General features: G+C 66.3%; 52 protein-coding genes (1 of these 52 only partly in view). 21 read left to right on the forward strand and 31 right to left on the reverse strand.

Annotation, left to right across the window (positions count from 1 at the left end; genetic code table 11):
- Positions 1-318: 318 nt before the first annotated feature.
- The 3 genes from AC3A4Z_RS06225 to AC3A4Z_RS06235 form a co-directional block, all read right to left on the reverse strand.
- Positions 319-1,686 carry an ABC transporter substrate-binding protein gene (locus tag AC3A4Z_RS06225; RefSeq protein WP_498710789.1) on the reverse strand — a complete coding sequence of 456 codons (1,368 nt, stop codon included), beginning with the start codon at positions 1,684-1,686 and terminating at the stop codon, positions 319-321.
- A 269-nt stretch (positions 1,687-1,955) separates the two neighbouring features.
- Positions 1,956-2,900, reverse strand: a complete 945-nt coding sequence (locus tag AC3A4Z_RS06230) for a carbohydrate ABC transporter permease (protein WP_498710790.1) — start codon at positions 2,898-2,900, stop codon at positions 1,956-1,958.
- Complete coding sequence (locus AC3A4Z_RS06235) at positions 2,890-3,834, reverse strand: ABC transporter permease subunit (RefSeq protein ID WP_493972466.1); 945 nt, start codon at positions 3,832-3,834, stop codon at positions 2,890-2,892. The genes AC3A4Z_RS06230 and AC3A4Z_RS06235 overlap by 11 nt, the downstream gene beginning before the upstream one ends.
- Positions 3,835-4,213: 379 nt before the next feature.
- Between AC3A4Z_RS06235 and AC3A4Z_RS06240 the strand changes: the two genes are divergently transcribed.
- The 4 genes from AC3A4Z_RS06240 (at position 4,214) to AC3A4Z_RS06255 (ending at position 9,952) form a co-directional block, all read left to right on the forward strand.
- Positions 4,214-5,482, forward strand: coding sequence for an ABC transporter substrate-binding protein (locus AC3A4Z_RS06240; RefSeq protein WP_498710791.1), 1,269 nt, complete (start codon positions 4,214-4,216; stop codon positions 5,480-5,482).
- A gap of 89 nt (positions 5,483-5,571) precedes the next feature.
- On the forward strand, positions 5,572-6,768 hold the full coding sequence (locus AC3A4Z_RS06245) for an acetylxylan esterase (protein WP_498711126.1): 1,197 nt from the start codon (positions 5,572-5,574) through the stop codon (positions 6,766-6,768).
- Positions 6,765-8,822: a DUF6807 family protein gene (locus AC3A4Z_RS06250; RefSeq protein WP_498710792.1), complete on the forward strand. Its 2,058-nt coding sequence runs from the start codon at positions 6,765-6,767 to the stop codon at positions 8,820-8,822. Before AC3A4Z_RS06245 ends, AC3A4Z_RS06250 begins: the two co-directional genes overlap by 4 nt.
- A complete protein-coding gene (locus AC3A4Z_RS06255) occupies positions 8,819-9,952 on the forward strand; it encodes a M24 family metallopeptidase (protein WP_498710793.1) in 1,134 nt (377 codons plus the stop codon). The genes AC3A4Z_RS06250 and AC3A4Z_RS06255 overlap by 4 nt, the downstream gene beginning before the upstream one ends.
- A 162-nt stretch (positions 9,953-10,114) precedes the next feature.
- Here the strand turns inward: AC3A4Z_RS06255 and AC3A4Z_RS06260 are convergent, their stop codons facing one another.
- From AC3A4Z_RS06260 to AC3A4Z_RS06280, 5 genes are read right to left on the reverse strand one after another with little or no spacing between them, the layout of a single operon-like run.
- The gene (locus AC3A4Z_RS06260) at positions 10,115-11,566 is read right to left on the reverse strand and encodes an aldehyde dehydrogenase (NADP(+)) (protein ID WP_498710794.1); all 1,452 of its coding nucleotides are present in this window, start codon (positions 11,564-11,566) and stop codon (positions 10,115-10,117) included.
- Between the two features lie 51 nt (positions 11,567-11,617).
- Positions 11,618-12,721 carry a mandelate racemase/muconate lactonizing enzyme family protein gene (locus AC3A4Z_RS06265; protein WP_498710795.1) on the reverse strand — a complete coding sequence of 368 codons (1,104 nt, stop codon included), beginning with the start codon at positions 12,719-12,721 and terminating at the stop codon, positions 11,618-11,620.
- A complete protein-coding gene (locus tag AC3A4Z_RS06270) occupies positions 12,721-13,626 on the reverse strand; it encodes a 5-dehydro-4-deoxyglucarate dehydratase (RefSeq protein ID WP_498710796.1) in 906 nt (301 codons plus the stop codon). Before AC3A4Z_RS06270 ends, AC3A4Z_RS06265 begins: the two co-directional genes overlap by 1 nt.
- Positions 13,623-14,588 carry an NAD-dependent epimerase/dehydratase family protein gene (locus tag AC3A4Z_RS06275; RefSeq protein WP_498710797.1) on the reverse strand — a complete coding sequence of 322 codons (966 nt, stop codon included), beginning with the start codon at positions 14,586-14,588 and terminating at the stop codon, positions 13,623-13,625. Before AC3A4Z_RS06275 ends, AC3A4Z_RS06270 begins: the two co-directional genes overlap by 4 nt.
- 27 nt (positions 14,589-14,615) lie before the next feature.
- The gene (locus tag AC3A4Z_RS06280; protein ID WP_498710798.1) at positions 14,616-16,064 is read right to left on the reverse strand and encodes a Gfo/Idh/MocA family oxidoreductase; all 1,449 of its coding nucleotides are present in this window, start codon (positions 16,062-16,064) and stop codon (positions 14,616-14,618) included.
- A 22-nt stretch (positions 16,065-16,086) separates the two neighbouring features.
- On the opposite strand from AC3A4Z_RS06280, the gene AC3A4Z_RS06285 reads away from it, so the two are divergent.
- Together AC3A4Z_RS06285 and AC3A4Z_RS06290 are read left to right on the forward strand one after the other, a co-directional pair.
- Positions 16,087-16,335, forward strand: a complete 249-nt coding sequence (locus AC3A4Z_RS06285; protein WP_498710799.1) for a hypothetical protein — start codon at positions 16,087-16,089, stop codon at positions 16,333-16,335.
- Positions 16,336-16,445: 110 nt separating this feature from the next.
- The gene (locus AC3A4Z_RS06290; protein WP_493972784.1) at positions 16,446-17,480 is read left to right on the forward strand and encodes a substrate-binding domain-containing protein; all 1,035 of its coding nucleotides are present in this window, start codon (positions 16,446-16,448) and stop codon (positions 17,478-17,480) included.
- 88 nt (positions 17,481-17,568) lie between these two features.
- Here the strand turns inward: AC3A4Z_RS06290 and AC3A4Z_RS06295 are convergent, their stop codons facing one another.
- A complete protein-coding gene (locus tag AC3A4Z_RS06295) occupies positions 17,569-18,279 on the reverse strand; it encodes a FadR/GntR family transcriptional regulator (RefSeq protein ID WP_498710800.1) in 711 nt (236 codons plus the stop codon).
- A gap of 107 nt (positions 18,280-18,386) precedes the next feature.
- On the opposite strand from AC3A4Z_RS06295, the gene AC3A4Z_RS06300 reads away from it, so the two are divergent.
- Positions 18,387-19,718: an alpha-hydroxy acid oxidase gene (locus AC3A4Z_RS06300; RefSeq protein WP_498710801.1), complete on the forward strand. Its 1,332-nt coding sequence runs from the start codon at positions 18,387-18,389 to the stop codon at positions 19,716-19,718.
- Positions 19,719-19,730: 12 nt separating this feature from the next.
- Here AC3A4Z_RS06300 and AC3A4Z_RS06305 read toward each other — a convergent pair whose 3' ends face one another.
- Together AC3A4Z_RS06305 and AC3A4Z_RS06310 are read right to left on the reverse strand one after the other, a co-directional pair.
- On the reverse strand, positions 19,731-20,336 hold the full coding sequence (locus tag AC3A4Z_RS06305; protein ID WP_498710802.1) for an ArsR/SmtB family transcription factor: 606 nt from the start codon (positions 20,334-20,336) through the stop codon (positions 19,731-19,733).
- An 88-nt stretch (positions 20,337-20,424) separates the two neighbouring features.
- Positions 20,425-21,636, reverse strand: coding sequence for an acetoin utilization protein AcuC (locus AC3A4Z_RS06310; protein WP_498710803.1), 1,212 nt, complete (start codon positions 21,634-21,636; stop codon positions 20,425-20,427).
- A gap of 105 nt (positions 21,637-21,741) precedes the next feature.
- On the opposite strand from AC3A4Z_RS06310, the gene AC3A4Z_RS06315 reads away from it, so the two are divergent.
- Together AC3A4Z_RS06315 and AC3A4Z_RS06320 are read left to right on the forward strand one after the other, a co-directional pair.
- The gene (locus AC3A4Z_RS06315) at positions 21,742-23,175 is read left to right on the forward strand and encodes a potassium transporter TrkG (protein ID WP_493972779.1); all 1,434 of its coding nucleotides are present in this window, start codon (positions 21,742-21,744) and stop codon (positions 23,173-23,175) included.
- Positions 23,176-23,215: 40 nt separating this feature from the next.
- Positions 23,216-23,854, forward strand: a complete 639-nt coding sequence (locus AC3A4Z_RS06320; protein WP_170850877.1) for a potassium channel family protein — start codon at positions 23,216-23,218, stop codon at positions 23,852-23,854.
- 74 nt (positions 23,855-23,928) lie between these two features.
- Here the strand turns inward: AC3A4Z_RS06320 and proC are convergent, their stop codons facing one another.
- From proC to AC3A4Z_RS06345, 5 genes are all read right to left on the reverse strand, one after another.
- On the reverse strand, positions 23,929-24,762 hold the full coding sequence (proC, locus tag AC3A4Z_RS06325) for a pyrroline-5-carboxylate reductase (RefSeq protein WP_498710804.1): 834 nt from the start codon (positions 24,760-24,762) through the stop codon (positions 23,929-23,931).
- A 326-nt stretch (positions 24,763-25,088) separates the two neighbouring features.
- Positions 25,089-26,075: a Ppx/GppA phosphatase family protein gene (locus AC3A4Z_RS06330; RefSeq protein ID WP_493972777.1), complete on the reverse strand. Its 987-nt coding sequence runs from the start codon at positions 26,073-26,075 to the stop codon at positions 25,089-25,091.
- A gap of 7 nt (positions 26,076-26,082) precedes the next feature.
- A complete protein-coding gene (locus AC3A4Z_RS06335) occupies positions 26,083-26,502 on the reverse strand; it encodes an SseB family protein (protein ID WP_498710805.1) in 420 nt (139 codons plus the stop codon).
- 196 nt (positions 26,503-26,698) lie between these two features.
- Complete coding sequence (topA, locus tag AC3A4Z_RS06340; protein WP_493972775.1) at positions 26,699-29,425, reverse strand: type I DNA topoisomerase; 2,727 nt, start codon at positions 29,423-29,425, stop codon at positions 26,699-26,701.
- A gap of 136 nt (positions 29,426-29,561) precedes the next feature.
- Positions 29,562-31,196 carry a DUF7059 domain-containing protein gene (locus AC3A4Z_RS06345; RefSeq protein WP_498710806.1) on the reverse strand — a complete coding sequence of 545 codons (1,635 nt, stop codon included), beginning with the start codon at positions 31,194-31,196 and terminating at the stop codon, positions 29,562-29,564.
- A gap of 89 nt (positions 31,197-31,285) precedes the next feature.
- On the opposite strand from AC3A4Z_RS06345, the gene AC3A4Z_RS06350 reads away from it, so the two are divergent.
- Positions 31,286-31,762, forward strand: coding sequence for a DUF6023 family protein (locus tag AC3A4Z_RS06350; RefSeq protein WP_498710807.1), 477 nt, complete (start codon positions 31,286-31,288; stop codon positions 31,760-31,762).
- A gap of 38 nt (positions 31,763-31,800) precedes the next feature.
- A complete protein-coding gene (locus tag AC3A4Z_RS06355; RefSeq protein WP_493972772.1) occupies positions 31,801-32,370 on the forward strand; it encodes a DUF6023 family protein in 570 nt (189 codons plus the stop codon).
- A gap of 26 nt (positions 32,371-32,396) precedes the next feature.
- Here the strand turns inward: AC3A4Z_RS06355 and trhO are convergent, their stop codons facing one another.
- Positions 32,397-33,290: an oxygen-dependent tRNA uridine(34) hydroxylase TrhO gene (trhO, locus tag AC3A4Z_RS06360; RefSeq protein ID WP_498710808.1), complete on the reverse strand. Its 894-nt coding sequence runs from the start codon at positions 33,288-33,290 to the stop codon at positions 32,397-32,399.
- Between the two features lie 151 nt (positions 33,291-33,441).
- On the opposite strand from trhO, the gene AC3A4Z_RS06365 reads away from it, so the two are divergent.
- Complete coding sequence (locus AC3A4Z_RS06365) at positions 33,442-34,134, forward strand: GNAT family N-acetyltransferase (protein WP_498710809.1); 693 nt, start codon at positions 33,442-33,444, stop codon at positions 34,132-34,134.
- A gap of 90 nt (positions 34,135-34,224) precedes the next feature.
- A complete protein-coding gene (locus AC3A4Z_RS06370; RefSeq protein ID WP_498710810.1) occupies positions 34,225-36,600 on the forward strand; it encodes a DEAD/DEAH box helicase in 2,376 nt (791 codons plus the stop codon).
- A gap of 27 nt (positions 36,601-36,627) precedes the next feature.
- On the opposite strand, the gene AC3A4Z_RS06375 is transcribed toward AC3A4Z_RS06370, so the two are convergent.
- The 7 genes from AC3A4Z_RS06375 to ssd form a co-directional block, all read right to left on the reverse strand.
- Positions 36,628-36,984 carry an Rv3654c family TadE-like protein gene (locus AC3A4Z_RS06375; RefSeq protein WP_498710811.1) on the reverse strand — a complete coding sequence of 119 codons (357 nt, stop codon included), beginning with the start codon at positions 36,982-36,984 and terminating at the stop codon, positions 36,628-36,630.
- Positions 36,981-37,364: a TadE family type IV pilus minor pilin gene (locus tag AC3A4Z_RS06380; RefSeq protein ID WP_498710812.1), complete on the reverse strand. Its 384-nt coding sequence runs from the start codon at positions 37,362-37,364 to the stop codon at positions 36,981-36,983. The genes AC3A4Z_RS06375 and AC3A4Z_RS06380 overlap by 4 nt, the downstream gene beginning before the upstream one ends.
- 68 nt (positions 37,365-37,432) lie before the next feature.
- Positions 37,433-37,780 carry a DUF4244 domain-containing protein gene (locus AC3A4Z_RS06385; RefSeq protein WP_498710813.1) on the reverse strand — a complete coding sequence of 116 codons (348 nt, stop codon included), beginning with the start codon at positions 37,778-37,780 and terminating at the stop codon, positions 37,433-37,435.
- Positions 37,781-37,979: 199 nt separating this feature from the next.
- Complete coding sequence (locus tag AC3A4Z_RS06390; protein WP_498710814.1) at positions 37,980-38,600, reverse strand: type II secretion system F family protein; 621 nt, start codon at positions 38,598-38,600, stop codon at positions 37,980-37,982.
- The gene (locus AC3A4Z_RS06395) at positions 38,597-39,403 is read right to left on the reverse strand and encodes a hypothetical protein (RefSeq protein WP_498710815.1); all 807 of its coding nucleotides are present in this window, start codon (positions 39,401-39,403) and stop codon (positions 38,597-38,599) included. Before AC3A4Z_RS06395 ends, AC3A4Z_RS06390 begins: the two co-directional genes overlap by 4 nt.
- Positions 39,400-40,674 (reverse strand): TadA family conjugal transfer-associated ATPase, encoded by a 1,275-nt coding sequence (locus AC3A4Z_RS06400; protein WP_498710816.1) that lies wholly within the window; start codon positions 40,672-40,674, stop codon positions 39,400-39,402. Before AC3A4Z_RS06400 ends, AC3A4Z_RS06395 begins: the two co-directional genes overlap by 4 nt.
- Positions 40,671-41,870: a septum site-determining protein Ssd gene (ssd, locus tag AC3A4Z_RS06405; RefSeq protein ID WP_498710817.1), complete on the reverse strand. Its 1,200-nt coding sequence runs from the start codon at positions 41,868-41,870 to the stop codon at positions 40,671-40,673. The genes AC3A4Z_RS06400 and ssd overlap by 4 nt, the downstream gene beginning before the upstream one ends.
- Before the next feature lie 136 nt (positions 41,871-42,006).
- Between ssd and AC3A4Z_RS06410 the strand changes: the two genes are divergently transcribed.
- Positions 42,007-43,725 carry a bifunctional 3'-5' exonuclease/DNA polymerase gene (locus AC3A4Z_RS06410; protein ID WP_498710818.1) on the forward strand — a complete coding sequence of 573 codons (1,719 nt, stop codon included), beginning with the start codon at positions 42,007-42,009 and terminating at the stop codon, positions 43,723-43,725.
- Positions 43,726-43,900: 175 nt separating this feature from the next.
- On the forward strand, positions 43,901-44,092 hold the full coding sequence (locus AC3A4Z_RS06415) for a YegP family protein (protein ID WP_050053824.1): 192 nt from the start codon (positions 43,901-43,903) through the stop codon (positions 44,090-44,092).
- 31 nt (positions 44,093-44,123) lie between these two features.
- On the opposite strand, the gene AC3A4Z_RS06420 is transcribed toward AC3A4Z_RS06415, so the two are convergent.
- The 3 genes from AC3A4Z_RS06420 to AC3A4Z_RS06430 form a co-directional block, all read right to left on the reverse strand.
- Entirely contained in the window at positions 44,124-44,801 is a 678-nt protein-coding gene (locus tag AC3A4Z_RS06420; RefSeq protein WP_498710819.1) for an NUDIX hydrolase, read from the reverse strand.
- Positions 44,798-45,592, reverse strand: a complete 795-nt coding sequence (nth, locus tag AC3A4Z_RS06425) for an endonuclease III (protein ID WP_498710820.1) — start codon at positions 45,590-45,592, stop codon at positions 44,798-44,800. Before nth ends, AC3A4Z_RS06420 begins: the two co-directional genes overlap by 4 nt.
- 93 nt (positions 45,593-45,685) lie before the next feature.
- Complete coding sequence (locus AC3A4Z_RS06430) at positions 45,686-47,071, reverse strand: energy-coupling factor transporter transmembrane component T family protein (protein ID WP_498710821.1); 1,386 nt, start codon at positions 47,069-47,071, stop codon at positions 45,686-45,688.
- A gap of 397 nt (positions 47,072-47,468) precedes the next feature.
- Here AC3A4Z_RS06430 and acs point away from each other — a divergent pair, with 397 nt between their 5' ends.
- The 3 genes from acs to aroQ all read left to right on the forward strand — a co-directional run bounded on the left by acs (position 47,469) and on the right by aroQ (position 50,906).
- On the forward strand, positions 47,469-49,487 hold the full coding sequence (gene acs, locus AC3A4Z_RS06435) for an acetate--CoA ligase (protein ID WP_498710822.1): 2,019 nt from the start codon (positions 47,469-47,471) through the stop codon (positions 49,485-49,487).
- A gap of 96 nt (positions 49,488-49,583) precedes the next feature.
- Positions 49,584-50,408 (forward strand): DeoR/GlpR family DNA-binding transcription regulator, encoded by an 825-nt coding sequence (locus AC3A4Z_RS06440; protein ID WP_498710823.1) that lies wholly within the window; start codon positions 49,584-49,586, stop codon positions 50,406-50,408.
- A gap of 39 nt (positions 50,409-50,447) precedes the next feature.
- Positions 50,448-50,906 (forward strand): type II 3-dehydroquinate dehydratase, encoded by a 459-nt coding sequence (gene aroQ, locus AC3A4Z_RS06445; RefSeq protein ID WP_498710824.1) that lies wholly within the window; start codon positions 50,448-50,450, stop codon positions 50,904-50,906.
- Positions 50,907-50,934: 28 nt separating this feature from the next.
- Here the strand turns inward: aroQ and AC3A4Z_RS06450 are convergent, their stop codons facing one another.
- Entirely contained in the window at positions 50,935-52,119 is a 1,185-nt protein-coding gene (locus tag AC3A4Z_RS06450; protein WP_498710825.1) for a MarP family serine protease, read from the reverse strand.
- Between the two features lie 184 nt (positions 52,120-52,303).
- Between AC3A4Z_RS06450 and AC3A4Z_RS06455 the strand changes: the two genes are divergently transcribed.
- Positions 52,304-52,981 carry a Crp/Fnr family transcriptional regulator gene (locus tag AC3A4Z_RS06455; protein WP_009359192.1) on the forward strand — a complete coding sequence of 226 codons (678 nt, stop codon included), beginning with the start codon at positions 52,304-52,306 and terminating at the stop codon, positions 52,979-52,981.
- A 295-nt stretch (positions 52,982-53,276) separates the two neighbouring features.
- Positions 53,277-53,459, forward strand: coding sequence for a hypothetical protein (locus tag AC3A4Z_RS06460; protein WP_498710826.1), 183 nt, complete (start codon positions 53,277-53,279; stop codon positions 53,457-53,459).
- A 10-nt stretch (positions 53,460-53,469) separates the two neighbouring features.
- Here the strand turns inward: AC3A4Z_RS06460 and AC3A4Z_RS06465 are convergent, their stop codons facing one another.
- Genes AC3A4Z_RS06465 through sp36 form a run of 3 tightly spaced genes read right to left on the reverse strand, consistent with a single transcriptional unit; the run spans position 53,470 to position 55,087 of the window.
- Positions 53,470-54,381, reverse strand: a complete 912-nt coding sequence (locus AC3A4Z_RS06465; RefSeq protein ID WP_498710827.1) for an NUDIX hydrolase — start codon at positions 54,379-54,381, stop codon at positions 53,470-53,472.
- Between the two features lie 15 nt (positions 54,382-54,396).
- Complete coding sequence (locus AC3A4Z_RS06470; RefSeq protein WP_493972752.1) at positions 54,397-54,930, reverse strand: Atu1372/SO_1960 family protein; 534 nt, start codon at positions 54,928-54,930, stop codon at positions 54,397-54,399.
- A 1-nt stretch (position 54,931) separates the two neighbouring features.
- Positions 54,932-55,087 (reverse strand): Sp36 family protein, encoded by a 156-nt coding sequence (sp36, locus tag AC3A4Z_RS06475; RefSeq protein ID WP_003797879.1) that lies wholly within the window; start codon positions 55,085-55,087, stop codon positions 54,932-54,934.
- 37 nt (positions 55,088-55,124) lie between these two features.
- Between sp36 and AC3A4Z_RS06480 the strand changes: the two genes are divergently transcribed.
- Positions 55,125-56,025, forward strand: the 5' portion of a protein-coding gene (locus tag AC3A4Z_RS06480) for a transglycosylase domain-containing protein (protein WP_498710828.1). It continues 1,415 nt past the right edge of the window; the window shows 901 of its 2,316 coding nt (coding positions 1-901); it begins with the start codon at positions 55,125-55,127; the stop codon falls past the right edge of the window.

Here is a 56,025-nt window from a genome sequence, read left to right on the forward strand (position 1 = left end):
TCATCCACAAAGAACAATGGACCATCACCACCACCAACAACACCCCCTGGTTCACACCCCCAAAACACCTCGACCCCAACCAAAAACCCCAACAAAACACCTACTTCAAACCACCCCCACCACCAACACCCCGCGAATAAACCACGGACCCAGTACCTGCCCAGATTCGCGTTAACGAGCAGAAGGCCCTTTAAACAGCTTCGTCCCGGGAGGAACCGAAAGGTTCCCGCCGGGACGGAGCTGCCACCCGCCGTCGGACGTTCTGGGCGGAGGAGGCGTCCACCCAAGTCATCCAGAGCCGTGTTGGCGGTGTGAAGACTAACTGCTGATCGCAGACTTCATCTCGTCGTGCGCCTTCTTGCCTGCTTCTTCAGTGGACAGCCGCTCGAAGAGCACCTCGGAGGTGTAGCGCTTGATGATTTCCTGGATGGCGCCTGCGCCCTTCGGCGGCGGGGCCGGGGCCTCACCGAGCTCGTCCTTGATCTGGTCGATGAACTTGACCACCTTGACGTCGGACGGTGTCAGTTTGGATTCGATGGCAGCCCGGACCTCCGAGTTGGGGTAAACGCCGCGGTCGGCCAGGAGGGCCTCGCCGGCCTTGACGTTGTTGGCCAGGAAGTTGATGAACTTGGCGGTTTCCTCAGGGTGCTTGGTGCGTGAGGAGGCCGACCAGAACTGGGATGCCTTGTACCAAAGCCCGGCGTCATCGGCCGACCCGGTCTTGGTGGGGAACCGCAGGATCTTCAGGTCGCCACCTGATGCCTTTTCCAGGGCAGGAGCCTGGTTGGACCACCAGAAAGCCATGCCGTTCTTGCCGGTGGCAAGGCCGCTCTGGTCCAGCGGTGCGGCCTCGGCCTCTACCACCTCGGACGCGGACGGAACTGCTTTCTTCTCGCTGAGCTCCTTCAGGAACGCCCACCATTCGGCGATGTCACTCGGCTCAAAGCCCAGTTTGCCGTCCGAGGTGTAAAGGGACTTGCCGTTCTGGCGGAGCCATACACCCAGGGACGCCTCATCGGTTCCGTAGGCCGCCGCACCGTAGGTGCCCTTCGGCGACTTTTCCGTGATCTCCGCGGCGATGCGCTCGAAGTCCTGCCACGTCCACTTGGAATCGTCGGGCAGCGGGACGCCGGCAGCTTCGAAAACCTTGGGGTTGGCCAGGATGGTGGCGGCGTTGATGCCGGCCGCGATACCCGTCAGGCCGTCCTCGCCCTTACCGGCATTGAGTGCCGCTTCGTCGAGCTTCGACGTGTCGATCTCGTACTTAGAGAGGTCAAGGAGGGCGCCCCGGCTGGAGTATTCAGTGATGTACTTTTCATCCATTTGGATGATGTCCGGTGCATCGTTGGCAGCGACCTGGGTGGCCAGCTTGTCCCAGTAGCCGCTCCAGTCGCCGAATTCCGGCTTGATCTTGATGTTGGGGTTCTCGGCTTCGAACTGCTTGATGGCTTCCTGGGTCAGCTGGGCCCGCTTGTCGCCGCCCCACCAGGAGAACCGCAGTTCAACGGGACCGTCGGCGCTTTGCTGGCCGGATCCCCCGCCGCAGGCACTGAGGCTCAATGCCATAACGACGGCGGCCGCGGCTGCTGCTACGCCAGTCTTGCGGAAGGGGCGGCGTGCGCCCGTGAATGGTGTGGCTGCCGGCTGCTTGCTTGCAGCAGAGGCAGAGCGGGAAAAAAGCGGCACTGGTACTCCGATCTTCTTTGATCATGTTGCTGGGATGCGATGGAGGGAATGAAGTCAAAATTCACTATAGAGTAGAAACAAGAAAGCGTTTTCTGGCTCTAATGCTACAAGTCGATCACTTGTAATACAAGACGCTTTTGAAAGTCTTTCGAGAAGCAGAAACGGCCCGCCGGTTGGACGGGCCGTTTCATTGGCGGGGCTGTCGGTCCAGCAGGCCGCCAGGCCAGAGGAGCCTCAGCCGAAAGCCTCAGGGGGACGAGCCTTACCCCTTATTTGATGCCGGTGGTGGCGATGCCCTTGATGAGGAACCGCTGGCCGAAGAGGAAGACCAGGAACACGGGCAGGAGGGAGACGATGGACATGGCGAAAAGTGATCCCCAGCTCGTGGCGGACTGGGAGTCCACAAAGGCCCGCAGGGCTACCGGAACGGTGAACATGTCAGGGTCCGTCAGGTAGATCAGGGCACCGAAGAAGTCGTTCCAGGTCCAGATGAACGTGAAGATGGTGGTGGTGGCCAGGGCCGGGACCATCAGCGGCAGGATGACCCGCAGGAAGATGCGCGGGTGGCCTGCGCCGTCAATGCGGGCAGCTTCGTCCAGGTCCTTGGGGATGCCGCGGATGAACTGGACCATCAGGAAGACGAAGAACGCATCCGTGGCGAGGAGCTTGGGTACCAGCAGCGGCCAGAAGGTGTTTACCCAGCCGATCTGGGAGAACAGGATGTATTGCGGAACGATGACCACGTGGAACGGCAGCATGATGGTCAGGAGCATGATGCCGAAGAACAGCTTCTTGCCGGTGAACTGGAGCCGGGCGAAGGCGTAGGCGGCCATTGAGCAGGAGATCAGGTTGCCCAGGATGGAGCCGATGACCACGATGGCCGAGTTGAGCATGTAATGGCCGAAGGGGTGGGTCAGGGCGGACCAGCCGGAGGTGTAGTTGCCCATCTCCAGGCTGTTCAGCCACAGGCCGGGCTCGCGGAAGATCAGCTCGTTGGGCCGCAGCGAGGACACCACCATCCACAGCAGCGGGTAGATCATCAGGCCGCCGGCCAGGATCAGGATCGCGTGCTTGATGAGGGCTTTGGTGCGCTGCGAGCGGCTGAAAGCCAGGGTGCCGCGGGACTCCCGGACTTTGGGCTTGCGGTGGGTCGTAGGCTTGCCGGCGCCGGCTGACTTCTTGTCCGGGGCGGGCAGCTCAAGCTTAGTCGTCATAGAAAACCCAATACTTAGAAGCGATGAAGTTGATGGCGGTAAAGACGCCGATGATCAGCAGCAGGACCCATGCCATGGCCGAGGCGTAGCCCATGTCGAACTGGCCGAAACCCTTTTGGTACAGGTACAGCGTGAAGAACATCGTGGAGTCCGAGGGCCCGCCGTTGCCGCCCGAGACGATGAACGCCTGGGTGAACGACTGGAACGAACCGATGATCTGCAGGACCAGATTGAAGAAGATGATCGGGCTCAGCATCGGCATGGTGATCTTCCAGAACTGCTGCAGCGTGGTGGCGCCATCAACCTTGGCGGCCTCGTAGTACATGTTCGGGATCTGGCGCAGGCCGGCCAGGAAGATGATCATCGGCGCGCCGAAGGTCCAGACGTGCAGCAGGATGATCGACCCCAGCGCGGTGCTGGGGTCCGAGATCCAGCCCGGGCCCTGAATGCCGAACATCGCCAGGACCTGGTTGACCAGACCGGTGGTGCCGAAGATCTGCTTCCACAGAATGGCCACCGCCACCGAACCGCCCAACAGGGAGGGCAGGTAGAACACCGACCGGTAGAACGGCAGTCCGCGCAGCCCCTTGTCCAGGACGAGGGCGATCAGCAGTGCCACGGCGAGCTGGAGTGGAACACCGATGAACACGTAGGTGAAAGTCACCCGCAGCGAATTGTGCAGCCGGGCATCGGAGAGCATCCGGGTGAAGTTCTCCAGCCCCGTCCATTCCGGCGGCTGCAGCAGGTTGTAGTCCGTGAAGGACAGGTAGAGGGACATCAGCATGGGACCAATGGTGATCGCCACCAGGCCAACCAGCCACGGCAGCAGGAAGATGTAGGCGGCCTTGTTGTCCCGGCCGTTCGCCTTCTTCTCCTCCGCGGTGGCTTTACCCCTCCGCCGCGAGAACGAGCTCAATTCACTGATGGCGCTCACTGCGGCAACCCCGTTCCGGTCAAGCGCGCCGCTGCAGCCGGCATTCCTGCCGGGCGCGGTGCCCTGGGTATGTGTTTAGCGGCCATGTGGTCTCCTTTGGTCATCGTGGCCTCCACGTTTTGGTTATCGCCGGAGCGATCATGGACGCCCACCTGTTCGCGCTTCCCTGCGAGGGTGGCATCGGATAGGCGATTGTCCTGCGCGCCACCTGCGGGTGGTGCGGATGAAAAGCGGCTCCGTACCAAAGTAAACGGTTTCTTGACTCTTGTATAGCCCTTTGTTAGTTTTTGAGAAAGCGTTTTCTGTAGCGGGCGTCACATCGCCCGCATTTACTAACACAAGGGGCAGGACAATGCGGTTTGGTCTCAAGAAGTCGTCCATGGCAGCAGCCGGAGCATCAGCAGTTTTGGCGCTGGTCCTCACCGGCTGCGGCAGCAGTGCGGAAGCCGGAAAGGTAGGCACTGTCGAAGATCCGGTCACCATCCGCTTCGCATGGTGGGGCAACGACTCCCGGGCCAAGACCACCCTCGAGGTCATCAAGGATTTTGAGGCCGCCAACCCCACCATCAAGGTACAGGGCGAAAACACCGAATTCAGTTCCTACTGGGACAAGATGGCCACCCAGATTGCCGGCGGCACCACACCCGATGTCTTCGCCATGAGCGGCGCCTACCCCAGCGAATATGCCACCCGCGGTGTCCTGCTGGACCTGGACAAGGTCAAGGACCAGATCGATACCTCCAAGTTTGCCGACGGGACAGTGGACCTCGGCAAAATCGAGGACAAGCAGTACACCATCACGGCCGGTGTCAATGCCATGTCCATGGTGATCGACCCGAAAGTCTTTGAAGCCGCCGGGGTGGAACTGCCGGACGATGAAACCTGGACCTGGGACGACTATGCGGACATCGCCGCCGAGCTCACCGGGAAGTCGCCTGCCGGAACGTTCGGCACAACGCCCATGGCCAATGACTCTTTCCTGGCCGTTTGGGCCCGCCAGAACGGTGAGGACCTCTACACCGACGACGGCAAGAAGCTGGGCATCAGCGAGGACACCGCCACGAAATGGTTCGAGCTGAACAAAAGGCTGATGGAAACCGGGGGTGCGCCCTCCGCGTCCCAGACGGTTGAGGATGGCTCCGCCCAGCCCGAGATGACACTCATGGGCCAGGGCAAGCAGGGGATGAAAATCTCCTGGAGCAACCAGATGAACTCCTACTCCGGTTCACCGCTGGTCATGATGAAGCTGCCCGGCGAGAGCAAGCAGGCGGGATCGTGGCTGCGCTCCTCCATGGAATACGCCATCTCCTCCAAGTCCGCACACCCCAAGGAAGCAGCCCTGTTCATCAATTACCTGGTGAACAACGTTGACGCCGCCACCAAGATCAAGAGCGACCGGGGCATGCCCGCCAACACGGAGCTCAAGGCCGCCATCACTCCTCTCCTGAAGGAATCCCAGCAAAAGGAAGCGGTGTACCTGGACCGCCTGGCTGAGATGGACATCGAGCCGCCGCTGCCGTTCCCCGCCGGGTCGTCCGCCACCATGGAAGTCCTCAACCGATTCAACACGGATGTACTGTTCGGGAAAATCTCCCCGCGGGATGCCGCCAAGGGCTTCATCCAAGAGGTCAACTCGAACCTTGGCTAGTCCCGGGCCCGTCCCCCACAGCCAACAGCAATGACTACATCAACCCAGGAGGCAGGCCAGTGAACCGCAATGCCGGACTGAGCCGTGACATCGGGCCAAGTAATGATGTTCAGCCCCGCCCGACCTCCCGGCCGCGACGGCCCAGCGCGATCGCCGGCTACGAGGATTGGCCCGAGTACGTCCAGGAGCACCCCCGGTACCAGGCCGCGAGCGCGGCAGCCCAGCAACTGGCAGACGCCCTCGGTGTGCCCGGTGTGCCGCCGTCACCCGAGGTGACGGTCCAGTGGGACGAGACGCACGACGGCGTGACCACCTCCCAGCTCAGTTGGCAGCTGGGCTTCGGCCCCCGCACCACGGGCTGGCTGATCCGCCCGGCCGGGGCCGCCGGTCCCCTTCCCGGCGTCCTTGCCCTGCACTGCCACGGCGGCAACAAGTTCGGCGGTGCCGACCGGCTGGTGGAACTCCCCGAGTCCCATCCTTCGGCCCAAACGGCGCGCGCCAGCCACTATAACGGCCAGGCCCTCGCCACGAACATCGCACGGCGCGGCTTCGCTGTCCTGGCCCACGACACCTTTGCCTGGGGCAGCCGCCGCTTCAACTTTGACGTCCCGCCATGGCGGACTGCTTCGGCTCTTGAGGCGAGGCAGGCGCAATGGCGGGAGGACGGCGTCGTGCCATCCGAGGCCGACGTATACAACGCCGCCGCCGGATCCCACGAGGACACTGTGGCCAAGACCGCCGGCCTGCTGGGCACCAGCCTGGCCGGCATGGTGGCCCACGACGACCTCGCGGCCCTGGACATCCTCGCCGGGCTGCCGGGCGTGGACCAGAACAGGCTCGGCTGCATCGGATTCTCCGGCGGCGGCGGCCGCTCCCTGGCCCTCGCCGCACTGAGTCCCAGGATCCGGAGCTACGTGGTGACCTGCATGATGACCACGTTCCAGTCGCTCCTGCCCGCCCACCTGGACGCGCATTCGTGGCTGCTGCAGACTCCGGGCCTGTGGCGCGTAGGCGACTGGCCGGAGCTGACCGCAAGGTCAGCGGCCAGCCGGCTGCTGGTGCAGTACGCCCTGGCCGACGAACTCTTTCCCGAAGACGGCATGCGCGAGGCGCACGCCATCCTCCAGTCACTGCACCCGCATGGAACCTATACCGGAAGCTTCTGGCCCGGCGGACATGTGTTCACCTCCCGAATGCAGGAGGAAGCCCTCAACTTCCTTGCCGCTACGCTTCACAGCCAATCAACCTTTCAATCCGCCTCCAGCTTTCAAGGACCATCTTCATGACGCAACCCTCCGCCACAGCGGAAAGCAGGACACATGCCGCCGGGGACAATTTGACCGCCGCTGACCCCGCGGCTGTTCCGCGCATAGCCCTGGTAGGTGTCCACGGCTTTGGTGAACGGCACCTGGCCAACCTGGCACGGCTCGAGGAAGCCGGCGCCGTCGAGCTCGTCGCCGTGGCGGACCCCAACCCGCCGGCGCCAGGACTGCTGGCAGGGTCGGTGGCCGTGTTCGATGACTTGGCGCAGCTGCTGGCAGCGGACCCGGGCGTCGACGTGGTCATTCTTGCCACCCCCATCCAGACCCATGCTCCCCTGGCCCTCGCCGCTTTGTCTGCGGGCAAGGACGTCTATGTGGAAAAACCGCCCGTGGCGTCCCTCGCCCAGTTTGAAGAGGTGCTGGCAGCGGCCGAAACCGCTGGGCGGCGCGTTCAGGTCGGTTTCCAAAGCCTCGGCTCCCACGCGCTGCCCGCCATCCGGAACCTGGTGGAATCAGGTGCCATCGGTGACGTCCTCGGGCTGAGCGCCAGGGGTGAGTGGCTGCGAAGCAAGGCATACTTCACGCGTTCGCGCTGGGCCGGGAAGCGCAGCCTGGACGGCATCGATGTGGTGGACGGCGTGGCAACCAACGCCCTGGCACACGCGGTAGCCACGGCGCTCCACATGGCCGGGGCCCGCACGGCCGCGGATGTGCAGTCCGTGGAGACAGACCTTTACCGCGCCCACGCTACCGAAAGCGATGACACGTCCATCCTCCGCGTGCGCACCGCCGGCGGCACCACGCTGCTCTGCGGCCTGACGCTGTGCGCGCCTGAGCAGCAGAAACCGTCCGTGACAGTGCACGGCACATCGGGCGAGATCACGCTGTTCTACACCGAGGACGAGGTGGTTATCAGCGCCACCGACGGCGAACGCCGCGAAACATTCGACCGCACAGACCTCCTGGAAAACCTGCTGGACGCCCGCTCCACCGGCACCCCGCTGCTGTGTTCGCTCGCGGACACCGGCGCCTTCACCACCATCCTGGAAGCCATCCGCACCGCACCTGCACCCCAGCGGATCAGCCCGGACCACATCACCTGGGAAGGCGACGGTGACGACGCGCATCCGGTGGTGCACGGAATCGGGCCTGTGCTCGAACGCGCCGCCAAAGCCCAGGCCACGTTCGCTGAACTCGGAGTGCCGTGGGCCCGGAAGCTGCCGCCGGTCCGCGCCTTGACGCTCGACGGCCGCGAAGTCGCGGAATACCAGGACGGCAGCAGGATCCGTGCGGTGTCCTCGCCGCGGCCGTACCTCCACCCGGTCCGTACCCTTGCCGGAACCGTCGTCACGGATCACCAGCCGCTGGACCACGTGTGGCACCTCGGTGTCGGGGTGGCCCTGCAGGACGTGGACGGCATCAATTTCTGGGGCGGCCGTACGTATACCCGCGAGGCAGGACAGTACGTCTGGCGCCCGGACCACGGCCGCATCACAGCTGCTTCTGTGGAGCAGAGCGCTGCCGGCCAGGACGGCCGGCTCCACGAAATATTGAGCTGGGACGGGCCCGACGGCGCCCCGGTCCTGGTTGAGGAACGCACGTGGACCTGGTCCGGCGTCGACTCCTCCGCCTGGCAGCTGTCCCTCGACTTTGCCCTCTCCCCCGCCGGCGGAAAGCCGGTGAGCCTTGGCAGTCCCGGCTCCAACGGGCGCCACGAAGGCGGTTACGGCGGCTTCTTCTGGCGGCTGCCCGAGTGCGATGGTGCCACGGTGTGGACGCCCGCAGCTGAAGGCGAATCCGGCGTGCACGGCTCAGTGGCCCCTTGGCTCGCCTGGGCGGGAAAATTCGGGGCCGGCAGCGCCACGCTCGTTTTTGTGGCCGCGGAGGGTAGCCCCGATCCCTGGTTCGTCCGGGTGGACGGCTACCCGGGGGTGGGCCAGTCACTCGCGTGGGACACACCGGTCACCGCGCGGCCGGGCAGCCCCGTCCAACGCAGCATCACCGTTTTTGTGGCCGACGGAATCCTGGGCACAGCAGACATCGAAGCACTGATCAACCGGCAGGGGAACCGTTCATGAGCCAGACAACAACTGAAACCACACCGCTTGCGGGCAGGCTGGCCCCAGCATCTTCGGAAGACCGCGCCATCAAACGGCGCCGGGTCCTGGACATCCTCGATGCAAAGGGCCGGGATTCGTTGCTGCTGACCACCAACACGGCCCTGACCTGGTACCTGGACGGCAGCCGGGTGCACATCAGCCTCGCCGGGGACCCCATCGCCGCCCTCCTGGTAGACCGCCACGGCGACCATCTCGTCACCTTCAACAACGAAGCCGCCCGCATCGCTGCCGAGGAATTACCCGCCGGCGTCGCCCTGCACACCGTGCCCTGGTACGGCAACCTGCACGAGGCGGCTGTCGCCGTCGGGAGTGCTGGAAGTGACGCTGCTGGAGCTGGCACCGCACCGCTGGCCGAAGCGGACGTCGCTGTAGAGCTGCGCGCCGCCCGCCAGCAGCTGCTCCCGGCCGAGAGCGCCCGCTACGCCCGCCTCAGCGCCGAGGTCGCCGCGATGATGACGGACGTGCTCTCGTCGGCCCGCCCGGAAACCACCGAGTTCGAGCTGGTTTCCGCTCTGGCGGCCCGCATTGTCGCCGCCGGCGCGGAGCCGCTGGTCCTGCTCTGCAACGGCAGCAGCCGCAGCGAATTCCGCCACCCGCTGGCTACGCACTCGCCGCTTGGCCGCCGCGCCATGGCAGTGGTGTGCGCCCGCAGGGACGGCATGGTCGCCAACCTTACCCGCTGGGTAAGGTTCGACGGCGGCACGGCGGAAGAGCGCGACGCCGAGGCACGCATCGCAGCAGTCGAGGCGGACATCTTCGACGCCACCGTTCCCGGCGCCCGGCTGGACCGGATCTTCGCCGAGATCAAGGTGGCCTACGCCCGGCATGGCTTCGGCTCGGATCAGTGGGAGCTGCACCACCAAGGCGGGCCTGCAGGCTACGCAGGCCGCGATCCCCGCGTCACCGCATCCGCCACGGACACTGTGGTCCTGGACCAGGCTTTCACCTGGAACCCGTCAGGGCCGGGCGTCAAGATCGAGGACACCGTCCAGCTCACGGCGTCGGGCCTGCAGGTCCTGACCGTCGATCCGCGGTGGCCATCGACGACGGTCAACGGCCTCCAGCGGCCGGCCACGCTCCAGCTCTAATCAAACGCTCTCTCACTTAATGCGCTCAAATGCGAAACGCTCTCTCAGTCAACTGAGAGAGCGTTTCGTATATAGCCACATCAAGTGAGAGAGCGTTTCGTTTAAACCAACATCAAGTGAGAGAGCGTTGGGTTTACAGCCACATCAAGTGAGAGAAGGTTGCTAGGGGACGATGAGTTCACCGTCCACGCGGCGCGGGATGCCGAGCGGATTGCTTTCGTGCAGGGCCGGGTGCAGGACTGACTCCGGTGCGTCCTGGTAGGCGACCGGGCGCTGGAACCGGCGGACCGCCGTCGCACCCACGGAGGTGAAGAGCGAGGTGGTGGCCGGGTAGGGGCCGCCGTGCTGCTGCGCCCAGTTGACGGCGACGCCGGTGGGCCAGCCGTCGAAGAGGACGCGGCCTGCGAGTTCGGACAACTGCTCCACCAGCGCGGAGATGTCCTCCCCCGGCTGCGCATGCACTGTAGCGGTAAGGCTGCCCGGAACCTTGGCGAGAACCGCGGACAGTTCCTCCCGGTCCGTGTATTCGATCAGCATGGTGGTGGGGCCGAAGCACTCCTCGAGCAACTGCCCGGGGTTTTCCAGAACCTTGGCGGCCGTAGTGGAGAAGACCACCGGGGCTGCACCGTTGGCCACCGCATCCTGGTCCACGCTGCCGCTGACCACGTCCACGCCCTGCACCGACGCGAAGCTGCGCAGCCCGTGGGGGAAGGCCTCGGCGATCCTGCTCGTGAGCATGCCCAGCGCCGGCTTGTCCTTGCTGGCCTCAGCCACTTGCGCGGCGAAATCCGTTCCGGCCGGAATGAAGACCAGCCCGGGCTTGGTGCAGAACTGCCCGGCGCCCAGAGTGAAGGATCCGGCCAACCCCTCGGCAAGCCGGGCCGAACGTTCTGCCAGGGCAGCCTCGGTGACCACCACCGGGTTCAGGCTGCCCAGTTCCCCGTAGAACGGGATGGGCTCGGGACGGGACGTGGCGAGGTCGAAAAGGGCGCGGCCGCCGGGGATGGAGCCGGTGAAGCCCACCGCTTTGATGGCCGGATCCTGGACCAGGGCTGTTCCCACCTCACGGCCGGTCACCAAGGCGAAGATTCCTTCCGGCGCACCCGCGGCACGGAGGGCCTCAGCCACAATTTCGGCCGTCCGCTCCGAGAGGCGCAGGTGGCCGGAGTGGGCCTTGACGATCACGGAGCAGCCCACGGCCAGCGCCGAGGCGGTGTCGCCGCCGGCCACGGAGAAGGCGAACGGGAAGTTCGACGCCGAGAACACGGCCACCGGTCCAATGGGACGCAGGATGCGGCGCAGGTCGGGCGTGGGCGGGGTGGCGTTCGGGTTCGCATGGTCGACCACAGCTTCGAGGTACGAGCCCTCGGTGATCACCCGGGCGAACAGGCGCAGCTGGCCGGTGGTGCGTGCCACTTCGCCGGTGAGGCGGGTGGTGCCCAGGCTGGTCTCGGAATCGGCAATCTCCACCAGTTCGGCGGCGTTGGCGTCCAGAGCATCGGCGACGGCGGTGAGCCAGGCGGCCCGCTGGGCATCGGAGGCAGCCGCCGAGATTTTGGCAGCCTTCGTGGCCGCGGCCGTGAGCTCGGACAAGGAAAGGGTTGCAGTTGTCACGTCAGGTACCTGTTCTGTGGGTGTGCGTTCTTCGTTGCGTTCTGTCCTGGCCTACGGTGCGTCCCGGAAGCGGAAGCCCAGCCCCGGCTGGTCTGAGAGCGTCACCCGGCTGTCGCTGAACTGGACCGGCGAGGGGCGGGCCAGGATCCCCAGCTGTTCAAACGATGCCTCCTCCACGTCTTCCACCAGGGTGGGTTCCGCGAGGGTCAGCGCCAGCTGGCCGGATAGCTCCGGGAGCAGGTGCGGCATCACCTTGATGCTGTTGGTCCGGGCGAGTTCAACGATGCGCCGGAACGGGGTGATGCCTCCTACCCGGATGATGTTGGGCTGGATGATGTCCACGGCTTCCGCCTCAATGAAATCGCGGAACCGGTAGATGGTGTGGAGGTTTTCACCGAGGGCGATCGGCACGGGCGAATGCTTCCGGAGCCGGCGATAGGCCCACAGGTCGTCCGCCCGGATGGGTTCTTCGAGCCACTCGAGCCCGTATTCGGACAGGACTTCGAGGGCGCGGAGCGTGGTGGGCAGGTCCCAGCGCTGGTTGGCGTCGATCATGAGCTTCCGGTCCGGCCCCAGGACGGAGCGGACGGCGGCCACGCGTTCGGCGTCCTCGCGGATGTCCGGCTTGCCCACCTTGATCTTTACGGCCCGGTGGCCGGCCGCAACCCAGCGTTCGGTCTGGGCCACCAGTTCGTCGAGGCTGTAGTGCAGGTTCACCCCGGAGCCGTAGACCTCAGCGGACTCCTGCCGCTGGCCAAGGAATCCGGTAACGGAGGTGCCGGCGCGGGTAGCCTGGAGGTCCCAGAGGGCGAGGTCCACGCCCGCCATCGCAATAGTGGTCAGTCCCCCGCCGCCGGCCTCGTGCAGGCGCTTCCACAAGGCGTCCCAGACCATCTCGGGATGGGCGGGCAGCCCGGTGATAAACGGCGCAATGTCGTAGTCCAGCAGGGCCGTAACTGCCTGGGGACCAATGGTGGGCGTCCAGGAAAAACCATGCCCCGCGCCGCCGTCGTCCGTCTGGATCTCCGTGGCAATCACGTGGTTCTCCGGCGCCTCAACACCCCAGCTGCGGCGCAGCGGAACCGTGATCAGGCGGCTGGAGAGGCCGGTGATGCGCGGTACTGTGCGGACCGCTTCGGCGGCCGGGGCGCTCATCAGCGGCCAGCCAGCTCGTAGCCCTTGGCAAGGATGGCCTTGAGCTGCACGAGCTGCTCCTCGGTGGGGTCAACCAGCGGCGGGCGCACGGAGCCCACGGGCAGGCCGCCCAGGCGCAGGCCCGCCTTGATAAGCGAAACACCGAAACCGGGGGTCTGGTCACGGAGCCGGACCAGTGGTGCGTAAAAACCTTCCAGCAGCGCGTTGCGGCGCTCCTCATCACCGGCCGTGTAGGCGTCGTAGTAGGCCTTCGCGATTTCCGGGGCCATGGCGAACGCTGCGGAGGAGTACAGCGGGATGCCGAGGCCGCGGTAGGCTCCCTGGGTCAGTTCGGCGGTCAGCAGGCCGTTGAAGAAGGCGAAGTCCTCGCGCCCGGTGGCACGGACCGCGGACACAATTTCCTGCGCCAGGCCTACATCGCCGAGGCCGTCCTTGAAGCCGATGACCTTGGGGCTGGCGGCCAACCGGGCCATGGAAGCGGCCGTGAACTTGGCGTTGCCGCGGTGGTAGACGATCACCGGCAGGCTGCTGGCGTCAGCCACGGCCTCGACGTAGGCCACCAGCCCGTCTGTGGGGCCGGTGACCAGGTAAGGCGGCAGCACCAGGAGGGCGTCAGCGCCGGCTTCCTCGGCAGCGCGGGCGGCAGCGAGGGCGTGGCCAAGCGGCCCGCCCGCACCGGCCACCACCGGCACCTTTCCGGCCACAACCTCGACGGCGGCCGTCACCACGGTGCGGACCTCCTCGATGCTGAGGGCATGGAATTCACCGGTGCCGCAGGCGGGGAAAACGCCCCCCGGACCGAAAGGAAGGCGCGAGCTGATGTGCTCCTTGAGCAGCTCTACGTCAACGGCGCCTTCGGCCGTGAACGGGGTGACGGGGAAAAACAGTACGCCGTCGAATTTCATGGTGTCTCCTTGGCTCCGCTGCCGGCGGTAACCAGCGCGGAGTTCTCGTCGTTGAGGGTGGGGTTGGACTTGAGTTCTGTTCGCCAGCTTCGCGTGGGCTGCCAGCCCAGGAGCTCCTGGGCTTTGGCGATGGAGAAGGCCGGGCTGGTGCCGGTCAGGCCTGCGCTGAGGGCTTCGCTTCCGGGGAGGAATTTGGGCATCAGTTCAGCCAGGGGCGCAGTCGCCAGGGCGTCAGCGGCACCCACGAAGAAGGTTTCCCCGTTGGGAATGAACGGCATCTTCTCCAGCAGCAGGTCCAGGAAGTCCGCCACATCCCGGGCATCCACGTAGTTGAACAGCGCAGGTGCGGACAGCGCGGGATCGGCCAGCCGTTCAGCGAGGGTGTGTCCCTGCTGGGTCGGCGCGCCTTCCCACTCCTCCGGGGAAAGCACGTAGCAGGGGCGGAAGGCCGCATAGCGGATCTTCCCGCCCTGGGCTGCGGCGAACGCCTGCACCGTCTGCTCCGCGATGAGCTTGGACAGCGCGTACGCGTTCCACGGCTTCGGCGGCGTCCGCTCATCCAGCGGGAACGACGGCGGCAGCCAGCCGGCGGGCGACCCGTAGCCGAGCACCGTGGGGCTGCTGGCCGTTACGATCTTCTGCACGCCCACTTCCGTTGCGGCGCTGACCACGGCGAAGGCGAGGCGCGTGTTCGTGGCGAAAATGACGTCCTCGGGCGCGCTGAAAGGCACGGCAATCGCTGCAAGGTGGATGACGGCGTCGGGCGTGGTCTCGCGGAGGAGGCGCAGCGCCTCGCCCGGAGCCAGCAGGTCCGCGGTTTCCTGCAGCACCCCGGCGGGCAGCTGGTCCGCCGGAACGGCGTCCCGGTCCACCGAAATCACCTGGTGGCCCTTTCCGGCGAGTCCGGCCACAACGCTGCGCCCCAGCCGGCCGGAGCCGCCGGTGACAAAAATCCTGCTCATATTAATCCTTCGAATCCGGCGCCGCGGTCACTTGCCGCGGCCGAGGTCGACGCCGAGATCCAGGTCCTCGATGCGTACGGGCAGGGAGGTCTCAAGCGAGCGGTTGCCGGCGATGCCCACGGAAACCGAGCGCAGCCCGTCCAGGTAGCCGGAGGGCCGCCCCAGCGGGTCCTCGCCCGGGCCGTTGAAGAGGTCCGAGAGCAGGAGCGCGTCACCGCCGCCGTGGCCGCCTTCGCCGTTGACGATGGGTACCTCGTAGGCTGCCTCCCAGTGGCGCTGCACTACAAGGCGTTCACCATTGCGGCGGATGGCGTCCTCTTCCTCGATGGGGGTGGCGCTGGGGTCCACCACGGTCTTTTTGTCCGTGCTGCTCGTGACTGCGGCGCGTTCCACCACTTCAAGTTCGGCCCGGCCTTCGGTGCCATTGACCGCCACACGGTAGCCCTCCCAGGGGCTGTGGGCGTTCAGGGAGTAGCTCAGGCGCGGGCCGCCCTGGTACTCCACCACCAGTGCGAGGTTGTCCTCAATGGTGATGCCCCCGGTGAAGACATCCTGGTCGCGGCGGTAGCCGTCATAGTGCTCGTTGTCCAGGAAGAGGGCCTTGAGCCGCTCGTCCTCGCGCAGGTCCAGTGTGAAGGGATCCTTCTCTGCCGTTGCCGGGGCATCGGCGTCGGGGGTTCCGCGTTCCGGGCGGGGGCCCAGGCCGCGCTCCGCCGCGTTCTTGTCGCCGTAGAACTTCAGGCCGCCGGAGGCAAAGACGCGCTCGGGGACGTCGTCGATCCACCAGTTCACCAGGTCGAAGTGGTGCGAAGCCTTGTGGATGAGCAGGCCGCCGGAGTTCTTCTTCTCGCGGTGCCAGCGGCGGAAATAGTCTGCGCCGTGCACGGTGTCGAGGACCCAGCTGAAGTCGATGGACGTGACTTTGCCGATGACGCCGCTCTGGATGATTTCCTTGAGCGCGCTGTTCCGCGGCGAATAGCGGTAGTTGAAGGTGACCACCACGTTGCGGCCGGTCTCGTGCACGGCCTGCGTGATGCGGCGGCAGCCCTCGGCATCGATGGTGAGGGGCTTTTCGACGACGACGTCCGCCCCGGCGCGCAGTCCCTCCACGATGTAATCGGCATGGGTGTAGTCCGGTGTGGTGACGATGACGCGGTCGATGTTGTTGGCCTGGATGAAGGCGGTGAGGTCTCCGGGATCAAAGGAATCGACTGGTCCCGGTGCACCCAGTTCCTGGATGAGCTGCTGGTAGAACTCCACCCGGCCGGGGTTCACGTCCGAGAATGCGACGAGTTCAGCGGTGTCGGCGTGCTCGCCGAAGATGGCGCGGATGTACATCTCAGAGCGGCCGCCGGTGCCGATGAGGGCGATTCGGGCCTTGCCGCCGTGTCCGGCTGCAGCCCCAAGAGCTGTGGCGGTGTCCGCGGCAGCTGGTGCCGTCCCTGCAGCAGTACTCGACTCGGCTGTGTTGACCATGGGGTCCCTTTCGAAAGCGGTTGTGCCGGCCGCGCCCGCGGCCTTTGACGTGCGACAAGTGGCGCTCTGCTGCATCGACGCAAGAAAGCGTTTTCTCAATCCGTTATTAGATTTGTACCAACCACAAGCGGCATCCGTCAACCATTATCAGCACTGTGAGAAAGCGTTTTCTATGGATCCGCTCACTTTGGTTGGCCCCGAAGACCAAAAACTTGCGGGAAAACTTGGGAAAACGTTAGAAATCGCTTTCCCGGAACGTTATATGCTGTGAACCAACACGCTGTCGGGCAGAGGCGGCACGAACCTGTTTTCGGCACTACAGCGGCCGGGGCAGCAGCACGCGCAGGGCCCGCGGCCCGCGGCGCCAAGGAAGGGACCACAATGGTCAGGAGATCGGCAACCGGCAGGATTGGCATCGCGGATGTTGCCGTGAAGGCGGGGGTTTCCCATGCCACCGTGTCCCGGGTAATGAACGGGAACTTCACGGTGGACCCGGATATCGCCGCACGCGTCCGCGCAGCGGCCGCAGAGCTGAAGTACCAGCCCAATCCCGTCGGCCGGAGCCTGGCCCTGGGCAAGACCGACACCATCGGTATTGTGGTGCCGGATCTCGCGAACCCCACCTTCCAGGCAATCCTCCGCGGCCTGAGCCGGGCTGCCGCCCAGGACGGCTACCGCGTCCTGATCGCCGATTCCTTCGAGGTCTCCAGCGAAGAAACCATCCTTGCCGGCGAGGCCCGCAGGCGCTGCGACGGCCTGGTGTTGTGCGCCCCCCGCATGACCGACGCCGAGCTGGAGGAAATTGCACCGTCCCTCCACCCCCTGGTGCTGATCAACCGGACAACGGCGGCAGCTGATGTCCCCAGCCTGGTCGTGGACTACGGGCAAGGCGTCCAGGACCTCGCCGAGCACCTCGTGGACCTGGGCCACACCCGCCTGGCATTCCTTGCCGGACCGCCCCGCAGTGCCTCCAACGGCATGCGGCTCAAGGGCCTGGAAGCGTTCAAGGCGGCCCATCCCCAGGTGGACGTGCGGATGCTGGAAGGCGGGTCCGACTTCGATACGGGACATCACGCCGTGGACGCCGTGCTGGAAAGCGGCGCCACCGGCATCCTCGCCTTCAATGACCTGGTAGCCATGGGCCTGATGAGCGGGCTGCATGAGCGCGGGCTCGACGTTCCCGGCGACATCTCCGTCACCGGCTTCGATGACATCCCTTTCGCCAGGTACACCACGCCTGCCCTCACCACCGCAGCCGTCCCCATCACCGAACTGGGCGAGCAGGCCTGGCACCAGCTCCGCGCGCTGATCCGCAAGGAGGAGAGCGACGCTCCGGGAAGCCGCTACCAGCCGCGCCTCCAGGTCAGGGCCAGCAGCGGCCCGGCCAAGGCACCCCGTTCGACGGTGCACGGCTGACCCCCTGATCCATACCCCTGGAGTTTTTGGGCAGATATGCGGACTTGGACGGCCTCCAAGCCTGCATATCTGCCCAAAAACCCGCTGGTCAGGGGCGGGCCGGTACCGTACCTCCGGAGGCCAGCCCGGCCTCCTTGTAGTAGCCCTCGATATGTGCGGCAACAAGCTTGGCCGCACGTTCGCCGTCGTGATTCTGCACGGCGGCCAGGATGCCATGGTGCTCCGCCCGCAGCCGCGCCGCGGTGGCGTCCCAGTCGGGCAGGTTGCCGGTGAGCCGGGAGGCGTAGCCGGTGATGGATTCCCGCAGGGAGCCCATCATGGCGCTGACCACCGCATTCCCGGCAGCATCCGCGAGGGCGAGGTGGAACCGGACGTCCAGGGCCAGGAATTCGTCCACGTCCACAACGTCGGCGTCCATCTTTTCCAGCAACCGGGCGGCGCCGGCCAGCTCCGGCGAACCAGGCTTGGCATGGGACACCGCCCACGATTCCAGCAGCACTCGGGTTTCCACGATGTCCGCCACGGGAAGGTGCTGCGTGGCAACGTGCAGCCGAAGGGCTGATCCGAGTGCCGCCGTCGGGTCTGAAATGACAACGGTCCCGGCTTCGGGACCGGACCCGACTCCGGCGCGCACCACACCCATCGCCTCAAGGATCCTGATGGCCTCGCGGACGGAGGTGCGCGAGACCTGCAGCTGCTCGGCCAGGGAGCGTTCGGCGGGAAGCCGCCCGCCCACAGCCAGCCGCCCCTCGGAAAGCTCGGTCTCGATCCAGCTGAGGACGAGTTGATGGGTCTTCATGAGGCAATAGTAGTTGATGTGGTTGGACCACATACCCTAGAGTGTGGTTAGACCACAGGATGCACAAGCACCGGCAGGACCCTGTCACCGGCCCAACGGAGGACGCCATGACCCACACCATCCAACCCAATAACCCGGAAACCACGCCTGCACCGGAGGCCACGGATGTTCCGTCCACGTCAGCCCCTGCCACTGCCGCGGCCCCCGTTCCTGCCGCCTTGAAGCGCCGCATCCCCAAGTACTCGGACCTCGCGCCTCTGATGCAGTTCAAGAAGCCCGAGTTCAGCAAGGAAGCCAGGCTCAAGCGGGCCAGCACCATCTGGGAGCTGCGGGACATCGCCAAGCGGCGCACTCCGCAGGCCCCTTTCGACTACACCGATGGTGCCGCCGAGGAGGAAATCACCCTCCGCCGCGCCCGCCAGGCTTTCCTGGACATCGAATTCCGGCCCGGCATCCTGCGGAACGTCTCCGCCATCGACCTCAGCACCGAGATCCTGGGCAAGCCTTCCCGGCTCCCCGTGGGCATTGCCCCGACCGGTTTCACCCGGATGATGCAGTCCGAAGGCGAGTACGCCGGCTCCCAGGCGGCCGAGGCGGCCGGCATCCCCTACACCCTCTCCACCATGGGCACTGCCTCCATCGAGGACGTCGCCGCCGCGGCACCCAACGGCCGCAACTGGTTCCAGCTGTACCTGTGGACGGACCGTGACCGCTCGCTGGAACTGATCGAGCGCGCCGCCAAGGCCGGCAACGACACCCTGATGGTCACCGTGGACACCGCAGTGGCGGGCGCCCGCCTCCGCGACGTCCGCAACGGCATGACCATCCCGCCGGCACTGACCCTCAAGACCGTGCTGGATGCGTCCTACCGCCCCGCCTGGTGGTTCAACTTCCTCACCCACGAGCCGCTGACCTTCGCCTCGCTCTCCCGCTACACGGGCACGGTGGCGGACCTGATCAACTCCATGTTCGATCCCACCCTCACGTTCGAGGACCTGGACTGGCTGCGTGAAACCTGGAAGGGCAACCTGGTGGTGAAGGGCATCCAGACCGTGGAGGACGCCCGCAAGGTGGCGGACCACGGCGCCGACGGTGTGGTCCTGTCCAACCACGGCGGCCGGCAGCTGGACCGCGCACCCATCCCGTTCCACCTGCTTCCCGAGGTCAAGCAGGCGTTCAGCGCGGACAACACCAACGCCGCGATCATGCTCGACACCGGCATCATGAGCGGCGCCGACATCGTTGCTGCCCTGGCCCTTGGTGCCGACTTCACGCTGATCGGCCGCGCCTACCTGTACGGTCTCATGGCCGGCGGCCGCGCCGGTGTGGACCGCACCCTGCAGATCCTGGAAAAGGACATGGCTCGCACCATGGCGCTGCTGGGCGTCAGCAAAATCTCCGAGCTCACCCCGGACCACGTGCGCCTGCTGAACAAGTAGGCGCCCCGGACGCTACTTCTTGCGGCCGAACTTTGGCAGGTTGGGGAGGTTCGCCAGCAGGTCGGCTGCCTTGGTGGCCGCCCGGCCTACGGTGCGGCCGATCTGCTGCGGCACGCTGTCATCGCTGAGCGGTGCAGCAGTTCCGCCGGGAATGACGACGGCGGGACTCAGGTCGGCGCCGTCGGGCGCAAGGACGCCGGCGGAGACAGCATCAGCTGCCACGGCATCGGCGGCGGCGTGGTCCGCCGGAGCCGCCACCCGCGGGTATGTTTCCCCTGCTGACGGTACGGAAACCTCGTCCCTTGCGCCGGCTACGGCGGCAGGTGCAGCAGGTGACTTCGCCGCGGGAGCTGCCGAGCCGACGTCGAACGTTTCAAGCCAGCTGGCAATCCCTTCCAGGGGCTTGCGGTTCAGCGCGTAGTAGCGCTTCTGGCCCTGCGCACGCATACTCACCAACTGCGCCTCACGCAGGACTTTCAGGTGCTTGGAAATGGTGGGCTGGCTCGCCGCCAGTTCCTCCACGAGCTCCCCCACGGCCTTGTCTCCGGAACGAAGGGAGGTCAGGATGTCCCGCCGGGTCGATTCCGCTATGACGGCAAATACGTCGTCTGTCACCATGCCTCCAACCCTAGCGACATATACGCCGAAAGGCATCAACTATTTCGCCGGGCCAAGCCAATGGGAAGAAGGCCGCGGAGGGGCGATTCTAGTCGAACCAGGGGTCCAGTCCGTGCAGCGGAAACACGGCTTTCCGGGTGGCCATCACGGTGCGGTCCACGGCGTCGTTGGGGTCGAACCCGACTTCCCAGGAGCGCCACCACAGCTCCACGTCGTCGCCCATCAGGCCAGGCGCCGCAGCACCGAACTTCTCCTCCACGTACGTGCGCCAATCCTCCGGGACCGGAGTCCGCAGCGGTACCGGCCGGCCCGCGGCGATGGCAATCAGGTGGCTCCACGACCGCGGGACCACCTGGAGCACGTTGTACCCGCCGCCGCCGGTGGCAATCCAGCGGTTGTTGCAGTACCGGGCGGCGAGGTTGCCGACGGCGGTGGCCGCCTCCCGCTGCCCGTCCACACTGAGGTTGAGGTGCGTGAGCGGATCGGTCCGGTGGGAGTCGCAGCCGTGCTGGCTGACGATCACCTCCGGCTGGAACGCCGCCACCAGCTGAGGAACCACCGCGTGGAAGGCGCGCAGCCAGCCGGCGTCGCCCGTTCCCGAGGGCAGGGCGATGTTGACTGCGGTTCCCTCTGCTGCTGGTCCGCCAATCTCGTTGGCGAATCCGGTGCCCGGGAACAAGGTGAGCCCGCTTTCGTGCAGGGATACCGTGAGCACCCTGGGATCGTCCCAGAAAATACTCTCCGTTCCGTCTCCGTGGTGGGCATCCACGTCGAGGTATGCCACCTTGCTGATCCCGCCGTCGAGCAGCTTTTGCACGGCCAGTGCGGCGTCGTTGTAGATGCAGAATCCGCTGGCCCGGTCGCGGGAGGCGTGGTGCATGCCGCCCCCGAAGTTGACCGCGTGCAGGGCCGATCCGTCGAGGATCTTTGCAGCGCTTAGCAGGGAGCCGCCGGCCAGCCTGGCGGCGGCCTCGTGCATTCCGGCGAACGCCGGATCATCTTCGGTGCCTAGGCCGCGCGATTCGTCGGTTGCGTAGGGGTCCTCGCTGACCCTGCGGACGGCTGCCACAAACTCGGCCGAGTGGACGGACTCAAGCTCAGGGTCAGTAGCGACGTAAGGGGCTTCGACGGTGACATGGTCGAGGTCGAACAGCCCCAGGCTGCGGGCCAGGCGTGCGGTGAGGTCCATCCGCTCGGGTGCCATGGGGTGGCCCGGACCGAAATTGTAGGCGGTCATGTCGGCGCCCCACGCCACCGTCGTTGGCGGCGCGGGCTGGCTGAGACCCGGCAGATATGTCATCAATCACAGGCTACCCGAGCCTGCAGCCCTTCCCGCCCGGCCATTACGCGGGCATAAGTGGTTTACTACTGAGGGAAGCAGATTCTTACCGAGGAAAAGCCACACATGACGCAAAGCCAGTCGAGGCCCCGGAACCCGGCCAGCTGGCATCCCGCCACTCAGGAGCGGGAGGGCCTCTGGGTCCTGACGCGGCTCCGGGACTTCATCGACGAGATTGCCAACACCTCGCCGGCCCGGCTCGCCCTGAGCGCGTTCGCCGGCGTGTGCCTGGTGTTCACGTTCCTGCTCTCCCTGCCCATATCGTCCGCCACCGGCACCGTCACGCCGCCGCACCAGGCTTTGTTCACGGCCGTCTCCGCCGTGTGCGTCACGGGCCTCACGGTGGTGTCGACGGCGGTTCACTGGTCATTCTTCGGCCAACTGGTGATCCTGATCGGCATTTTCATCGGCGGACTTGGCACCCTGACGCTCGCGTCGCTGCTGGCCCTGATGGTCAGCAAACGCCTCGGAGTCCGCGGGAAGATCATTGCAGCGGAATCGATGAACAATGCCGGCCGCCTTGGCGAAGTGGGTACGCTGCTGCGGATCGTCATCACCACGTCGGTGGTCATTGAAGGAATCCTCGCGCTGGCCCTGATCCCCCGCTTCCTGACCCTGGGCGAACCCTTCTGGCAGTCCGTCTGGCACGGGATTTTCTATTCGATCTCGTCCTTCAACAACGCCGGTTTCACCCCGCACTCGGACGGCATCGTGCCGTACGAGACGGACCTGTGGATCCTGGTGCCCCTGATGCTGGGCGTGTTCCTGGGCAGCCTCGGCTTTCCCGTGGTGATGGTCCTGCAGCAGAACGGCCTGAACTGGAAAAAGTGGAACCTGCACACCAAGCTCACCATCCAGGTGTCCTTCATCCTGCTGGCCGCGGGCACATTCCTGTGGGCGCTGATGGAGTGGGACAATGCCCGCACCATCGGTTCCATGGACCTCGGTGACAAGATCACGCATGCGCTGTTCGCCTCGGTGATGACCCGGTCCGGCGGCTTCAACCTGGTGGACCAGAACCAGATGGAATCCACCACCATGCTGCTGACGGACGCGTTGATGTTCGCCGGCGGCGGGTCCGCGTCCACCGCCGGCGGCATCAAGGTGACCACCATCGCTGTGATGTTCCTGGCCATCGTGGCTGAAGCCCGCGGCGACGCCGACGTGAAGGTCTATGGCAGGACCATCCCGCAGGGCAGCATGCGGGTGGCCATCTCCGTGATCGTGGCCGGCGCCACCCTCGTGTCAGTGTCCGCGTTCCTGCTGCTGCACATCAGCGGCGCCTCCCTGGACCGGGTCCTGTTCGAAACCATTTCCGCCTTCGCCACCGTGGGACTGAGCACCAACCTCAGCGCGGAGGTGGCGCCGTCGGGCGTGTATGTCCTTACCGCGCTGATGTTCGCAGGCCGCGTCGGCACCGTAACCCTCGCCGCTGCCCTGGCCCTCCGCCAGCGCAGCCAGTTGTACCATTACCCCGAAGAGAGGCCCATCATTGGCTAGTTCCCAAGACGCTCCCCGGCGGCCCGCCCATAACGCTCCGGTGCTGGTCATCGGGCTGGGCCGCTTCGGTTCCTCCACTGCCGAGCAACTGGTCAAGCAGGGCCGGGAAGTGCTCGCCATTGAACGTGACCGCAGCCTCGTGCAGAAGTTCGCTCCCCTCCTGACGCACGTCGTGGAAGCCGACGCCACCAACATCGACGCACTCCGCCAGCTCGGGGCACAGGAGTTCAGCTCCGCCGTCGTGGGCGTTGGCACATCCATCGAATCCTCGGTGCTGATCACCGTAAACCTGGTGGACCTTGGCATCGAGCACCTTTGGGTGAAGGCCATTACGCCCTCCCACGGCAAAATCCTGACCCGCATCGGCGCCAACCACGTGATCTACCCGGAGGCCGACGCCGGTGTCCGGGCCGCGCACCTCGTCTCCGGGCGCATGCTGGACTTCATCGAGTTCGACGACGACTTCGCCATCGTGAAGATGTACCCGCCGCGCGAAACGGTGGGGTTCACCCTGGACGAATCCAAGGTGCGGTCCAAGTACGGCGTGACGATTGTGGGCGTCAAGTCGCCGGGCGAGGACTTCACCTACGCGCGGCCTGAAACCAAGGTGTCCTCCCGGGACATGCTGATCGTGTCCGGGCACGTGGACCTGCTGGAACGCTTCGCCGCCCGCCCGTAGAGTTAGAGTCTTTGTCCAGATATGCAGGCTTGCGGGCCGCTCAAGTCGGCATATCCGGACAAAAACTCCGGAGGTCAGCCGAGTTGTTTGGTGATCTCCGCGGCCCGGTCCGCCGCGGCCCGGGCGCCGGCGGCAATGATGGCCGGGATGCCGCGCTCGTCAAAGGTTGCGATGGCGCGTTCGGTGGTGCCGTTCGGGCTGGTCACCGCTTTCCGCAGGGCCGCCGGGTCCGCCCCGGGCTCGGCGAGCATAAACCCGGCGCCGGCAACGGTTTCCCGGGCCAGAAGCAGGGACAGTTCCGCATCCAGGCCCAGCTCCTGCCCTGCCGCTGCCATCGCCTCCGCGAGATAGAAGGCGTAGGCCGGTCCGGAGCCGCTGATGGCCGACAGGGCGTCCACCTGTTCCTCCGGCACCTCCACAACGGTTCCGGCGCCCTGCAGGATCTCCTTGACCTTCTGCAGCTGTTCTGGCGTGCAGTTGGTACCCGGCGAGACCGATACAACCCCGCGCCCCAGCTTGGCGGGGGTGTTGGGCATGGTCCGGATCACGGGCTGGCCGGCCGGGAGGGCGGCCTCCAAGTGGGCGATCGAAACGGCGGCAGCCACGCTGACCACTACGGTGTCCGGCGTAAGTGAGGAACTGATCTCGCGGGCGAGGTCGGTGATGCCAACCGGCTTGACCCCGAGGATCACGACGGCGGACCCCTTGGTGGCCTGCTTGTTATTGTCCGGTTCCTCCTCACCGGCGATCGCGGTGATGCCGTGGTGGCGCTCGGCCAGTTCGGCTGCGCGCTCAGCACGCCGGACGGTGACCACGACGTCAGCCGGATCCGTGCCGGCTTCCAGCAGACCGCCGAGGATGGCTTCGTTCATGGACCCACAGCCAAGGAATGCGATTCGGTTGCTCATGGCTCCATCATTGCAGTTGGATCCGGAACGCGCAGAACTCCGTTAAGCGGCCGCCCTCACGCTCCGGACATCAATTCCTGCAAGCCGGGAACTTCCTGAAATGCATTCACAGCTGGCTCACATGTTGGGCGCAGGTACTTCACAACTAGCGGCCCTACTGTAGTTAGTACCTCATTGAGGGTGCGAGTGATGCGGCAGGCATGGGGATGCCTGCCAGGGCACCGGCGGACGGGACAGGTTTTCCCCCATTTTCCTGTCTCGGACGCCGGTGCTTCCGCTTTTAAGGCCAGCTGTGTTCAGCCGGCGGCTTTATAGCGCTGCCGCGCTCAGACGGCGGCCTGGACTGCCGCCGGCGTAACATGCGGGGCAGGCTCCAAAGGCCCGGAGAACACCAGCTGGTCGAGGCGGCGCAGGATCAACCCTTCGCGCAGCGCCCACGGACAAATCTTGATTTTCTTGAACTTGAACAGCTCCAGTGCCGCCTCCGCCACCAGCGCACCGGCCAGCAGCTGGTGGGCACGGGCTTCGGAAACGCCAGGCAGATGGAGCCGGTCTTCGGCTTTCATGGCAGAGATGCGCTGTGCCCACACGCCGAGATCCGAACCGTGCAGCTCCCGCTTCACGTAAGGTCCGGCCGCGCTCGGGGCGGCTCCGGCGATGCGAGCCAGGGACCGGAAGGTCTTGGAGGTGCCGGCAACCACGTTGGCCCGGCCCAGCCCGTCGAATTCGCGGACCGCAGGCTTGAGGGTGGCCCGGATGTAGCGCCGGAGTTCCTTAACGCTTTTCGCTGAGGGCGGGTCCTCGGCCAGCCAGTCCCGCGTCAGGCGGCTGGCGCCCAGCGGCACGGAGGTGGCCACTTCCGGCAGCTCGTCCTGGCCGAACGCCATTTCGAAGGAGCCGCCGCCGATGTCCAGGTTGAGGATGGGTCCGGCTCCCCAGCCGTGCCAGCGCCGGACGGCGAAGAAGGTCATGGACGCTTCTTCACTTCCCGTCAGCTCCTGCAGCGTGACGGTGGTTTCGTGCTTGACCCGGGCCAGGACGTCGGGGCCGTTGGTGGCCTCACGGATGGCGGAGGTACAGAATGCCAGGAGATCCTCGGCCTTGTGCCGGGCAGCGAATTCCCAGGCTTCCAGGACGAATTCGGTGAGTTCATGCTGCCCTGCGTCGCTGATGCTGCCGTCCGGCTCGAGGTACTGGACCAGGGAAAGCGGACGCTTGTGCGAGGCGAACGGCACTGGCCGCGCGCCGGGGTGGGCATCCACCAGGAGGAGATGGACAGTGTTTGACCCGATATCGAGGACGCCTAGCCGCATGCTGACATTATTCCCCGTCGGCGCGCTTGAAGTCGCGCTTGATATTGGCCACGCCCTCGGGGTTGATCTCAAAGCCGTAGGCTGCCCCGGGATTGATGACCATTCCCAGTTCGTCTCCGATGTTGGCGATGATTGCCGCACCCTGCGTGCCGAGGACGTTCGGGGCCGCCTCCAGGTACTGCTGGTCTACCCGGCTGGGGTGCGAGAAGACCGCAAGGACGGGGTCGCCGTCGGCGTTGGCGAGGACCAGTGGCTCCACCTGGGAATCGGCGCCCTCGATATCGTCCGAACTGACGATGTAGACCTCGCTGTTCAGGAAGGACAGGATGACGTCCACAGGACTGGCATCAGGCTGTCCGCCCTGGGCGAGCTTCTCCTCAAGGTCGTTCAGCGGAGTAGTGTCGGCAATGCCTGGCTCTTCAGTCATGCCTCTACCCGATCACGTTCCACTCTTCACCGCAATTCGGCCAGTGCTTGCTGCGAGCCGGCTGGGAGGAATCCGGCAGCATAACGTCAAGCGTGGGCCCCCGCCGTCCGGGTTCCCTGGCCGAGCTTGCGGGGCGAGGGGGACGGTGGGGCGAACGAGCGGGCACGCAGAGGATTTCTTCCAGCCGGCGCCGAGGCTACTTCTTGGCCGTTGCCTTCTTCTTGGCCGGAGCCTTGCGGGTGGCCGTCCGCTTGACCGGCCCCTTGGCGCGTTTCTCGGCGAGGAGTTCAACAGCCTGCTCCCGCGTGAGCTCCTCCAGGGAGGTGGCGCGGGGAACAGTGATGTTGGTGATCCCATCGGTGATGTAGGGCCCGAAGCGGCCTTCCTTCACCACGATGTTCTTCTCCGACACCGGGTCCGGACCGAACTCGGCCAGCGGCGGGACGGCGGCACGGGCGCCGCGCTGCTTCGGCTGTGAGTAGATCTCCAGCGCCTGTTCCAGCGTGATGGTGAAGATCTCCTCCTCCGAGCCGATGGAGCGGGAGTCGGTGCCCTTCTTCAGGTACGGGCCGAACCGGCCGTTCTGCACGGTGATGAGGTTGCCTTCGGCGTCCTCCCCCAGCACGCGGGGCAGGCTCATGAGCTGAAGTGCCTCATCCAGGGTCACCGAGTCAACGGTCATGGACTTGAACAGGGAGCCGGTGCGGGGCTTGGCCTTGACCGGCTTCTTGGGCGGTTTGGGTTTGCCGTTCTTGTAGTACTCCACCGGCTGCGCGGCAATCTGTTCCTCGGTCATCTCAGGGATGATCTCGGTGACGTACGCACCGTAGCGGCCGTTCTTGGCGACGACGGTGTGCCCGGTGTGCGGATCCGTACCCAGCACGCGCTCTTCGGGAGCTGCGGTCTCCATCAGCTCGATGGCCTTGGCAGCGGTCAGTTCGTCCGGTGCGAGGTCCTCGGGCACGTTGGCCCGCGCCGACTCCACAATCTCCCCCGTCTTGGGGTCAACAGTGGCAGCGGAGCTTTCAAGGTACGGCCCGAACTTGCCTACCCGGAGCGTGATCTCGTCCGTGATGGGAATCGAGTTGATTTCCCGTGCGTCGATCTCGCCCAGGTTGTTAACGATGCTCAGCAGGCCCGGATCGGCATCCTCGCCGAAGTAGAAGTGCCGGAGCCAGGAGGCGCCCACGGCTTGGCCGTTGGCGATCTTGTCCAGGTCACCTTCCATGTCAGCGGTGAATTCGTAGTCCACGTAGTCGCTGAAGTGCTGTTCCAGCAGACGGATCACGGAGAATGCGATCCAGCTGGGAACCAGCGCGGAACCCTGTTTCCGGACGTACCCGCGGTCCTGGATGGTGGAGATGGTGGAAGCATAGGTGGAAGGGCGGCCGATGCCCTTCTTCTCCAGCTCTGCCGTCAGAGAGGCTTCGGTGTAGCGCGGCGGAGGGGACGTTTCGTGGCCGATAGCGATGATGTCGGCGGCGGTGAGGGAATCGCCCTTGGCGACGTTCGGCAGGCGGCGGGCCTCATCCGAATCGTCGTCGCCGCGGGTCTCGTCCTTGCCCTCCTCATAGGCTGCCAGGAAGCCGGGGAAGGTGATCACGGTGCCGGAGGCGGAGAACTCGGCGTCACGGCCGTCGGAAGCCACGGCACCCAGCCGGATGGTCGCCGTCGAACCCTTGGCATCAGCCATCTGGGACGCGACCGTCCGCTTCCAGATCAGCTCGTAGAGCCGGAACTCGTCGCCGGAGAGCTGCTTGGCCACCTGGGCCGGGGTACGGAAGGAGTCGCCGGCGGGGCGGATGGCCTCGTGCGCTTCCTGGGCGTTGGCGGCCTTGCCGGTGTACACGCGCGGTGACTGCGGGATGTACTCGGGGCCGTACAGCTCGGAGGCCTGGCGGCGGGCAGCCGTGACTGCTTCGTCGCTCAGTGCAGAGGAGTCCGTACGCATATAGGTGATGTAGCCGTTTTCGTACAGCCGCTGGGCCACCTGCATGGTGCTCTTCGAGGAGAACCGCAGCTTGCGGCCTGCCTCCTGCTGCAGGGTGGAGGTGGTGAAGGGCGCCGCGGGACGGCGCGTGTACGGCTTGGTGTCCACCGAGCGGACAGTGAAGGAAGCGTTCTGCAGCCCGGCTGCCAGGGACGTCGCCAACTCCTCATTGAGGTGCGCAACGTTCTTGGAGGTGAGGACGCCGTCGTCGTTGAAGTCGCGGCCGCTGGCCACCTTGGCACCGTCAACGGCGGCAAGCTTGGCCTTGAAGGAGCCGGCGTCGGCACCGAACTGTCCGGTGAGGTCCCAGTAGGAGGCGGCCTTGAACGCCATGCGCTCGCGTTCCCGGTCCACCACCATGCGCGTGACCACTGACTGCACGCGGCCGGCGGACAGGCCGCGGGCCACTTTGCGCCAGAGCACGGGGGAAATTTCGTAGCCGTACAGGCGGTCCAGGACACGACGGGTTTCCTGCGCGTCCACCAGCGCCGTGTCGACGTCGCGCAGGTTGCCCATGGCGCGCTGGATGGCTTCCTTGGTGATTTCGCCGAACGTCATCCGGTACACCGGGACCTTGGGCTTGAGCACTTCGAGCAGGTGCCACGCGATGGCTTCGCCCTCGCGGTCCCCATCGGTTGCGAGGTAAAGTTCGTCGGCGTCCTTGAGCGCAGCCTTGAGCTCGGTCACCTTTTTCTTTTTGTCCGGAGACACCACATAGTACGGCTTGAAGTCGTGGTCGATATCGACGGCGAACTTGCCCACGGAGGTTTTCTTCAGCTCGGCGGGGAGTTCGGACGGCTGCGGCAGGTCGCGGATGTGACCAATGGAAGCCTCTACGATGAAGCCCTCGCCCAGGTACTTGGCGATGGTCTTGCTCTTGGCCGGAGACTCCACAATCACGAGTTTCTTGCCGGTTTTGGCCTTGCTTGGCACGGTGCTCCTACAGAAAAAGGTTGCTCGGGCAGATGCGCCCATACTGGCCTAGTTCACCATATTTTGCAGAAATGTGCGCATCCATGTGGAAAAGAGGGGGCTGGGCCAGGCTGCCGCACGCCCTCCAATCCGCGCCTTATTCCACGGCCGGAATAAGGAAGCCGTCCCGGACCAGGTTGGCTGCTTCGGCGAGCAGACCACCCCGGAAAGTGCCGGCGTCGAACGTTTCTTCCCCGCCCAGCAGCGCCTCCAGGGCACCGGCGATCTGGCCGGCTGTGAGGTCGCCGTCGCAGGCGGAGACGAACCCGGCAAGTTCCGTGCTGAGGAGGTTGGTCCGGCGGAGGCCCGCGCCCTGGCGCAGCAGGATGACGCCGGGGTGTTCGGCGCCGGGCCGCTGGTGCCGCTCCTCGGTCACATCGTCCGCCACCAGCAGGTGCGCGTCCTCGATCCTGTTGGCCGCCAGCCAGTCCTGGCGCTCCAAAGCGGCACCCAGGTGCGGGCCGATGGGCTGCTCGATGGGGTAGGTGATTTCCTCGAACCGGTGAAAGGCCTGCCCCGGCGAAGCGGGCCGGCGCAGCAGCACCATCCCGAAGCCGATCCCCGCGACGTTCCTGGACGCGAAATCAACAAGGTAAGCTGCGTACGCGTCCCGGTAGTGGTCCTTGTCCCTGCCCTCGGAGGCGTCCCGCAGCCACGTTTCGGCGTACTCCTCCGGGCTCACCAGTTCGCGCTGGATGAACCAGGCGTCTACGGCGGAACCCACCCAGGCCTGGGGCCGTTCCTGCCACGCGGTACCTGCGGCCACCTCCCAGTTGCCCAGCATCTGGGCGGTTCCGCCCGGGGCCAGGACCGCCGGAAGTTCCGCCACCAGGGCCGCAACAATACCGTCGCCCGGCAGGCCGCCGTCGCGGTACGTGAACTGTTCGGATGAGTCTTCTCCGGCGCTGCGCGGCGTGATGACGAACGGCGGGTTGGAGACCACCAGGCCAAATTCCTCGCCGGCCACCGGTTCCAGCAACGAGCCCAGCCGCAGGCTCACCCGGTCCGCCAGCCGGTCCGGGTCCACGGACAGGGCCTGCGCGTTCAGCAGGATATTGAAGCGGGTGAAGGCCAGCGCCCGTTCGGAAATGTCCGTCGCCGTCACGTGCTCGCAATGGTGCAGCAGGTGGAAGGCCTGGATGCCGCAGCCTGTCCCCAGGTCCAGGGCCCGTCCGGTGTGGCGGCGGAAGGTTGTCTGCACCAGGGTAGTGGAGGCTTGCCCGATGCCCAGGACGTGGTCGTGCCGGAGCACACCTTCCTGCTGGTGGGCAGCGAGGTCACTGGCAACCCACAGTTCGGCGCCGCCGCTGCCGTCCTCGTTCGCGTCCCAGCCGTAGGGCCGCAGGTCGGCTTTGGCGGCCAGCAGCGCTGTGCCGGGAACGGGCTCCACCAGCCCCAGGGCCAGCAGGCCTTCCGCGCGGAGGCCCGGCAGGGCGGCGTCGAGCGTTTCCTTCGGCTGCGGCTCGGCGAGCAGCCACAAACGGACGACGGCGGCCAGCGCCTTCGCACCCTCGTCCCGCCGGACAGCGCGCTCGGCAGCGAGCAACGCGGGGATGGTCTGGTCCCGGTTCAAGGCTGTGTAGGCGGATTCGCCGAGGAGGTTGGCGACGCCGTCGAGCGTGTATTCCACGGCGCGCAGGTCCGCAGCAAGTGCGGTGAGCAGGTCCGGAAGGTCGCTGCGGGGCGCGTCGGGAGTGTTGCCGGCGGTGAACTCGTATGGGGATTCAGGCACCGCTCAAGTTTAGTGCGGCGGATGCGGTGCGGCTTCTGCGGTGCGGGAGGTGGAAAATTGCGGCCGCCCGGACGGGGTAGCGTTGGAGTATGCCAACAACGCTTTCCGTCCTTCCGCGCGCCCGGAAGCAGCCCGCCGGCCCGAGGCGCTTCCCGCGCACAGCATTGGCGCTGGCAGGCCTGGCGGCTGTTGCCCTGGCAGGGTGCTCCCCGGTGGTGTCCATCGAGAACGCCGACGTGCCGCAGTGGCGGGCCACCGCGCTTCCAACAGCGCCCGGCGCCCTGCTGGAAGACGCCGGAAAAATTCTCAACCGGAACCGGATCGTCGAAGAGGCTTCGAACGTCAACGCGGGCCGCTACACCTTGACGGCGACGTGCGAGGGCGGCGGCAAGGCCTTCTTCGCTGTGTCGCTGGACGGGGAAGACGTAGTGGATGCCGGAGCCGCCTGCAACGGCAGCAAAGAGGTCACCAGGATTACGCTGCCACGCTCAGGGACGCTGCAGATCAGCACCTCCAGCGTTGATGCTCCCCTGATCTACGCCTACCGCCTGACGCCGGCCGAATAGCTATGGCCCGCAGGGGCGTGCGGGCTTAAAGTCGGACTATGCCCAGTGTGCGGAAATCCTCCGCGCCCAGTCCGGAGCGGACAGCCCCGGCGCCGCTGACGCGAAACCCTGCGGCCGCCGTCGTCCTCGGTCTTGTGCTCACGGCAGGGCTGGCGCTGGGCGGCTGCGAATACACGTACGACGACGGCCGGTGGGCTGATCCTGCCGACGCGGCGCAGACCGTGGCCCCGGCCCCGGCATTTACCCGCGATCCGCTGCAGCGCGAGCCTGTCAGCGAGGCCGAACTTGGAGCGTGGGTGGCACGCAGCCTGCCCGATACCGGCGATCCGGTGGTGCACGCGGCGGCCGGGTTGCTGGCTGCCGGCGAGGTACGCAGCGAAACGACTCCCGTGGTGCGAACCGGCACCTATGCTTTAGCGCTGACCTGCCGGAGCCAGCGCCGGGTGAACTTCGTGGTGCGCAGCGACGCACTGACCCTGGTTGACCTCGGGCTGCGGTGCGGCATCAACCGGGAAAATGTCATTTACCTCTCGGCCGAAACTGCGCTGACCATCACGGTGGAGGCGAGGACAGGCGCCAACTACGCCTACCGGCTCCGGCGCCTCTAGCGCCTGTGCGCTTCCCCGGCCGGGTCCTAGGCCGCGCAGCCTTCCGGGCAGCGCAGGGTTTCCGGGCTGGACGCACACTGGGTGCAGTACAGGGTCAGTGTGCGGCAGCTCGGGTTGGAGCAGTTTTCGAACTTGCTGGTGGGGGTCGAGCAGCGGGCGCATTGCCCGATGGTTTTGGCTTCCTCGCTGAACTCGAGGTGCATGCGCTTATCAAACACGTACAGCGAGCCTTCCCAGAGGCCCTGGTCCTTGAAGGTTTCGCCGTAGCGGACGATTCCGCCGTCCAGCTGGTACACCTCTTTGAAGCCGCGGTTGACCATCAGGCTGGAGAGCACCTCGCAGCGGATGCCGCCGGTGCAGTAGGTGACCACCGGTTTGTCCTTGAGGGAGTCGTACTTCCCGGACTCGAGTTCCTTGATGAAGTCGTGGGTGGTGGCGACGTCCGGGACGATGGCGTCCTTGAAGCGGCCGATCTGTGCTTCGAAGGCGTTCCGGCCGTCGAAGAAGACCACGTCTTCCCCGTCCTGCTTCCTGGCGTCCACGAGTTCATGCAGTTCCTCGGGCTTGAGGTGCCTGCCGCCGCCCACCACGCCGTTGGCGTCCACCTTGAGTTCGCCGGGGGCGCCGAAGGAGACGATCTCGTCACGCACCTTGACGCTGAGCCGGGGGAAGTCTTCCGCGCTGCCGTCGGACCATTTAACGTCGATACCGTGGAATCCCTTGTACTCACGCGTGGTCTTCACGTATTGCTTCACCGCGCCGATCTCGCCGCCCACGGTGGCGTTGATGCCGTCCTTGGAGATCAGGATGCGGCCGGTCAGTCCCAGCTTTTCGCAGAGGGCACGCTGCCAGAGCCGCACGGCGTCGGGATCAGCGATGGGGGTAAAGCCGTAAAAGAGGACGATTCGGTTCAAAGCCACGTATTTAAGGGTACCGGTTGGGATTCCAGGGCCAGGCCCCGATTCAGCCCTGGGCGGCCCGCAGGGTGTGCTGGATCACAATTGCATAAGCACCGCATTTCCGGCCTGCGAACCCCTGTTGCTTGTGTTCGGGGTGGAATAGTCTCATCGCATGAGCCCGGAAACCATGGTTAACGACATCACTGGCCTTCTTGAAGTGTGGGTGGCCGGCTGGGCAGGCTGTCGCGGTTACCGGACATCCTCAGAAGGCCGCTTCCCCGCCGCGCTCCGTACGGACACCTCCGGCGAATGGGAATTTTTCGCGTCCGAGCCAACGGACGCTGAATTTGCCGCTCTCGCGGCGAAGACGGCGGAAGTGCCGGCGAGGGTCCTGACCATCCTGACCAACGACCCCGCCCGTTATTCGGATCTTGCCCGCCAGCACGGGCTTAACGTTACTTCCGACTCCCAGGCCATGATGATCGTGGACATGGAAACCCAGGACGCCGAGGATCCGTGGCTGTCAGATGATGACCTTTCGCTGGCCACGTCCGAGCGGGACGGCGTGCACTACGCAGAGGTGCTCTCCGGTGACACGGTGGCTGCCAGCGGGCGTGTTTTTGTGGTGGGTGATACCGCCGTATTCGACAAAATCATCACCAACCCGGCATTCCAGCGGCGCGGACTGGGCAGTTTCATCATGCGGGCGCTGGCGGCGCAGGCGTTTGAGCACGACGTCCAGACCGGGCTGTTGCTGGCGTCCCTCGACGGGCAGAAGCTCTATTCGCATCTTGGCTGGACCACTGTTTCCCGCGTGCTGATGCTGTCCGCCTCCCACGACGGATCCGACCTGTCCCTCAGCTAGTCTGCTGGCTTTCCTCGTTTCCCGGGTATCGCGTTTACCCCGAGGGCGAATCCGGCGCGCCCGGCCCGCGGCGGGTGAAACAATATTGGGGTGAACCCCCATGACTCCCTGATTCCCCTGCTGGGCCGCGGCCCGGACCCGGAACAGCTGCGTCATGTCCGCACCATCCCTGCCCGCAAGGCGGTGCACGAACCGTGGCCGTCATGGGTCCACCCGGACCTGGTGGCTGCCTACGGGTCGCTGGGCGTGCAGCAGCCCTACCGCCACCAGGTGGAAGCAGCTGATATTGCCCATGGCGGCGAGCACGTTGTGGTGGCCACCGGCACGGCGTCGGGGAAGTCCCTCGCCTACCAGCTGCCGGCCCTCGATGCCATACACCGTTCCGAGCTGCGTGTTCTTGCCGAGCCCGGAAAGATCCACGACGACGGTGCGGTCACCCTGTACCTGTCGCCCACCAAGGCCCTCGCCGCCGACCAGCTGAACGCCATCCGGGCGCTGCAGCTGCCCACCGTCCGCGCGGAAACCTACGACGGCGACACCGACCCGGCCTCCCGGCGGTGGATCCGGGACCACGCCAACTTCATCCTCGCCAACCCGGACATGCTGCACTTCGGCATCCTTCCCAACCACGCGTGGTGGGCGGGGTTCTTCCGGCGCCTTCGCTACGTCATCATCGATGAGGCGCACAGCTACCGGGGCGTTTTCGGCTCACACGTGGCCAACCTGATGCGCCGGCTGCGGCGGATCTGCGCCTACTATGGTGCCGGCTCCGCATTTCCCGAGCCGGTATTCATCGCCGCTTCCGCCACCGCTTCTGATCCCGATATCTCCTTCGCCCGCCTCATCGGCGCACCGGTTAGGGCAGTCTCGGAGGACGGTTCACCGCACGGTGCCACCACCGTGGCGTTCTGGGAGCCGGCGCTGACCGAACTCCGCGGCGAGAACGGCGCCAAGGAACGGCGCACGGCCGTGGCCGAGACCTCGGACCTGCTGGCGAACCTCGTGTCGGCACACGTCCGGACCATTGCCTTCATCAAGTCCCGCCGCGGAGCGGAAACCATCTCCTCCATTACCAAGCGCCTGCTGGACGAGGTGGACCCAAGCCTCCCGCAGCGCGTGGCCGCCTACCGTTCCGGATACCTGCCCGAGGAACGCCGGGCGGTGGAAAAGGCACTGCGTTCCGGCAGCCTGCTCGGTGTCTCCAGCACCTCCGCGCTGGAGCTGGGGATCGACATCTCAGGACTGGACGCGGTCCTGGTTGCCGGCTGGCCCGGCACCAGGGCATCACTGTTCCAGCAGATCGGGCGGGCCGGCAGGGCAGGACAGGATGCGATTGCAGCCTTTGTTGCCAGTGATGATCCGCTGGACACCTTCCTGGTGAACCATCCGGAGGCCATCTTCGACGTCTCGGTGGAAGCGACTGTTTTCGACCCCGCCAACCCGTACGTGCTGGGACCCCATCTTTGCGCCGCGGCCGCCGAACTGCCGCTCGGCCCTGCTGAGCTGGACCTGTTCGGGAGCACTGCCGAGGCGCTTCTCGACCGCCTGGTGGCCCAGGGATATCTCCGGCGCCGCCCGGCGGGATGGTTCTGGACCCATTCCCAGAGTGCGGCCGCCATGGTGAACCTGCGCGCCGACGGCGGCGGGCCCGTCAGTATTGTTGATGCCGATACCGGCTCCCTTCTCGGGACGATGGACTCGCCCCAGACCCACTACCAGGCCCATACCGGTGCCGTTTACATCCACCAGGGCGACAGCTACGTGGTGGAGGATCTCAATGAAGACGACCACTGCGTGGTGGTCCGGCGCGCCAATCCCGATTACTACACCACGGCACGGGACGTCACCCAGATCGAGGTGCTGGAAACCCAGCGCACTGCCAGGTGGGGTGACGTTTCCCTGCACTTCGGCGACGTCAAGGTCACCACCCAGGTGGTTTCGTTCCAGCGCAAGGCCCTGATCTCCAACGAAATCCTGGGCGAGGAACCCCTCGACCTCGGCGCCCGCGAGTTGTTCACCAAGGCGGTGTGGTTTGTGGTGGACAACCGGTTCCTCACCGCCGCCGGCCTGATCGAGGCCCAGTTCCCGGGTGCCCTGCACGCAGCCGAGCACGCCGCAATCGGCCTGCTCCCGCTGGTGGCTTCGAGCGACCGGTGGGATATCGGCGGCGTTTCGACCGCCCTGCACGCCGATACCGGGGTGCCCACCATTTTTGTGTATGACGGGCACCCTGGCGGTGCCGGCTTTGCCGAGCGCGGGTTCGACAAGGCCAAAGTCTGGCTGGCCGCGACCCGCGATGCCATCAAAGCCTGCGAATGCGAATCAGGCTGCCCCTCCTGTGTGCAGTCGCCCAAGTGCGGGAACAAGAACAACCCCCTGGACAAGGCCGCCGCGGTCACCTTGCTCGAGGTCCTGCTGAAGGATGCCACCGAAGCCAGCCCTGAGAGTGTGGAAGCTAAGCGCTGACGCTATGCCCACGCTGGCGGTGCCTGCTCATGGTGGGGGTCCCGCCCGTGCACGGCCGCTCGCCACGCCCAGCATGGTCCGCTCGATCAGCTCCGTCTTGACGTCGACGGTCTGGCCCACGCCCTCAGAGCAGCTGACCAGGGTAGCGGCATGCCGTGCCGCTACTTCGGCGGCCACGCTGCACGGTTCCCCGGCGGTGACCCCGCGCAGGGCGTCGGCCGCGGCGAGGGCAGCGAGGTCGGCGGCGGCCGCTGCCCTGCTGGCGAGCACGGCCGACTGCGCCAGGAGCAGCAGCAGTGCCATGGCCATCATCACCACCAAAGCCAGCCCCGCCGCCAGCACCGTCCCCGAACCACGCTCCGGGGTGTCCGGGACGCCGGTCATCCGGTGCCTGCCGCAGCAGCCGCCAGCGGGATGGCTGCCGGGCTTGCCGCCAGCGCCGACGGGATGGCCGGGCTTGCCGCAGCCGTCTCGGTGCGGGTTGAGGCGCGTGCAGTCAGCGTCCAGGGGATGGAGGACCCCAGCGGGCCGCCTACCCGGTCCGTGACGGTGACGCTCAGCCATTCGCCGTCGGCTGCGACGGCCGCGGATGCGGACGTTCCCGAAAGGGTCCGGACGATCCTTTCCACGGCCGCGGAGTCATCACCGCGGGCGAGTGCACGGGCACCCGCCCTGGCTCCTTCCTCCAACCGAAGCTGGGTGACCCCGGCCGCGGCACCTGCGAGCAGCATGGCCAGGAGCAGCAGGACGGCAGGCAGTGTCACGGCAAACTCTGCGGTAACCGCGCCCCGCTCTGTAGGCCGACGAAGGCACAGCGCGTCCGGCGCGCAGGTCATGGCAAGGCCAGCGCCGTGCGGATCAGGTTCAGCAGGAAGCCCCGCACTTCCTCGCTTCGAAGGATGAAGACAAGCAGTCCGGCAAAGCCGACGGCGGCCAGGGTGGCGATAGCATACTCCGCCGTGGCCATACCGGCTTCTGATCCCAGCAGTCTCCGGATGCCGGTGCTGCGCCGGACGGTGGCACCCGGGTAAAGCTCCACCACGTTCGCTGGCAACGACACCGAAGTAGTTGCGGGTGTACCGGCAGATCGGGCTGCGGTGGCGCGCCGTTTCGTGTCCTGCCGGGCTGCTGCGAGTGCTGCGGTTCCAGCGGCGTAATGGCGGTCCTGGTTGATGGACATGCGGTGGTTCCTTTCGTTTGGCCGGCACTGTTGCCGGTGGTTTGACTCTTCCGGGCCATGCCGCGGGCGGTAAGGCCGGCTGTTGCGTAAGTGGAAAAGGTGGGCGGCTCAGCGGCTGTGGAGGGAAAGAGCACCGGCCTGGTCCGGCAGGTATCCAATGGTGCGGAGCCCCTGGGACAGCACCTTGGCGGCAGTGCGGCTATGAGCCCGAGGGGACCAGGGCCAGCAGGACGGGCACCACGCCGAGGCAGATAAAGGCCGGCAGTGAACACAGTCCCAGCGGGACCACCAGCTTGACGCCAAGGGAGGCCGCCCGCTTTTCGGCTGCCCGGAACCTCTCCCGGCGCAGCCTTGCTGCCTGCGCGTAGAGGATCGCGGACGAGGGCGCACCTGTCAGCGCCGCAAAGCCCAGGGCATCGCGCAACTCCAGAATCGCGGGCAGCCTGACGGCCGAGCTCCGCCACGCAGTCTCCCAGTCGGCTCCGATCGCCAGTGCGGAAACGACCGGACGAAGCGACTCGCGGTACTGCGACGACGCGGAGGCCGAGACAAGATCCAGGGAACGGCCAATCCCGGACCCGGCGTCGAGCATGGCGGCGACGAGTTCAAGCATCATGGCGGTGTCCTGCAGGCCGTCGGGACCGTCCCGGTTACGGGACCGGGCGCCGGCGGAAGGATGATGATCCCCCGCACCCGCTACTTGAGCCGTGGACACAGCGATCAGCCGCCTTCGTGGGCGGTCTTTCCCAAGGAAGGTGAGGCAGGCTGCGGCGGCCAACAGTGCCAGGAGTGCAAGCGACGCCAGCAGTGGTCCGGTCATGGCGCTCCCGCTCCTGCTGCCGCCGCCACCAGCCGGGCCGACCAGACCCTGCCCGCTATGGTGAGGGCAATCCCTGCTGCGAGCGCCGCCAGTCCCAGTGGCGTGCCCAGCAGAATGGCCAGCGGATCGACGCCGAGTGCCATGCCGAGCCCCAGCCCCATCAGCGGAAGCCACGTCAGCAGCCTGACCGTGGCTTTGGGCCCTGCCAGTGCCGTCTGGCGGGCGGCGTCGGCATCGTCCTCTACTTCCAGTTGCGCCGCGAACCGGGTCAGCACGTCAGCGAGGGCACACCCGCTTGCTTCTGCGATGTCGAAACAGGCGGCCAACTGGGACCAGATCCGGCACTCCCGGTCTGCCCGGGGAAACCCTGCGGGCAGGGAGCGCCTGATGGCCTCCGACACAGGAGCCCCTGTGGCTGCGGCGGTGCGGGCGGCTGCCAGCATGGCGACCGACCCCTGGGTGAGCCCGGCAGCCTGCCGCCCTGCACGCCGATGATCCGGTTCGATCTGCCCGTCCGCCCCGTAAACAAACCACAGCTCGTCCCACAGGCGGGCCGGCGTGCGCCCACCCTTCAGCAGTGCCGCCAGTTGCTGCACCACCAGGGTCATAGGTACCGCCGGGCCGGAGACTGCGGTCTTCCCGGTTCCGGGCCTGGCCCAGCGGAACGCACGGGCCCCAGGCTTGCCCGGTGAGCCGGCGGCAACACCGGACGTTGCGCGGCGGAACCTTCCAGCCGCACCGTGCGGAGGGCGAAGAATCAACAGCGCAGCCAGCACCAGGACCGATGCCAGGAGAACAGTCACAGGCCATGCCCCGGTTCAAGGCCCAGGCGTCCGGCCAAGGCGACCCACGCCGGACCCGCACCGATTATGCCTTGCGTGGCTTCCAGTGCGGACAGAACGTGAAGCCCGTCAGGGCCGTCCTCCATCACGCCGATGCACGCCACTTCCCTGCCGCGGCTGGTCCTTTCAACGTGGATCACCACGTCAAGGGCACTGGCGGCCTGAAGCCGGACACCGTCCGGGCTCAATCCCGCGAGGGCGCCCAGCGCGGTGAGCCGCGCAGGGACCGCGCCGGCAGTGTTGGCGTGGATGGTCCCGCCTCCGCCGCTGTGCCCGGTATTCATCGCCGTCAGCAATTCCCGCACCTCGGCGCCGCGGCACTCACCGACCACCAGCCGGTCGGGCCTCATGCGCAGCGCCTGCCGGACGAGCTCGCTCAGCCCCACTTCCCCGCCGCCTTCAAGATTGCCGTGCCGGGATTCGAGGGAGACCACATGCGGATGGACGGGGTTCAGTTCGGAGGCATCCTCAATGAGGACCAGCCGCTCCTCCGGGGCACACAGCCCCAAGAGGGTGGACAGCAGGGTGGTCTTTCCGGAGCCGGTGGCACCGCTGACCAAAAAGCTCAGCCGCAGTTCCAGCACCCGTTCCAGGACGTCCCTCATGAGGGGGCCGAACATGCCGGCTGCCTGCAGCTCGTCCATGGTGAAGACCCGTTCGCGGCGGATCCTGACGCTGAGCAGGGTTCCCGCTGTGGAAACGGGCGGGAGTACCGCATGGACGCGGTAGCCGCCTGCCAGCCGTACATCCACGCACGGTGAACCGTCATCCAGGCGGCGCCCTCCTGCGGCCACAAGCCTGCAGGCCAGCGCCCGCAGTTGGGCTTCATCGCCGAAGGCCACCTGCACGCGCTCGATGCCCCGGCCGCGGTCCACCCACACCGAGTCCGGAGCATTGACGAAGATGTCCGTTACCGCCGGATCCCGTGTCAGCGGCTGGAGCGGTCCAAGCCCGTTGAGCTCGGCGCTGATGCGTTCCACCGCCGCGAGCGAGCCGGCAGTGCCCAGCAGCTTGCCGGTGGCCTGGACCGCCGCGGCCACGCGCGATGGCGTGACAGCACCGGCTTCGGCCATCATGGATTCGCGGACCGATTCCAACAGTCCTGCGTCCACAACCTGCCGCTCCACCTGGCGCGGGTCCCGGCGCTGGCCTTCCACGAGACGCCCTTCCAGGAGCCGGGCACGCCGCCGCAGCCCGTCAGCTGATCCCGATCCCCGCGCCGACTGGTTCATCCGAGCTCCCCGGCAGGCATTTCGTCACCCAGCGAATCAAGCACGGAAGCGGCAAAATGCCGGACGCTGCGCCGCTTGCCCAGGTCCAGCAGCCGGCCGGACTCCGTGGCGGCACCAACTCCCCGAATCTCAGGGACACGGCCCTGCACGGGAAGACCAATGGCCTCGGAGATCACGGACCCGTCCAGGGCAGACCCCGGCCTGCCCCGGACCAGGAGCCCGGCCTCCACGGGCGGAAACTCGTGGAGCAGCCGGACTGCCGCCACAGCCGCCTTCAGCTGGGCCGGGACCACCATCATGATCCGGTCGCAGTCCCAGGCGTAGGACTGCAACGGCGCAGCGCCCCTGCCAATGTCCAGCACCACCAGTTCATACCCCCGGCGTGCGGCGTCGAGCACGCCGGTGGTGGTGGGCGTGGACACCGGAATGGGCTGTTCACGGCTCGCCGGCCAGGACAGGAACGAAAACCCTCCGGCGACGGGCAGTGCGTCGGACAGCTGGCTCGAATCGATGCTGCCCCGCGCCTCGGAGAGGTCCGGCCAGCGCAGGCCGGGCGTTTCCTCGGCGGCGATGGCAAGTTCCAGCCCGCCGCCCCACGGATCACCGTCAACGAGCAGTACCCGGGCTCCCATCCCCGCCGCGGCCTGGGCTATCCAGATCGCTGCCGTGGTGGCCCCGGCCCCGCCGCACCCGCCGGTCACGCCCAGGATGATTCCGCCGGGGCCGGGCGCACGGGAGCGGCTGAGATGGTCCGCCAGCCAGGCCGCGGCGTCAGGGAGCACGGCCACCCGCTCAGCTCCCAGCGCCGCCGCCAGATGCCACAGGCTGTCGCCTTCACCGTCCAGACCGATGAGGACGGCCGGTGCCCGCCGCCGGGGCGGCAGCTCCCGGATATCACTGCCCACCAGGACAGCGGCCGAAGCGTCCCAGTACCTGGCCCCTTCCAGGGCATCGGTAACAACGCGAAGATGGGCGCCGGCCGCCGCCACAATCCGCTCCACCTCGGCGCGCACAACAGCGGATGCGGTAACCAGCAGCACCTCTTCCCCGCTGTCCGGCAGCCATGCATCGGCCGGCCCTTCCAAACCGGCTGCGAAACCGGGAGGACCCGAAGGAAGCCCGTCCTCCGGGCTCCGGAATGACCGCCTGGCGAGGACCGGATCAGGGGCGGAGGGAGTCAACTCATGCCTGCTCATGGAGCCACTGTCCGCCACCGGCCGGTCGAGGATAAGGAGGTCCCGGCCGTATGTGCACAAAACCGGCGCGAACAAACCCTGTGCAGGACGAGTCCCGGCGGCAAAGCGCCGGGAAAAGACAAGGCAGAATTGGAGCATGTACCTCCTGCTCGCCGCCCACCCCTCCGGCGCGGTCCTGCAGGAACTCACGCAGGCAGGCCAACCACACCCCGCCAATCCGGAACCGAGGATGGTCTCCGCAGGTGAGCTGGCCGGCGTCGTCCTTGGACTGGAACGCAGGCCGGGCGCCGGGCAGCCGCCCCGCTGGATCTGGCACCGCACCCAGGACTGGTATCCCTCCCTTCTCGCGCAGGGGGTGGAACTTGAGCGGTGCTATGACCTGAGCCTGTGCGGGAACATCCTGGCCCTCTCCCAGTTCGCGGCCCACACCGAGTACGCCCGGAACGCCGGGAAGATCACGCTTGATGATCCCGAGCAGCCGCCCCGTGCGTTGCAGCCGCCCCCGCCGCCTCCGGAACAGGATGCCCTGTTCGATGATCCCAAAACGGGCTCCGAACCCCGTTTTACGCTTGGGGACCTCCGCACTGAGTACGCCTCCCAGCAGGAAGCCCTGGCCGCTGTAAGCCCGGAGGAGAACCGGCGGAACCGGCTGCAGCTCCTGCTGGCCGCGGAATCCGCCGGCGCGATGATCGCAGCCGAAATGCAGCACACCGGAGTACCCTGGCGGGAGGACCTGCACGAGGAAATCCTTGCCGATTACCTGGGCCCGCGCCCTCCACTGGGCCACCGCCCGGCCAAACTCGAGGCCCTGAACCTGGAACTGCGCGGGCTGTTGAACGCCCCGATGCTCAACCCGGATTCCCCGCAGGAACTCATCCGGGCCCTGCACCGGAACGGCATCGAGGTCAAAAGCACCCGGCAATGGGAGCTGAAGGAGTCCAAGCACCCGGCCATCGGGCCGCTCCTGGCCTACAAGAAGCTGTCCAGGCTGCACACGGCGAACGGCTGGGCCTGGCTGGACGCGTGGGTGGCCGGCGGCAGGTTCCGGCCCGAATACGTGGTGGGTGGGGTGGTCTCGGGCCGCTGGGCATCCCGCGGCGGTGGCGCGCTGCAGATTCCCCGCCAGATCCGCGGCGCCGTCCATGCCGATCCCGGCCACAAGCTGATCGTGGCCGATGCTTCCCAGCTTGAACCGCGGGTCCTGGTGGCGCTGGCGCAGGATTCCGTCATGGCCGAGGCTGCCCGGGACCAGGACCTTTACGCGGGGATCGCCGCGAAGGGGTTCGGCGGCGACCGGGCGAAGGCGAAGATGGCACTGCTGGGTGCCATGTATGGCGCCACGTCGGGCGAGGCCGGACGCCTGATGCCGCAGCTCACCCGGACCTACCCGCGGGCGGTGGGTTTTGTGGAGCAGGCCGCCCGGACGGGCGAGTCCGGCGGGACGGTCACCACCCGGCTGGGCCGCAGCAGCCCTCCTCCGTCGGAACGGTGGTTCGCAAGCCAGCGTCCGGCCTCGGCCGAGGAGCAGCGGCGCGCGGAATCGATCGCCCGTTCCAGGGGGCGTTTCACGCGCAACTTTGTGGTCCAGGGTTCCGCGGCGGACTGGGCGGCCTGCTGGCTGGCGGAATTGCGACGGCGGCTGCGAACCTTGCGCACGGACGGCCGGCCCGCGGCGGAGCTGGTCTTCTTCCTTCACGACGAAGTAATGGTCCACGCTCCCGTTCACCTGGTGGAGGCGTGCATCAAGGCGATCGAGGATGCCGCCTCCGCGGCCAAGGAGCTGTTGTTTGGACCTATCCCGGTGGAGTTTCCGGTGAGCGTGGCAGTGGTGGATTCCTACAACCACGCCAAATAGGAGCGGGGCGTGGCAACGTGCAGCATGCCCTCCGGCGCGACGTTTGTCGAGAAAAGTAACCTACCCGGGAGTAGCTCGCCGGGGCATCGTGACGCGGGTTACAGTCTTGGGGTGACTGAAACAGATCGGTCCAAAGGTTGCTGCAACGACGCAAACACCAGGGGAGGTCCGGCGAATGGCGGGCAGGTTTGAAATACATCGGGTTGGGGACGAGTCCTACCGGCTTCGGCTTACGGATGCGGAAGGAAACATCGTGGCCGTTTCGCCAAACTTCAAGTCTTTGAACACACTTGTGGAGGGCATCAAGGCGATGCGTGAGAATGCGGCCACGGGCATCGTGGTGGATCTCCGCCAGCAGCAGGCCTAGGACAACCGGGCTGGCGCTGCCGGGGCAAAATCTAGACACCCATCGGGTGCACCCGGCTCCGGTCCCAGGGCACGGCCCAGCCAAGCTGTTCAAAGAGGCCGTTCAGGACGATTCCGGTAAAACCCCAGACCACCACACCATTGACGGTGAAGGCCGGGCTGTCGAAGGTACGCCCGGCCCGGTGGACTGTGGCCATCACCCGGTTGTCCGGGTCCAGCAGGTCGCGGACGGGGATGCGGAACACCTGCGCGGACTCGGCGTAATCCACCACCCGTACGGGTGAAGGCGAGCGCCACCACCCGAGGACCGGGGTGACGAGGAAGTTGCTGTGGGCCAGGCCCAGCTCCTGCAGGGTGCCCAGGATTTCCACACCGTTGGTGTCGAGCCCCGTTTCCTCTTCGGCCTCCCGCAGGGCCGCCTGAACCGGTGTTTCCCGTGCGTCAATGGCGCCGCCGGGAAATGCCACCTGCCCGGGGTGGGAGCCCAGGGTGTGCGCGCGTTCCAGGAGCAGGACATCGAGGTCTGCCGGCGCCAGCGGTTTGTCCGAAGCAGCAGGAATCTCATCGAGCGCCCCGAACAGCATCAGGACAGCAGCCCTGCGCGCCCGACTGGCATCAACGGTCAGCGCCGCCCACAGCGGATCCGGCGCCGAGGCTGATCCTGACGCAGCCCTTTGGGCCAAGTCGATCAGGTCAGCGCGCGCGCTCACTGAGTCCTCTTTTGCGATTCCATCCTGATTTCAGCTGCCCTGTGGGTTTCGGCCTGCAGTTGGGCCAGGAGCGCTTCATTGCCGGGAGCGAGTTCGTACTTCAGGAGCTTGGCTGCCTTGGCAGGGTCTGTTTCACCCATGCCGTAGCTGGGGCACCAGTTGGCAACAGGGCACGCGCCGCACGCCGGTTTGCGGGAGTGGCACACGCGCCGCCCGTGGAACACCACCCTGTGGGACAGCATGGTCCAGTCCTTCTTCTCGAAGAGCTCCGCGACATCGTATTCGATCTGGACCGGGTCCTCGGACTGCGTCCAGCCGAAGCGGCGTGCCAGGCGGCCAAAGTGGGTGTCCACCGTGATGCCGGGGATGCCGAAAGCGTTACCCAGCACCACATTGGCGGTTTTCCGGCCAACGCCCGGCAGGGTAACGAGGTCCTCCAGCCGGCCGGGAACCACTCCGTTGTACTCATCCACCAGCCGGGTGCACAACGCCACAAGGCTCCGGGTCTTGGCACGGAAGAAACCCGTGGGCTTGATGATCTCTTCGATCGCGGCGGGGTCCGCTTCCGCCATGGACCGTGGGTCCGGGTAACGGGCGAACAGCAGCGGAGTGATCTGGTTGACGGTGACGTCTGTGGTCTGCGCGGACAGGACCGTGGCCACCAGCAGTTCGAACGGGTTGCGGAAATCCAGTTCCGCGTGTGCGTAGGGGTACTTTTCCGCCAGGGCCCGGTTGATCCGGCGCGCCCGCCTCTTCAACCCGAGCACGGACTCCGAGGAGACCACGGGCATACCCGCAGTCTGGCTGGCGGGAGCACTTCCACCGCCGGCCGGCCGATCGCTGACGGCCCTTGAGGCTTTGGCCGCCCGGGGCGAGGCCATCTGCTAGCCGCGCTCGATATTGCTCAGATCGCGCAGCACGCCCAGCCGCCCGTCCGTGTGCTGGACCAGGAACTCGTGCCCGCGGTCTTCCAGCGCCAGCACCCAGCCGCCGGGCTCGATGACGAAGGCCGGGGCACCGGTGCGGGGATCGAATGCGGTGCGGTGCTGTGCCACGGCAAACCAGAAGGCTTCATGGATGGGCTGCTCGTCCGATTCCTCGGGCCGGCTGGCGGGGTCTACGGTTGCCCCGATGGGAACATCGGCACGGACCTGCGGATGGACCGCCGTAGCGGCAGGCGGCTCCCAGGAGCCCTGTGCTGCAGGAGCAGAGGCAGCCGGACCGCCATGGTGGTTACCGCCGGTCCGCTGCCCCGCATCCGGGGAAGCCCCGGCACCCGGGGCGGGAATGTCGGCCAGCTGCGTCTGCTCCGCTGCGGGCGCGGAAGAGGGACGGACGACGTCGGACGCCTGGGTTGCGGGGCCCAGGTCACCTTCGGAGCGGACATCGGATGCTTCCGGGGCGGTGGAGACAGGTGCGGGACCCGCTGCCGGGGCCCCGACGGCGGCCGCGGTGGCACCATCGGCCGTGCCGGCCGTGGGGACTGCGGCTGTGGCGGGGGCGTGTGTGGCGGGAGCGTGGTTCGCAGCTGGGACGTGGTTCGTGGCGGGAGCGTGGTTGGCGGGCGAGTGGTGCGTGGCATCGGGCTGCACCGCGGAGGATCCGGCACCGGCACCGCTGAACAGGCCGCCGCTGGAGGCAGGCTTGGAAGCAGTGGAATCGGCCTTGGGCTTTTTGGGAGCGCGCGGCTTCTGGACGGGAATGGCGGCTTCCCGCGCCACCACATGCGCCGGAACTTCCGCGCGGCCCTGGAAATCGGGCGAGATGTAGGGAAGGAAGCGGCCCAGGACTGTCGCCGCGAACAGGACCAGGGCGCCGATCAGGCCCACCAGCAGGCTGGGAACGTAGGCACCCGCTACGGATAGGAAGAAGAAGGCTACCGCGAAGGAGGCCACCACGGATGCGAACTGGTCGACGGACAGCGACCCGATCCGGATTTTCGTGGCAGGGGCCAACCGGCGTGCGGCGAACAGTGCGCTTACCACCAGGGGCAGGACAATGCCCAGGCCCAGGAAGAAGAGGTTGTTCAGGTTCCACAGGTTGTACCTGCCGCCGAAGATGGGCAGCAGGGACGCGATGAACAAAATGAGGGTGGCGGCGAACACGGCCAGGTCCCGGATGGTGAACGGACCGAGCACAGCCTGGTGGGCGGTGGCGCCCTTCCCTTCGGACGTGGCCGCCTTGCCTGCGCCGGCGGACGGGGCGGCAGTGCTGCCGGATCCCGTCACACTGTCAGGACCCGTTTTCTGGCCGAAGATCTGCTGGTTCATTCTGTTCTCCTTAGCGTGGCGGCACCGGGACCAGTGGCCCCGAAACCGTGCCGTCGTACAACGGTTCCCTCACGTCCCGTGCGCCTGCGCGGCCCGGAGGAGAGGGTCCGAAGTGAAGTCACAATTCAAACTCAGCCTAGTCAACAGCCTGAGTGATCACTAGCCGGGAGGGGACGGCGGCCTGTCGCAGCACGTCCATTCACCGCTAAATAAATGCCGTTCGCTGGCCCGTCTGTGACAGCGCACACATGTGCTGCCGGGCAAGCATTAGTGTTGATTCCGGAACAGCTCTTTGCGGAAAATCCGTGACCAGCCGGTGCCCGTCGTCGTGCAGGCGGCGGAGCCCGGCCGGCGGCGGATGTCCGCGCAGCAAAGATCGATGAATGATGAGGTTCACATGTCCCAGGACACTTCAAGCTCCACGGCCACCGCATCCGAAGGCACCGGACAAAGCGGGCAGGCCGGCCAGCAGGGCGACGCCTTTGAAAACCTGCTGCACGAGACCCGCGCTTTTCCGCCCACTCCCGAGTTCGCCGCTGACGCCGTGGTCAAGGCCGGGGAGTATGAGGAGGCGGCCGCTGGTCGGCCGGCATTCTGGGCGAAGCAGGCGCGCGAGCTGCTGACCTGGAGCAAGGACTTTGACCAGCCGTTGGACTGGTCCAACCCGCCGTTTGCCAAGTGGTTTGTTGGCGGCGAAGTCAACGCTGCCTACAACGCGCTGGACCGGCACGTGGAAGCGGGCCGGGGCGACAGAGTGGCCATCTACTTCGAGGGCGAACCCGGCGATACCCGCACCTACACCTACGCGCAGCTGACCGAAGAGGTGAAGAAAGCCGCCAACGCCTTCGAGTCCCTCGGCGTGGTCAAGGGCGACCGGGTGGCCGTTTACCTGCCGATGATTCCAGAGGCCGTCATCACGTTGCTCGCGTGCGCCCGGATCGGTGCCGTGCATTCGGTGGTGTTCGGCGGTTTCTCCGCCGATGCGCTGCGGTCCAGGATCGAAGATGCCGAGGCCAAGCTCGTCGTCACCGCGGACGGGACCTACCGCCGCGGCAAGCCCAGCGCCCTCAAGACAGCTGTGGACGAGGCCCTCGCGAACGATGGCCACAGCGTGCAGAACGTGGTGGTGGTCAAGCGCAACGGCCAGGACGTGGACTGGACCGAGGGCCGGGACCACTGGTGGGCGGACACTGTGGAAGCGGCTTCCGCCGAGCACACCGCGGTGGGCCATGATTCCGAGCACCCGCTGTTCATCCTCTACACCTCAGGCACCACCGGCAAGCCCAAGGGCATCCTGCACACCACCGGCGGGTACCTCACCCAGACCGCGTACACCCACAAGGCCGTGTTCGACCTGCACCCGGACACGGACGTGTACTGGTGCACGGCCGACGTCGGCTGGGTCACCGGCCACTCCTACGTCACCTACGCCCCGCTCATCAACGGCGCCACCCAGGTGATGTACGAAGGCACCCCGGACTCACCCCATCAGGGCCGCTGGTGGGAGATCGTGGAGAAGTACAAGGTCTCCATCCTCTACACCGCCCCCACCGCGATCCGGACGTTCATGAAGTGGGGCCGGGAAATCCCGGACAAGTACGATCTGTCCTCCCTCCGCGTACTCGGGTCCGTGGGCGAACCCATCAACCCCGAAGCCTGGATGTGGTACCGGAAGGTCATCGGCGGGGACAAAACCCCCATCGTGGACACCTGGTGGCAGACCGAAACCGGCGCCCAGATGATCGCCCCGCTGCCCGGCGTCACCGCGGCCAAACCCGGCTCCGCCCAGGTGCCCCTGCCGGGCATTGCCGTGGACGTCGTGGACGAGATGGGCGAATCCGTCCCCAACGGCCACGGCGGCTTCCTGGTGATCCGCGAACCCTGGCCGGCCATGCTCCGCGGCATCTGGGGCGACCCCGAACGGTACAAGGACACCTACTGGTCCCGCTTTGAGAACATGTACTTCGCCGGCGACGGCGCCAAGAAGGACGAAGACGGCGACATCTGGCTCCTCGGCCGGGTGGACGACGTCATGAACATCTCCGGCCACCGGCTCTCCACCACCGAAATCGAATCCGCCCTGGTCTCCCACCCCGCCGTGGCCGAAGCAGCCGTCGTCGGAGCGTCAGACGAAACCACCGGCCAGGCCGTCGTCGCGTTCGTCATCCTCCGCGGGGACGCCATCGATTCCGGAGATGACATCGTCCAGGAACTCCGCAACCACGTGGGCAAGGAAATCGGCCCCATCGCCAAACCCAAGAACATCCTGGTGGTCCCCGAACTGCCCAAGACCCGCTCCGGCAAGATCATGCGCCGCCTCCTCAAGGACGTCGCCGAAGGCCGCGACCCAGGAGACGCGACTACCCTGTCGGATCCGACCATCATGCAGCAGATCGCGCAGTCGCTTCGAAAGTGACGGCATAACGACGGCGACGCTCGCCTAACGGCCGGGCGTCGCCGTCGTCGTATGCTGGGAGCAGCCCTTGCCGCCTGCGCCGAAGGATTCGCCTCCATGCTCCCTGCCGCCCGACATCAAGCGATTTTGGACGCCGTCCAGCGCGAGCGGGTTGTCCGGGTTTCCGACCTGGCCCAGCAACTGGGGGTATCGCTGATGACGGTGCGCCGCGACATTGAGGTGCTCGAAGAGGGCGGCCGCCTGGAGCGGATTCACGGCGGGGCAAAAATTCCCGGGCACACGAGCACACACGAGCCAGGTTTCGACCTAAAGGCCACACAACTGACAGCGGAAAAGCGTGCAATCGCCGTGGAAGCGGCCTCATTGGTGCATGAGGGAATGGCGGTGGGGCTGAGCGCTGGAACCACTACGTGGGCATTGGCCAAGGAACTGGTCAATGGCCCGCAGATCACAGTGGTCACTAACTCTGTGCGCATCGCCGACCTGTTCCACCACGGCGTATTGGCCGGTACTGCGCGCTTCGCTTCCACCGTGATCCTGATCGGCGGCGAGCGCACGCCGTCGGACGCCCTGGTGGGTCCCATCGCCACAGGTGCGCTGAAGCAGCTGCACCTGGACCTGCTGTTCCTTGGTGTCCACGGCATGGATGCGGTGGCAGGCTTCACCACGCCCAACCTGCTTGAGGCGGAAACGAACCGGGCGTTTGTGGCCGCAGCGCGAAAGACCGTGGTGCTGGCGGACCACACCAAGTGGGGGGTGCTGGGTATCAGTTCCATCGCGTCACTGGACGAAGTGGACGAGGTGATCAGCGACCCCGGGCTGGGTTTGGAGGCGCAGCGTGTCCTGCAGGAGAAGGTAGGCAGGCTGCGGCTCGCTGTCGCCCAGGGTGGCAGGCCCGGGCCAGTGATGAGCGAACCGTAAGAAATGCATCCCGGGCCCCGCAGCACTAGATTTGCATCCATGACTGAAGCCACCACCGCAGACAGCCGCGGCACCATCCTGGTAATCAACGGACCCAACCTGAACCTGCTGGGAACCCGCGAACCGGAAAAATACGGCACGTCCACCCTGGCTGACGTGGAGGAACTGGCCGCCCGCACTGCTCAGGCACACGGGTTCGCGGCCGAATGCGTTCAGTCAAACCATGAGGGCGTGCTGTTGGACGCCATCCACGCCGCCCGGGGATCCGCTGTCGGAATTGTCCTCAACGCCGGCGCCTTCACGCACACGTCCGTGGCACTTCGCGATGCCCTCGCAGCGGTGCAGCTGCCCGCCGTCGAGGTTCACATCACCAACGTGCACCAGCGCGAGGAATTCCGGCATCATTCGTTCCTGTCGCCGGTGTGCTCCGCGGTGATCGTCGGAGCCGGGGTATTCGGCTACAAGCTGGCCATCGACTACCTCGCGGAGGTCCTCTAGCCTCCTGCTGCTGCTTCTTGGAGGGCCCTTACTTCTGGATGCACTGCCCCGAAGAAACGGGGGCGCTCAGTGACGCGGCCTGCGAGGCTACGGGGTTCAGGTCGTCCATGGTGATGGCGAAGCCCATCTCCGCGTCAGACGTCGCTTTCGCGAAGATCACACCGGCCACCTGGCCGTCGGTGGTCAGGAGCGGGCCGCCGGAGTTGCCGGGCTGGACGTTCCCGGCCAGCCGGTAGATCTCTTCGGGCGACGGGTTGCTGCCGTAAATGTCCGGCACCAGCACCGTGGTGATGTCCTGGATGGTGGCGGGCCGGGACTGGAAAGGCCCGCCGTGCGGGTAGCCCGCGAACGCTGCCGGGCTGCCGCTGGGCAGGTCGGTGCTCAGCGGCAGGGGCTGGACAGGAAGGTCCTCCACGGCGAGCACGGCGAGGTCGTGCTGGGTGTCGAAGTAGACAACACGCCCGGGCATCGCTCCGCCGTCGGCCATCTCGACCACCGGCTCCGACACGCCCGCCACAACATGGGCGTTTGTGACGATCCGGTCTTCCGAAACCACGAAGCCGGTGCCCGTCTGGTTCTGGCCGCACTGGTACGCAGTCCCGGCAATTTTCAGGACGGATTCGGCGGCCCGGTTCAGGGCGGGGGTATCAGTGCTGACATCCGGCACCGGCACGGCCTGGCCCTGGTCCAGGCCCTCGATCAGCGTGGGAATGCCGTTGCCGATCACCTCCGACCGCAGCTGGGCCATGGTGGCTTTCACGGGGTCCGGTGTCATGCCGTCGATAAAACGGATCACCTTGGACTCGGCAAGCTGCTGGGAAACAAACGGCACGCCGAGGGAGCCGATACTGAAGGCCAGCATGGACATGACCAGGGCGGAGACCGCCAGGTTCACGGCGCCGCCCACCAGGCGGTCAACGGCCCGCAGCGGCCTGATCCGCATGGCGCCGCGGACTTGACGGCCGATCATGGTGCCGAGGCCGTGGCCGAGAACCACCAGCGCGACGGCGGCGGCCACGATGGCGGTCAGCCTCCATCCGGAGTCGGTCACGAAGCCGCTCACCAAGGGGACCGCGAAAAAGGCGGCGATGGCTCCGGCGGCAAACCCGGCAATGCCGCCGACCGTGACGAGGAAGCCGTTGCGCAGGCCGTAGGCCAGATAGGACAGCAGCGCCAGGATCAGGACGATGTCCAGGACAGTCAAGCCGACCACTAAGGCTCCTTATAAGCAGTTGTAGGCTCATTCTAGTGGCGCAGGCTGACAATTTTCTGAGGGCTGCCGCCGCCTCCCCTGCCCGCCGTTGGGGCGTTTTGGCTGCCAAGTTCGTCACAGAACCTTGAAAATTCTGAAACAATGGCACAAGCGCCACAGCCGACACTTTTATTCAGGAGATTTTATGGACATCGAGGTACTGCGCCGAGCACCACTTTTCGCCACGCTCGACGACGACGCATTCCGTCTGCTGACGGACGAGCTCACTGAGGTGGACCTTTCCCGCGGTGCTTCGGTTTTCCGTGAGGGCGACCAGGGCGACCAGCTCTACTTCATCGTTTCCGGCAAGGTGAAGCTGGGCCGCACCTCCCCGGACGGCCGTGAATCGCTCCTCGCCATCCTCGGCCCGGGTGAGCTCTTCGGCGAAATGGCCCTGTTCGATCCCAGCCCGCGTACCGCCACCGCCACCGCAGTGTCGGAGACCCGCCTTGCCGGGCTGAAGAACGAAAGCCTGAACAACCTGCTCCGCACCCGCCCCGAGGTTTCCGCGCAGCTCCTGCAGGCCCTCGCCCGCCGGCTGCGCCGCACCAACGATTCCCTCTCGGACCTGGTGTTCTCGGACGTGCCCGGCCGCGTTGCCAAGGCACTCCTGGACCTCGCGGACCGCTTCGGCCGCCCGGCCACGGACGGCGTGCTGGTTGCCCACGAGCTGACCCAGGAAGAGCTGGCCCAGCTGGTCGGAGCATCCCGCGAAACCGTGAACAAGGCCCTTGCTGAGTTCGTCCAGCGCGGCTGGCTCCGCCTGGAAGCCCGCGCCGTGGTCATCCTGGACATGCAGCGCCTCCGCCAGCGCTCCCGCTAGTCTGCACAGCACAAAGGCCGCCCCAAAAAGGGCGGCCTTTGTCATGTTCGGGAAGTTTTCGCCTCAACGCCAACAACGCCCGCTCACTTGTGGCCGCCTTGCTATAGACCCGTGCTCACTTGTGGCCGTCCTCCCGCGAACGCCGGCTCACATCTGCCGCCTGCTGACTGTGCGAGCGTGACAACCTCCCGGCCTATCTGAGCGGGCGTCCGGGTTTAGGCGACCAAATCTGAGCGGGCGTTGCGGGGCTCGCGGCTATGGCCCGGCGTAAAATTGGGCCTAGAGGTGCATGGCGATGTCCGTGGCTATGGTGGTTGTTTTGATCCTGCTGGGCTTGGCTTCCGTTGCCGCGATGGTCGGCACGGTGGTCCTGGTGATCCGGGACGGCCGCGGGCAGATTCCGCTGGAACCGCCCGTCAAACCGTGGACAGCCGGAAACCTGCCCAGCAGCCCCTATTCAACGCTGCGGCGCATCTAGGGCTTCATGTTCAGCGTTCGCGCTGGGGGTCCCCCGCCACGGTCTTGGCGGCCTCGACCTCGAGCAGGAGCTTTCCGTCTTCCTCCACCAGCTGCGGCTGGTAGACGTGCGCCTTGCGCTTGTAGCTGAGGTACGCGATGCAGCCGTTGGCCATGGCCATCTTTTCGAGCATGATCTCGGAGCCGGGCACCAGGAGCTCGCCGAGCGTGCGGCCCACGGTGTTCTCCTGGCCTACCTCGTCGCCCAGGGCAGTGGTGTCCCGCCCGGCTATGACCTCGGCAGCGTTAACCCACCGCCCCCACACACCCTTGCCTTCCAGCAGCGTGGGCTGCTGGTTCAGCGGAACGGTGGCGGCAAAGTAGCGGGTATCGAACCGGCGGTGGGCGAAGTCGGGGCTGCGCCAGTTAACCAGGGACTTCAGCAGGTCGGTCCGCAGCGACAGCCCGCGTTTGCCAAGAAGCTCCGGGAACGTCTTTTCCTGCTCGGCCACGGCGAGGCGGGCGCGCATCCAGTCAGCGGTGGATGTTGCTTCAAAGGTGGTGGCCATATCCGGGCCGGCAAGGAGCAGGCCGGTCTCCTCGAAGAGTTCGCGGATGGCTCCCACCACATGGCGGCGCGCCAGCCCGACGTCGTCCGTTCCCATCTGCTCAGCCCAATGCTGGGGTGAGGGGCCCAGCCAGCCGACGGGGTCGTCGTCGGCGGCGTCCAGTGAGCCACCGGGAAACGCGAGGACCCCCAGCGGCGAGGAACCGGGCCGGTAAGCCAGCCAGGTTTCCAGGCCGGTGGGGGAATCACGCAGCAGGACAACGGACGATGCGAGGCGGGCGGCCCGAGGGCTCCTCTCGCCGTGTTCAAGCCAGCTCTGCGCTGCCCCTTCAAGGTCTTGAGGGAGTGCAAACAGGCGTCGGGCGAGCTGAGGCAAAGGAAGCGACCGGTCCTAGCTGAATTCGGCGATCAGTTCGACCTCTACCGGAGAGTCGAGCGGCAGCACGGAAACGCCGACGGCGGAACGTGCGTGCTGGCCTGCGTCACCGAGGACGCGGCCCAGCAGTTCCGAGGCACCGTTGATCACGCCGGGCTGCCCTGTGAAGGACGGGTCCGATGAGACGAATCCCACAACCTTGACGATCCGGGTGATGCGGTCGAGGTCGCCGATGACGCTTTTGACGGCTGCCAGGGCGTTGACGGCGCAGACCGCGGCGTACTGCTGGGCGTCCTCGGGCGAAACGGTGGGCTCGTCGGCGAAGCCTTCAGTGCCGGCGGAGACTTTCCCGGTTGCCGGGAGTTTGCCATTAATGAAAGGCAGCTGGCCGGAGGTGTAGACGTGGTTGCCGGAGATCACGGCGGGGACGTAGGCGGCTACCGGGGCGGCCACCTCGGGAAGGGTCAGCCCCAGGTCCGCCAGCCGCTGCTCAACAGCGGAAACAGGCGTGGCGGCGGTGCCGGACTGGGCTTCTGCGGAGGTGCTCATGCTACTGCTTCTCCCTCTTCAGGTAGGCAACCAGACCGTTTCCGTCCGGTCCGGGAACTACCTGGACAAGCTCCCAGCCGTCATCTCCCCACTGGTCCAGGATCTGTTTTGTGGCATGGATAATGAGCGGAATCGTGGCGTACTCCCATTTGGTCATGAGAGAAAGACTAGTCCTTGCCGGTAAAGTGGAAAACATGGCGACTCGTAAGAACCCATTATTCGACACTGCCACCACCCTTGGAAAGATCCTCGTTTTCCTTGGCGTGAGTGCACTTTGTGGTGTCCTGGTAGCAGGCCTGCTGGTCCCCGCGGCAGCCGTCTCGGGCAGCGCGGCCAGTGGTTCGATCGAGTTCTTCGACACCCTTCCGGCAGAGCTGAAGGTTGATCCGCCCAACCAGACCACCAGGATCCTGGCCGCGGACGGCAGCGAGATCGCCAGCGTCTACACGGAGAACCGCACCAAGGTTGCACTGGACCAGATTTCGCCGTTCATGAAAGAAGCTGTCATCGCCGTCGAGGACAGCCGTTTTTATGACCACGGCGGTGTGGACACCACCGGTATCCTGCGCGCCCTGGTGAGCACCGCGCGCGGCAACAAGCAGGGCGCCTCCACCATCACGCAGCAGTACGTCAACAACGTCCTCAACGCCAACCTCGCCGCCGAGGGTAACGAGGACCAGATCAAGCTCAACGGCGTGAACAAGGGCGTGGGCGACAAACTGCGCGAAATGAAGCTGGCCATCGCCCTGGAGAAGGAGTTCAACAAGGAGCAGATCCTTGAGGGCTACCTTAACATCGTGTTCTTCAACCGCGATGCGTACGGCGTCGAGGCCGCGTCCAGGTTCTTCTTCAGCACCTCGGCCAAGGACCTCTCGCTCCCGCAGGCTGCGCTGCTGGCCGGCCTGGTCAACAGTCCCTCCGCGTTTGACCCCATCGCCAACCCCGACCGCTCGAAAGAGCGCCGCGACCTGGTCCTGGGCCTGATGCTGAACCAGGGCAAGATCAGCCAGGCAGACCATGACGCGGCCGTCGCCACTCCGGTGGAAACCAAGGTGACCCAGCCCAAGCAGGGCTGCGCCTACGCGTCCAGCGCGC

The sequence above is a fragment of the Arthrobacter sp. Soil_C_49 genome, from assembly GCF_057656635.1.

What these genes read in the sequence shown, in the direction of transcription:
- AC3A4Z_RS06350 (WP_498710807.1), top strand. Translation starts at nt 31,286, where the DNA reads ATGCCAACAACGCTTTCCGTCCTTCCGCGCGCCCGGAAGCAGCCCGCC.
- AC3A4Z_RS06240 (WP_498710791.1), top strand. Translation starts at nt 4,214, where the DNA reads ATGGCAGCAGCCGGAGCATCAGCAGTTTTGGCGCTGGTCCTCACCGGC.
- ssd (WP_498710817.1), bottom strand. Translation starts at nt 41,870, where the DNA reads ATGAGCAGGCATGAGTTGACTCCCTCCGCCCCTGATCCGGTCCTCGCC.
- AC3A4Z_RS06355 (WP_493972772.1), top strand. Translation starts at nt 31,801, where the DNA reads ATGCCCAGTGTGCGGAAATCCTCCGCGCCCAGTCCGGAGCGGACAGCC.
- AC3A4Z_RS06430 (WP_498710821.1), bottom strand. Translation starts at nt 47,071, where the DNA reads ATGAACCAGCAGATCTTCGGCCAGAAAACGGGTCCTGACAGTGTGACG.
- proC (WP_498710804.1), bottom strand. Translation starts at nt 24,762, where the DNA reads ATGAGCAACCGAATCGCATTCCTTGGCTGTGGGTCCATGAACGAAGCC.
- AC3A4Z_RS06275 (WP_498710797.1), bottom strand. Translation starts at nt 14,588, where the DNA reads ATGAGCAGGATTTTTGTCACCGGCGGCTCCGGCCGGCTGGGGCGCAGC.
- AC3A4Z_RS06385 (WP_498710813.1), bottom strand. Translation starts at nt 37,780, where the DNA reads ATGTCCATCAACCAGGACCGCCATTACGCCGCTGGAACCGCAGCACTC.
- AC3A4Z_RS06455 (WP_009359192.1), top strand. Translation starts at nt 52,304, where the DNA reads ATGGACATCGAGGTACTGCGCCGAGCACCACTTTTCGCCACGCTCGAC.
- AC3A4Z_RS06415 (WP_050053824.1), top strand. Translation starts at nt 43,901, where the DNA reads ATGGCGGGCAGGTTTGAAATACATCGGGTTGGGGACGAGTCCTACCGG.
- sp36 (WP_003797879.1), bottom strand. Translation starts at nt 55,087, where the DNA reads ATGACCAAATGGGAGTACGCCACGATTCCGCTCATTATCCATGCCACA.
- AC3A4Z_RS06470 (WP_493972752.1), bottom strand. Translation starts at nt 54,930, where the DNA reads ATGAGCACCTCCGCAGAAGCCCAGTCCGGCACCGCCGCCACGCCTGTT.
- AC3A4Z_RS06440 (WP_498710823.1), top strand. Translation starts at nt 49,584, where the DNA reads ATGCTCCCTGCCGCCCGACATCAAGCGATTTTGGACGCCGTCCAGCGC.
- AC3A4Z_RS06335 (WP_498710805.1), bottom strand. Translation starts at nt 26,502, where the DNA reads ATGACTGAAGAGCCAGGCATTGCCGACACTACTCCGCTGAACGACCTT.
- AC3A4Z_RS06290 (WP_493972784.1), top strand. Translation starts at nt 16,446, where the DNA reads ATGGTCAGGAGATCGGCAACCGGCAGGATTGGCATCGCGGATGTTGCC.
- nth (WP_498710820.1), bottom strand. Translation starts at nt 45,592, where the DNA reads ATGCCCGTGGTCTCCTCGGAGTCCGTGCTCGGGTTGAAGAGGCGGGCG.
- AC3A4Z_RS06400 (WP_498710816.1), bottom strand. Translation starts at nt 40,674, where the DNA reads ATGAACCAGTCGGCGCGGGGATCGGGATCAGCTGACGGGCTGCGGCGG.
- AC3A4Z_RS06230 (WP_498710790.1), bottom strand. Translation starts at nt 2,900, where the DNA reads ATGACGACTAAGCTTGAGCTGCCCGCCCCGGACAAGAAGTCAGCCGGC.
- AC3A4Z_RS06280 (WP_498710798.1), bottom strand. Translation starts at nt 16,064, where the DNA reads ATGGTCAACACAGCCGAGTCGAGTACTGCTGCAGGGACGGCACCAGCT.
- AC3A4Z_RS06250 (WP_498710792.1), top strand. Translation starts at nt 6,765, where the DNA reads ATGACGCAACCCTCCGCCACAGCGGAAAGCAGGACACATGCCGCCGGG.
- AC3A4Z_RS06460 (WP_498710826.1), top strand. Translation starts at nt 53,277, where the DNA reads ATGTCCGTGGCTATGGTGGTTGTTTTGATCCTGCTGGGCTTGGCTTCC.
- AC3A4Z_RS06300 (WP_498710801.1), top strand. Translation starts at nt 18,387, where the DNA reads ATGACCCACACCATCCAACCCAATAACCCGGAAACCACGCCTGCACCG.
- AC3A4Z_RS06295 (WP_498710800.1), bottom strand. Translation starts at nt 18,279, where the DNA reads ATGAAGACCCATCAACTCGTCCTCAGCTGGATCGAGACCGAGCTTTCC.
- aroQ (WP_498710824.1), top strand. Translation starts at nt 50,448, where the DNA reads ATGACTGAAGCCACCACCGCAGACAGCCGCGGCACCATCCTGGTAATC.
- AC3A4Z_RS06315 (WP_493972779.1), top strand. Translation starts at nt 21,742, where the DNA reads ATGACGCAAAGCCAGTCGAGGCCCCGGAACCCGGCCAGCTGGCATCCC.
- AC3A4Z_RS06410 (WP_498710818.1), top strand. Translation starts at nt 42,007, where the DNA reads ATGTACCTCCTGCTCGCCGCCCACCCCTCCGGCGCGGTCCTGCAGGAA.
- AC3A4Z_RS06365 (WP_498710809.1), top strand. Translation starts at nt 33,442, where the DNA reads ATGAGCCCGGAAACCATGGTTAACGACATCACTGGCCTTCTTGAAGTG.
- AC3A4Z_RS06390 (WP_498710814.1), bottom strand. Translation starts at nt 38,600, where the DNA reads ATGACCGGACCACTGCTGGCGTCGCTTGCACTCCTGGCACTGTTGGCC.
- acs (WP_498710822.1), top strand. Translation starts at nt 47,469, where the DNA reads ATGTCCCAGGACACTTCAAGCTCCACGGCCACCGCATCCGAAGGCACC.
- AC3A4Z_RS06265 (WP_498710795.1), bottom strand. Translation starts at nt 12,721, where the DNA reads ATGAGCGCCCCGGCCGCCGAAGCGGTCCGCACAGTACCGCGCATCACC.
- AC3A4Z_RS06305 (WP_498710802.1), bottom strand. Translation starts at nt 20,336, where the DNA reads ATGGTGACAGACGACGTATTTGCCGTCATAGCGGAATCGACCCGGCGG.
- AC3A4Z_RS06255 (WP_498710793.1), top strand. Translation starts at nt 8,819, where the DNA reads ATGAGCCAGACAACAACTGAAACCACACCGCTTGCGGGCAGGCTGGCC.
- AC3A4Z_RS06270 (WP_498710796.1), bottom strand. Translation starts at nt 13,626, where the DNA reads ATGAAATTCGACGGCGTACTGTTTTTCCCCGTCACCCCGTTCACGGCC.
- AC3A4Z_RS06330 (WP_493972777.1), bottom strand. Translation starts at nt 26,075, where the DNA reads ATGCGGCTAGGCGTCCTCGATATCGGGTCAAACACTGTCCATCTCCTC.
- AC3A4Z_RS06375 (WP_498710811.1), bottom strand. Translation starts at nt 36,984, where the DNA reads ATGACCGGCGTCCCGGACACCCCGGAGCGTGGTTCGGGGACGGTGCTG.
- AC3A4Z_RS06310 (WP_498710803.1), bottom strand. Translation starts at nt 21,636, where the DNA reads ATGACATATCTGCCGGGTCTCAGCCAGCCCGCGCCGCCAACGACGGTG.